We start from the raw sequence: 56,313 nt of genomic DNA, 5'->3' as shown, positions 1-56,313 counted from the left end.
TGCCACAGTGCCACGCCTGGCGGCAATAATGTCTGCGCGGCAGCGGCATCGACCAGCCAGCTCACGTAGACGACGTCGCGCACGTCGCTGCGCAGGGTCAGGAAGGGCAGGCGCGACATGACGGCCTGGCGCAGTTCGGCGAAATGCGTGCAGTTGGCGAGCGCGGCAAACAGGCGCCCCGGCCAGCCCGCGCGCGGGTGGCGGTAAGTGTTGTCTTGCAATTGGGAACTTTCGGGGAAAAAACTGAGAGGTAACACTCACGCAACAGCGCCCGTCCACATCATCGCGAGCGGCAGCGATGTGTGGCCGAGACGCGCAGCTGTGCTGGAGCACAGCGAGCATCGCAGGCCGCACAGGGCGCCGTGCAGCCGATGTGGGCGGGCGTCACTACTACTGCATGTGCCAGCCGTGGCTGACCACGATCGATTGGCCGCTCAGGGCGTTCGACGGGAAGGCGGCCAGGAAGATGGCCGTTTGCGCCACGTCCTGCGTGGTGGTGAATTCGCCGTCGATGGTGTCTTTCAGCATCACTTTCTTGATCACGTCTTCCTCGCTGATGTTCAGCTGGGCCGCCTGTTCGGGGATTTGCTTGTCGACCAGCGGCGTGCGCACGAAGCCGGGGCAGATGACGTTGGCGCGGATGCCGTCTTTCGCGCCTTCCTTGGCCACCACCTTGGCCAGGCCCAGCAAGCCGTGCTTGGCCGCCACGTAGGCGCTCTTGAATGGCGAGCCTTCGTGCGAGTGCACGGAACCCATGTAGATGATGGCGCCGCCGCGGCCCGCCTTGATCATTTCGCGCATGCAGGCGCGCGTGGTGAGGAAGGCGCCGTCCATGTGAATGGCCAGCATCTTTTTCCATTGGTCGAACGGGTAGTCGACGACGGGGCTGATGATCTGGATGCCCGCATTGCTGATCAGCACATCGATGCCGCCGAAGTGGGCCACGGCGTCCGCCACGCCCTTGTCGACCTGCTCTTCGCTGGAGACATCCATGGCGACGGCAAACGCCTGGCCGCCCGCTTGCTTGATTTCCTCGGCCGTCTTGCTGGCCGCTTCCAGGACCAGGTCGGCGATGACGACCTTGGCGCCCTGTTTTGCGTATTCGATGGCCATTTCCTTGCCGATGCCACTGGCGGCGCCGGTAATCAGTGCGACTTTGTCTTTGAGTTGCATATTAATCCTTTGCATTGCGGGTTGGAGTGATCGTGGGAAGTCAGACTTTGCCAGTATAGCCAGAAAACGCGTCAGGCATGGCCCGCGCACGCCTGTAAGCCGGCTTGCTTTTCCTGTAATTGCTGCAGGCGCCAGGCGCCGGGATTGGTGCCCGACCAGGTGCGGAACGCGTGGTTGAACGCGCTTTGTTCCTGGTAGCCGAGCAGGAAGGCGATGTCGACCAGCGACAGGTCCGGCTCGCGCAGATAGTCGCGCGCCAGGCCATAGCGGGCCTGATCCAGCAGGGCCTGGAAGCTGGTGCCCGCGTCGGCCAGCTTGCGCTGCAAGGTGCGCGGCGTGACGGCCAGTGCTGCGGCAACGGTGGCCAGCCGCGCCGAACCCTGACGCAAGCCTCCCACGATGGCCGCGTGCACCTGCGCATCGATGCCGGCGCCCGTGTCCGCTTCGGCCTCGCGCTGCGCCAGCAATTGTTCCGCATGCCGGCACAGCACGGGGTACAGGCTGACGTCCGCGTTCGGCACGGGCCAGTCCAGCAATTGCGCGTCGAAGGTGGCCGTGTTGGCGGGGGCGTTGAAGGCGGGCAGACTGCCCAGCACGCGCACGTATTCCTCGCGGTGCGCCGCATGGCGCAGCAAGTCGCCGCCGCCATCGTGGGTAAAGGCCAGCCGGGCCGGCGGCAGCGGCATGCCCGCCAGCCAGTCGCCGCACACGCGTATGCCGGCAAAGACGCTGTCGACCAGGTGCCGGCTGGCGCCCGGATAGCTGCTGGCCCAGCGGTAATGTGCGATGGCGCCGTCGCGCTGCAGGGTCGAGCGGCCCAGGTCGTGCGCCAGCCGTTCATAGCGGGCCGTCTGTTCCAGCGCCTGGCCCACGTTGCTGCAACTGAGCAGTATCAAGCCGTAGGCGCTGTAAGTGCCCATGCGCACGCGCTGGCCCACGTGCAGGCCGAAATGCGCGTCGCCCGCCAGCAGCGCGCCCGCATCGAGCAGGCGCACGTAGTCGCGTGCGGCCAAGCCCAAGCCAGGCGCGGACGCTTCCAGGCCGTGCGGCGCCACGCCGGCCGCCTGCGCCAGGGTGCCGCTATCGATGCCGTGGGCGCCGGCCGCTTCCAGCAGCGGCAGCAGATAGGCGCCGGCGACCCGGCCGTCAGTGCTTGTCATGATGGAACAATGCGATTGTCATGAAAAACCAATACCCTTCGTCTGTGGCGGCATATGCTATTGATCTAGCAAGAAAATCAGGCAAACACAGTATAGCAAGCCGTCGTGGCGCGCAACTGGCCGCAACACAGGGGATGTTCATGCAACGCTGGAATGGCTGGGGAGACGACAGCATCGTGTATGCGCTGGGCGAGGATGCGCTGGCTTTTTTGCGCGGGCGCCTGGGACCGGGCAGTCCCATCGCGGACGCCAGCTTCGACGACGCCTGCGCGCAGGTGCCCGCGTCGCGCCTGGCGCCGCATCCGCTGATCGACACCCAGCCTGCCACGCGCGTGCGTCATGCGCTCGGTCAAAGCCTGCCCGACTGGTTTAAATTACGCCACGGCCGCATCGGCGCGGTGCCCGACGGCGTGGCCTTTCCCGACAGCGCGCTGCAGGTGCGCCAACTGCTCGCGTATGCGCGTCAGGCGTGCGTGACCGTCATTCCCCATGGAGGCGGCACCAGCGTGGCCGGGCATTTGACGGTGGCGGCGGGGCCGCGCCCCGTGCTGTCGATCAGTCTCGTGCGCCTGTGCGCACTGGGCCACCTGGACCGCGAGGCGCAGCTGGCCACGTTCGGCGCGGGCGTGTATGGCCCCGATCTGGAGGCGCAGCTGCGCGCGCAGGGCTACACCCTGGGCCATTATCCGCAGTCGTTCGAGTATTCCACGTTGGGAGGCTGGATCGCCACGCGCTCGTCGGGCCAGCAATCGCTGCGCTATGGCCGCATCGAGCAGCTGTTCGCGGGCGGCGAGGTGGAAACCCCGTCCGGGACCTTGAGCATCCCCACGTTTCCCGCCTCGGCGGCCGGCATCGACCTGCGCGAAATGGTGCTCGGCTCCGAAGGGCGGCTGGGCATCGTGACGCAGGCCACCGTGCGCGTCTCGCCGTTGCCGCCGTATGAGGCGTTCCACGCCGTGTTTTTCGCCGACTGGGGCCAGGCGCAGGCGGCCGTGCGGACGCTGGCCCAGTCGCGCCTGTCCCTGTGCATGCTGCGCCTGTCGAACGCGGTCGAAACGCAAACCATGCTGACCCTGGCCGGCCATAAAAAACTCGTGGGACTGCTGGAACGCTACCTGTCGCTGCGCGGCTGCGGCGAAGGCAAGTGCATGCTGATGCTGGGCGTCAGCGGCGACGAGAAACCGGCGCGCGCGGCCCTGCGCGGGGCGCTGGCGCTGGCGCGGCGGCACGGGGGCGTGCACGTGGGGCGCCACATGGGCGACAAGTGGAAGCAGGGACGCTTTCGCAACGTCTACCTGCGCAACGGCGCGTGGGAACACGGCTATGTCATCGACACGGTGGAAACGGCTGTCGACTGGCCACGCGTGGCGCCCATGATGGCGGCGCTGGAGCAGGCGGGCGCCCGCGCGCTGGCGCAGCACGGCGAGCAGGTGCACGCGTACACGCATTTGTCGCACGTGTATGCGCAGGGCGCCAGCGTCTACACCACGTATGTGTATCGCTTGGCGTCCACGTATGAAGACAACATGGCGCGCTGGCGCAGTTTGAAAGACGCGGCCGGCGCCGCCATCGTCGCCAACGGCGGCACCATCAGCCACCAGCATGGCGTGGGCACGGACCACGCGCCGTGGCTGATGGCCGAAAAGGGAGAACTGGGCATCGCCGCCATGCGTGCGCTGCTGCGCCAGTTCGACCCGCAGGCCATGATGAATCCCGGCAAACTGCTGCCCGAGGCCGGAGGCCCATCGTGAACAGGGCGGATCTGCCCGGCGTCCTGGCGCGCGAGTGGGATGTGCTGATCGTCGGCGGCGGCATCACGGGCGCCGGCATCCTGCTGGAAGCGGCGCGGCGCGGCCTGGCGGCGCTGCTGGTGGAGCAGCGCGATTTCGCCTGGGGCACGTCGAGCCGGTCGTCAAAGCTGGTGCATGGGGGCTTGCGCTATCTGAAGCAGGGACAGTTCGCCATGACGCGCGAGTCGGTGCACGAGCGGGTAGCCTTGCTGGCGGATGCGGCCGGGCTGGTCGAGCCGCAAGGCTTCGCCTTCGGCGACTACGCGGGCAGGAAGCCGGGGCGGCGCCAGTTCATGCTGGGCCTGGCCATCTACGACGTGATGGCGGGCAAGCGCGCGCGCCGCTATGTCGATGCGTCTGACTTTGCCATGCTGGCGCCGCACGTCCGGCGCGACGGCCTGCAGGGCGGCATGCTGTACCAGGACGCCAAGACGGACGATGCGCGCCTGGTGCTGCGCGTGTTGCAGGAGGCACGGCGTCATGGCGGCGTGGCCGTCAATTACCTGGGCGTGGCGTCGCTGCTGCGCGAAGATGGCAAGGTCACCGGCGCCACCTTGAACGATGCGGTCGATGGCGCGACATTCACCACGCGTGCGCGCCTGGTGATCAGCGCCACGGGCGCCTGGGCCGACGGCTTGCGCGGCCAGGTGGGAGCGCCGCCGAAACTGCGGCCCCTGCGCGGCAGCCATCTGCTGCTGCCGGCCTGGCGCTTGCCGCTGGCGCAAGCCGTCAGCCTGATGCACCCGCACGATGGCCGCCCCGTCTTCGCCTATCCGTGGGAGGGCGTGACCCTGGTGGGCACCACCGATGTCGACCACGGCGCCAGCCTGGACCTGGAACCGGCCATCACGCGCGGCGAACTCGATTACCTGCTGGCGGCGCTGCGCTGGCAATTCCCGCAGCTGGCGCTGGGTGAAGACGACGTGCTGGCCACGTTTGCCGGCGTGCGCCCCGTGATCGACAGCGGCCGGCTTGACCCGTCGAAGGAAGCGCGCGAACATGCGCTATGGCTGGAAAACGGCTTGCTGACGGTGGCGGGCGGCAAACTGACGACGTTCCGCGTGATCGCCCTCGACGCCTTGCGGCGCGCCGCGCCGCTGCTGCCGGGCTGGCAGGCGGATTTGCGTCCGCTGCCGATTTTCGACGCCACGCCGCCCTTGTCGGGCAAGGCCTTGCTGCTCGACGGCGAGCAGCGCGAACGGCTGCTGGGCCGTCATGGTGCGGGGGCGCAGGCCCTGTGCGATGCGGCGCAGGACGGCGAACTCGAACCGATTCCCGGCACGCAGACGCTGTGGGCGCAGCTGCGCTGGGGCGCGCGCATGGAAGACGTGCAGCACCTGGACGACTTGCTGCTGCGGCGCACGCGCCTCGGTTTGCAGCTGGCCGGCGGCGCGCTTGCTATCATGCCGCGCCTGCGCGCCATCTGTCAGCATGAACTGGGGTGGAGTGATGCCCGCTGGGATGCGGAACAGCGGCGCTACCTGGCCTTGTGGCGCCGCCATTACAGCGTGCCGCAGGGCGATTGAAAAACCATAAAAAATAAACAAGAGGAGAGCATCATCGACACGACCCTGTTTGGCCAGCCCCTGGCGCTGGGCGACGCGCGCATCACCTACGACAGCCTGTCGCCGCTGGACCTGCGCCAGCCCATCGATACCCTCGTCGACGACCTGGGCGAAGACCTGCTGCAAATCACGTGCGCGAATGGCGACATTGTCGACGTGGGCTGGTATCCGGCCTGGAACGAACAGGGGCGCTTGCGCGTGGTGGCCGTGCGCGGCCAGGAATGGGAAGCGCCCGTCTTCAGCGCGCAGCCTGAAAAAGATCCGCAGGCGCTGCTGCAGGCGCTGCGCGCCGCGCTGGCCAGCCTGGCATAAGCCATGACCAGCGTCTCCGGCCAGGGGCCGTACATTCTTGCCATCGACAATGGCACGCAAAGCGTGCGCGCGCTGCTGTTCGACCGGGACGGGACACTGGCGGCGAAGGCGCAAGTGTTCCTGGAAGCGTATTACTCGGACCACCCCGGCTGGGCCGAGCATGACGCCGACGGTTACTGGCAAGCCGTGTGCGCGGCGTGCCAGCAGCTGTGGCGCAGCACGGACATCAATCAATCCTCGGTGGCCGGCGTGGCCGTGACGACGCAGCGCGGCACGGTGGTCAACGTGGACGAACACGGCGCGCCGCTGCGGCCCGCCATCACCTGGCTGGACCAGCGCAGCACGCGCGACATTCCCCCGCTGGCGCCGTGGTGGCGCGCCGCCTTCCGCGCCACGCGCCTCGACGGCACGATCACGTACTTCCGCCGCGAGGCCGAGATCAACTGGATCGCGGCGCACCAGCCCGACATCTGGCACCGCACGCACAAATTCCTGCTGCTGTCGGGCTTTTTGAATCACCGCCTGTGCGGAAAATATATCGATTCGACGGGCTCGCAGGTGGCGTACATCCCGTTCGACTACAAGCGCCATGCCTGGGCCGGGCGCTTCGACTGGAAGTGGCAGGCGCTGGCGATACGACGCTCGATGCTGCCGGAACTGGTGACGCCGGGCACGCGCATGGGCGCCATCACGGCGTCGGCCGCCGCGGCGACGGGCATCCCGGAGGGCACGCCCTTGCTGGCGGCGGCCGCCGACAAGGCGTGCGAAGTGCTGGGCGCCGGCTGCGTCGAACCGCACGTGGCGTGCCTGAGCTATGGCACCACGGCCACCATCAACACGACCAGCCGCAAATACGTGGAAGTGACGCGCTTCATCCCGCCGTACCCGGCCGCCATGCCGGGCGCCTACAGCACGGAAGTGCAGATTTTCCGCGGCTACTGGATGGTCAACTGGTTCAAGGAGCAGTTCGGCGACCGCGAACGGGCGGCGGCCGCTGAGGATGGCACGGGCTTGTCCGCCGAAGCGCTGTTCGACCGCCTGGTCGAGGCCGTGCCGCCCGGTTCCATGGGCCTCATGCTGCAGCCGTACTGGAGTCCCGGCATCAAGGTGCCGGGGCCGGAAGCGAAGGGCGCCATGATCGGCTTTGGCGACGTGCACACGCGCGCGCACATCTACCGCGCCATCCTCGAAGGCCTCGCGTATGCGCTGCGCGAAGGCAAGGAGCGCATCGAGCGGCGCAGCGGCGTCGCTATCACGGAGCTGCGCATCGCGGGCGGCGGCTCGCAAAGCGACGCGGCCATGCAGCTGACGGCCGACATCTTCGGCTTGCCGGCCGCGCGCGCCCACGTGTATGAAAGCTCGGGCCTGGGTGCGGCCGTCGCCGCCGCCGTGGGCCTGGGCTGGCATGCAAACTTTCCCGCCGCCGTGCAAGCGATGACGCGCAAGGGCAAGGTCTTCCAGCCCCATCCCGAGCACCGCAAAATCTATGAGCAGCTGTACCGGCGCGTGTACAGCAAGATGTATGCGCGGCTGCAACCGCTGTACCGCGAGATCGCCGACATCACCGGCTATCCGGAATAACTACGCCTTCAATGCTATTGCGAATCATTCTCATCCAGTATATGATGTGTTCCGCATTTCACCAAGGCAACGTATCCCGGTGACTGCAGTGCGCCGCCGGCCATGCGCCGGCGGCGTGTCCGCGCGGGCAGGGTTCCGCCGCAACGCTTCCGTCAACGCCGCCGCTTGATCGTGCACCGCCTGTCCTCTGCCCAGCGTTTTTCATTCCACAAGCATGAAGCAGCAAACTCAGGCAAGGATAGCGATGAAGAGCAGCAAACAACGATTGACCCCGCTGGCCGCCGCGCTGGCGCTGGCATTGGGCGGCGCGCACGGCCATGCGTGGGCGGCGGCGATGGCCGACAAGGCCGAGAAGGCTGGCGCCGTGCAGATGCCCGCCATCAGCGTGTTTGGCGACGCCATCAGCGCCGGCACGGCCGGACGCTCGTATATCACCAGCGCCGACATCGAACGCCAGCAGGCCGACAATGTCGCGTCCTTGCTCGACACCTTGCCCGGCGTGGACCTGGCCGGCACGGCCCGTCCCAGCGGCCAGAGCCTCAATATCTGGGGCTTCAACAAAGTGCAGGACGTGAAGGTCATCCTCGACGGCGTGCCCAAGGGTTTTGAAAAATACCGCCAGGGTTCCATCTTCATCGAGCCGGAACTGATCAAGCAGATCGAAGTGAACAAGGGCGCGCATACGAGCTTGTATGGCAATGGCGGCTTCGGCGGCGTCATCACGGTCGAGACCAAGGATGCGCAGGACTTGCTCGAAGGCGGCGAGAGCGTGGGCGCCATGCTCAAGTACTCGCGCCACTCGAACAATGCAGAAAACGACGCCACCGTGGCCGTCTACGGCCGCACCGAAGACGGCCGCTTCGACGCGATGGCCTTCACCACGCGGCGCAAGTCCGACGATTTGCGCAAGCCGGACGGCAAGCCATTCCGCTTTTCCGCCATCGATGCGCCATCGAGCCTGGCCAAGCTGAATATCCGGCTGACGCCGGAGCAGCTGCTGACCCTGACGGCGATGAAGAGCGGCAGTTCGGGCTGGGGCCCGTTCGCCGCCATGGGCGAGGACGTGCCCACGCCGACCGAGGTGGAAATCAAAAAATATGGACTGGAAGAGGCGTGGCAGCGCAAGGCCGTCTACCGCGACCAGGACGACGATACGTATTCCGTGAAGTGGCAGTACGCGCCGCAAGATAATCCATGGATCAAGCTGACGGCCAGCGCCGGCTATTCGCACACGGACCAGCATGACAAGCGCCTGCCATCGGCTTCACCGGGTTCCTACCTGGGCTCTCTGGGCAACGAGAGCTGGGCCTCGTACGTGGACCGCATCGCGGAAGTGCGCAACGAAAGCGTGTTTGCGACGGGCGCCGTGTCGCACGTGCTGCAAACGGGCCTGCAATGGCACAAGAATGTGCGCGACACCCTGATGTACTACCCGTCGTCGACGGCGTTGAAGGACCCCAGCTACAACTACGGCTACTTCCAGCCCTACTACATGCCGGCCGGGCGCCAGGAAACCACGGGCCTGTATCTGCAGGATGCGATGACGTATGGCGACCTGACGCTGACGGCGGCGCTTCGCCACGACCGGGTCGTCTCCGAGGGCGTGCCGAACAAGGCGCCGCGCTACAACAGTCCGCTGGCGGCGGCCGGCCACGACTTCAGCGAAAAGGCGCACGAAGACTGGTCGCCCCGTCTGGGCCTGTTCTGGAAGGCGTCCGGCACGCTGGCCTTGTTCGGCGACTTGAGCCGGACCTGGCGCGCGCCCACGATCGACGAGATGTATTCGAACGAATACTATGTGTCGGCTAGACAGGGTTCATCGACGCCGGGCACCAGCCGCGACCTGGCTGTCGAGCGCGTGACGGCCGTGCGCGCGGGCGCCATGCTGCACCGCCAGAACGTGTTCATGGAGCGCGACGACGCGCAGTTGCGCCTGACGGTCTACCGCAACAAGGTCAGCGACAATATCGGCCCGCGCCTGGGCGTGCTGGTCGAAGGCTACGAGCCGGGCTCGGGCAAGGTGCCGCCGGCGCTGTCCGACTACCGCAACCTGGCCGGTTTCCATACGCAGGGCGTGGAAGTGGAGTCCTACTACAATTCACCGCGCCTGTTTGCCAGCGCCTCGCTGTCGAAGCAGCGCGGCACGCGCACCGGTTCCCAGCGCGACCCGTGGGGCCGGGACGAACCCGTGTCGACCATCGCGCCCGATAAATTGATGGCGGGGCTGGGCTGGCGCATGCCCGACCTTGGCGCCAGCATGGGCTGGCAGGGCCGCTTCGTGGCGAAGCAGGAGCGCGTCCTGCCGGTGGGGAACGTGTACCGCCTGCCGCCGTCGAAAGGCTATGCGCTGCATACCCTGTTCGCGTCATGGAATGGCAGGCAGGGCGTGTGGCGCGGCACGGAGGTGCGGCTGACGGTCGATAATGTCTTCAACCGCAATTACATGCCCTACCTGAGCGAAGCGGTCACCGGCGTGGGACGCAATGCGAAGTTGAGCGTGTCGAGAAAATTTTGATTCGCTTTGAGAACGGCGGGCCGGAGACGCGGGCCTGAGAAAATGCCGATGGCGGCGTTGCAGCTCCTTGCCGTACTGGCGTATTGTCTGCGTCGCTGCGCCTTGCCCTCGACATTTTTCAGGCCCGCTTGGCCCGGAGTGCCTTTGCATCGGGCGTGGGCCTACCCTTGGTTCGCGACATGTTTCGTTGAATTTCCCTGTTAACGCAGTACGATCGCCTTGACCGTTTCCCAGGCCGTGCTGCCCGAGTGCGTGGCGCGGACCTGGTTGCGGCCCGCTTCCTTGGCCACGTACAGGGCGCGGTCGGCGGCGACGAACAGCGCTTCGCGGTCGTCCAGCTGGTGCGGGCGGATGGTCGCCACGCCGATGCTGACGGTGATCCACGGCGAGGTGGTGGAGCGCGGGTGCGGCAGTCGCAGTGCTTCGATGCTGGCGCGGATGGCCTCGGCCAGGTGCAGGGCGCTGGCCGCGTCCGTATCGGCAAACAGCAGGACGAATTCCTCGCCGCCGTAGCGCGCCGCCAGGTCGCCGGAGCGGCTGGCATGCGCATCGATGGCTTGCGCCACCTGCTGCAGGCAGCTGTCACCGGCCGGGTGGCCCAGGCTGTCGTTGTACAGCTTGAAGTGGTCGACGTCGAGCACCACCAGCGACAGGGCGCCGCCGCCGCGCACGGCGCGCTGCCACTCTTTTTCCAGGAAGCTGTCGAAATGCCGGCGGTTGGCTATTTGGGTCAGCGGATCGAGATAGGCGGCGCGCTGCAGCGCGTCTTCCGACTGCTTGTGGTGTGTGATGTCGTGCAGCAGGCCGATATACAGGGGCTGGCGCAGATACATGGGCGTCAGGGTCAGGTCCATGCTCAGCGCCGCGCCGTTGCGGTGGCGGATCGCCACTTCGCGCGTACCGTGGTTGTGCGCCTTTTCCGGATTGGCCGCGTGCATGGCGAAGTAGTCGAGGTATTCCTGCGTCACGAGGGGGCTGAGCAGCTCGCCGATGAAGCGCCCGGCCAGTTCGTTTTCGCGGTAGCCCAGGTATTGGTCGCAGGCCGGGTTGGTGTACTGGATGCGCCCGTTCGCCTCGATGATCAGCAAGCCCTCGGCCATGTTGTTGACGATGGTGCGCAGGCGCTCGGCCTGTTCCTGCTGGGTTTCATTGTTGCTGCGGATTTGCAGTTGGGCGCGCACGCGCGCGCGCACTTCGGCCATGCGCAGCGGCTTGCTGATGTAATCGACGGCGCCGCAGTCGAAGCCGGCCACCACGTCTTCCGTTTCCGTCCTGGCGCTCATGAAGATGACGGGGATGCGCTGCGTCAGCGGATGCTGCTTGAGGCGGCGGCACGTCTCGATGCCGTCCATGTCCGGCATCATCACGTCGAGCAGGATCAGGTCGGGCTGGGCGCGTTGGGCGATCGCCAGCCCCCGCTCGCCGGACGTGGCAACATAGGTTTGATAACCCTGTTCGCTCATCAGCTTGCGCAGCAGCTCAAGGTTGGCCGGCGCATCGTCGACAATCAAAATGGCGGCTTCATGCCGCTGGGAATGCTCCACACTGCCTGGACTCATTGCTTCCGGCCTTCTCGATGTACTTTGCGCTGCCAGCGTTTGCTGCATTTTCGGTGATGCTGACCGGGTTCAAATCTGATGCAGCGGTCAAATCATACCGCCTCGCCAATTTTTTGGGTGAAAAAATCGATGCTGCGCGAGGCGTGAAAATATTATTTTTATGATATTTTTAAAAATAAATAAACGCAGTTGCTATCGTGAAAGCTGTTTTTAAACGGAAAAGATGCGTGCCCGGTGGCGCCGGGGCAGCGGGGGACACGCCCCGCAGTTGCGGGGCGTGGAGAGTGCGATTACATTTTTGCGGCGATCAGTTTGCCCAGGATGGCGATGCCTTCTCGGATGCGTTCCGGCGGCACCGTCACGAACGACAGGCGCAAGGTGTGCGTGTCCGGCGTGTTGGCATAGAACGGCGCGCCCGGCACGAAGGCGACCTTGTTGGCGATGGCTTCATCGAGCAGTTTCATCGCATCGATATGTTTCGGCAGGGTGACCCAGATGAACATGCCGCCTTCCGGCTTCGTCCAGGTGACGCCGGCCGGGAAGTGCTCTTCCAGCGCCGACAGCATGGCCTGGCACTGGTTGCCGTACAGGCTGCGGATGCTGGGGATATGCCGCTCCAGGAAACCATCTTTGATCACTTCATGCACGACCATCTGCGTCAGCTGCGAGGTGTGCAGGTCGGCCGCCTGCTTGGCCAGTTCCAGGCGGCGTACCAGCGGCATCGGCGCCACCACGTAGCCGAGGCGGATGCCGGGCGTGAGCACTTTCGAAAACGAGCCCATGTAGATGACGCCGTCCGGATTCATGTTGATCATCTTCGGATACGGCTCGCCGCTGTAGCTCAGGGCGCCGTACGGATCATCCTCGATCAGCGGCAGGCCGTGGCGGGCGCAGGTTTCCACCAGTTCCACGCGGCGCGCCACGGACAGGCTGCGGCCCGTCGGGTTCTGGAAGTTCGGCAGCGCGTACAACAGGCGCGCGCCATCGGCGACGGGATCGATCGACGACGGCACCAGGCCTTCGTCATCGGTGTCGACGGACACGAATTCGGGACGGTAGACGGAAAACGCCTGCAGGGCGCCCAGGTAGCTGGGGGTTTCCACCAGCACGCGGCTGCCTTCGTCGATCAGGACCTTGCCCAGCAAGTCCAGCGCCTGCTGCGAGCCGGACGTCATCAGCACTTGCTCGGGCAGGATGGTGCTGCCATTGCCGGAGAGCGAGTCGGCGATCCACTGGCGCAGCGGCAGGTAGCCGTCGGTGGGGCCGTATTGCAGGGCCACCTTGCCATTGTTCGACAGGACCTTGTCGAAGGCGGTCTTCATTTCTTCCACGGGGAAGGTGGCGGGCGAGGGCAGGCCGCCGGCAAACGAGATGATCTCGGGACGCTGCGTGATCTTCAGGATTTCGCGGATGAACGAGCTTTGCAGCTGTTCCGCGCGTTCGGCAAAGCGCCATTGGATCGGATTCGGATTTTCAATTTTCATACGAGTCTCACAGAAGATGCCGAGCTGCGCCGGCTGGATTTGTTGGCCCGCTTGTGGCGGTGCGTGCGCAAGCGGCGCCGGATAGGCGTCGCCATGGTGCTGCGGTATTGTACGGCTTGCACGCCGCCGTGCCCATGCGCACGCGCAACGGCGTTGCAAATGGGCGTCAGGGAAGCTTACTTCAGCTTGCGTCCGATGCCCACGACGGCGATCACGGCGCCGGCAAACAGCAGGCTTTCGCCCGTCAATGGCTCATTCAGCAGCACGGCCGCGCCCACCAGGGAGAGGAAAGGCTGCAGCAGCTGCGTCTGTCCCACGCGCGCCACGCCGCCCAGCGCCATGCCCCGGTACCAGAAAAAGAAGCCGATAAACATGGAAAACACGGAGATGTAGGCAAAACCCAGCCAGGCCACGCTGCTGGCCTGCGCCATCAGCGCGCGTTGCGGCCAGGCGTTCCACAGCGTCACGGGCAAGACAAAAGGCACGGCCAGCAGCAGCGCCCAGGAAATCACATGCTGGCCCGGCATCGTTTGCGCCAGGCGCCCGCCTTCGGCATAGCCGAGTGCGGCCAGCAGCACGGCGGCAAAGATCAGCCAGTCGGCCAGGTGGAAGCTGCCGCCACCCTGGCGCAACGCGAACGCCACCACTAATAGCGTGCCGAGCAGGGCCATCAGCCAGAACCCTGCGGAAGGGCGCTCCTTGCCGCGCAGCACGGCAAATACGGCAGTGGCCAGCGGCAGGATGCCCACCAGCACGGCGCCGTGCGAGGCGGGCAGGCTGCGCATGGCGATCGACGTCAGCCAGGGAAAGCCCAGCACGCAGCCCAGCGACACGAGCGCCAGCGGCAGCCATTGTTCGCGGCGCGGCAACGGCGCGCGCTGGTGCCACAGCCACAGGCCGGCCAGGCCGGCGGCCACCAGGGCGCGGCCCAGGGCGACAAAGGTGGGATCGAGTTCGGCGACGGCCATGCGCGTAAAAGGCAGGGTCAGGCTGAAGAGGGCGACGGCGATGAGGCCCAGCAGCAGGCCTTTGCGGTCGGCGCCGAGGCGGGGAGGATGGCTGGCGGGGGCGGTACTGGTAGTCGATGGCATGTTTTTCCTGATACTGGCTGATAGGTGTGCGGGGTGCGCGGCAGGCGTGGATTAATTTCTGCCGTACTGCTATCCTAGGGTGCAATAGCAATACAGTACAAATACACTTTCACGCATAATTTCACATACTGTCATGGCCATATGAGCAATACACTTCCTTTGCTGTCGCGCGCCTCGGGCGAAACCCTGATCGACCAGATCGCGCGCTCGCTGGCGGCGCGCATCGACGACAAGCTGCTGCGCGGCGGCGCGCGCATGCCTTCGATCCGCCAGTGCGCCGCCAGCCTGGATGTGTCGTGCGCCACGGTGGTGGCCAGCTACGACAAGCTGGTGGCGCGCGGCTACCTGGAATCGCGGCGCGGCGCCGGCTTTTTCGTGCGCGAGCGCTCGCCGCTGAACACGCCGGCGCCGCCCCCTGGCGCGCAGGACACGGCGGCGCAGCCGATGGATGTCGTTTGGCTGATCCGAAACATGTTCCGCCAGACGCCGGTCATCCCCGCGCCCGGCACCGGCATGCTGCCCGCCGAGTGGCTCGATGGCGACCTGGTGGCGCGCGCCCTGCGCGATGTCAGCCGCCAGCCGGGCAGCCTGCTGCTCGGTTACGGATCGCCGCAGGGATTCCTGCCGCTGCGCCAGCAGTTGCAGCTGAAACTGGCGGGCCTGGAAATCGCCTGTCCGCCCGAGCAGATCGTCACCACGGTGGGCGTGATGCAGGCGCTGGACCTGGTGGCGCGCGAGTTTGCCCGTCCCGGCGACACCATTTTCGTCGACGATCCCGCGTATTGGCTGATGTTTGGCGCCTTTGCCGCCATGGGCATGCAGGTCATCGGCATCCCGCGCCTGGGTGACGGCCCCGATATCGCCGTGCTGGCCGAGCTGGCGGCCCTGCACCGGCCCAAGCTGTACGTGATCAATTCGGTTCTGCACAACCCCAGCTCGACGTCGCTGTCGGCGGCCAAGGCGTTTCAGGTGCTGCGCCTGGCCGAACAACACGATTTCCTCGTCGTCGAAGACGATATCTATTGCGACATGCATCCCGGCGGCGAGGTGCAGCCGGCCACCCGCCTGGCCGCGCTGGACCAGCTGCGCCGCGTGATTTACCTGGGCGGCTTTTCCAAGAGCCTGTCGGCCAACCTGCGCGTGGGCTTCATCGCCACCTCGCCGGAATGGGCGCAGCGCCTGGCCGACCGCAAGATGCTCGCCACCCTGACCACCAGCGACATCGGCGAGCGCGTGGTGTATAAAATCCTCTCGCAAGGTCTGTACCGCAAGCATGCGGAACGGCTGCGCGCGCGGCTCGACAAGGTGCGCGAGGGCACGTACCGCCGCGCCGAGCGGGCCGGCCTGCGTTTCGATCCCGCGCCGGCCGGCATGTTCATCTGGGCCGATGCGGGCTGCGACACGAATGTGCTGGCCGAAAAGGCGCTGGCCGAAGGCCTGGTGCTGGGGCCGGGCAGCCTGTTTTCGCCGCGCCAGCTGCCGTCGACCCGCATGCGCCTGAACCTGGCCACGGTGCAGGACGAGCGCGTCTGGGATTTTTTCGCGCGCGCACTGGGCTAAAACTGCACATTTGCCGGGGGCTCTTGAAATCGCTTGTACCATCCCCAACTCCGTAGAATCCGTCCCATCCACAAGACTATGAGGTAAAAATGGCTGTCTCCGAAAAGCAAACCCTGGGTTTTCAGACCGAAGTGAAGCAAATGCTGCACCTGATGATCCATTCCCTGTACTCGAACAAGGAAATCTTCCTGCGCGAATTGATCTCGAACGCGTCCGACGCGGCCGACAAATTGCGCTTCGAAGCGATCGATAACGACGCCCTGTACGGCAACGATCACGAATTGAAGATCAAGGTCAGCTTCGACAAGGATGCGCGCACCATCACCATTTCCGACAACGGCATCGGCATGACCCGCGACGAGGCGATCTCGCACCTGGGCACCATCGCCAAGTCGGGCACCAAGGAATTCTTCGGCAAGCTGTCGGGCGATCAGCAGCAGGACGCGGCCCTGATCGGCCAGTTCGGCGTGGGCTTCTATTCCGGCTTCATCGTCGCCGACAAGATCACCGTCGAAACGCGCCGCGCCGGCGTGGACGCTTCCGAAGGCGTGCGCTGGGAGTCGGCGGGCGAAGGCGATTACAGCATCGAATCGATCGACAAGCCGTCGCGCGGCACGGACATCATCCTGCACCTGCGCGAAGGCGAGGACGAATTGCTGTCGAGCTGGAAGATCAAGTCCATCATCCGCAAATACTCGGACCATATCTCGCTGCCGATCGTGATGCAGAAGGAAGAGTGGGACGACGAGAAAAAAGAAACCGTCCTGAAGGACGAATTCGAAACCGTCAACCAGGCCAGCGCCCTGTGGGCTCGCAACAAGGCCGACATCACGCCGGAACAGTACGACGAATTCTACAAGCACGTGTCGCACGACTTCCAGTCGCCGCTGACGCACACGCACAACCGCGTGGAAGGCCGCAGCGAGTACACGCAGCTGCTGTACATCCCGGCCAAGGCGCCGTTCGACATGTGGGACCGCAACAAGCGCGGCGGCATCAAGCTGTACGTCAAGCGCGTCTTCATCATGGACGATGCCGAGCAGCTGATGCCGACCTACCTGCGCTTCGTGCGCGGGGTGATCGACTCGGCCGACCTGCCGCTGAACGTGTCGCGTGAAATCCTGCAGGAGTCGCGCGACGTCAAGGTCATCCGCGAAGGCTCGACCAAGCGCGTGCTGGGCATGCTGGAAGAACTGGCGAACGCGGACGAGCAAGAGAAGAAGGACAAGTACGCCATCTTCTGGAAGGAATTCGGCCAGGTGCTGAAAGAGGGCATCGGCGAGGACGCGGCCAACAAGGAGCGCCTGGCCAAGCTGCTGCGCTTTGCCTCGACGGCCAACGACAGCGACGAGCAAATCACTTCGTTCGCCGACTACGTGGCGCGTATGAAGGAAGGCCAGGACAAGATCTATTACGTCACGGCTGACAACTACGCCGCCGCCAAGAACAGCCCGCACCTGGAAATCTTCCGCAAGAAGGGCGTCGAAGTGCTGCTGCTGACGGACCGCGTCGATGAATGGATGCTGTCCTTCCTGCAGGATTTCGAAGGCAAGGAACTGGTCTCCGTCGCCAAGGGCGGCCTGGACCTGGGCGCGCTGGAAGACGAGGCGGAAAAGAAAGAGCACGAAGAAACGGAAACCTCGTACGCCGACCTGGTGGGCAAGATGAAGACCGTGCTGGCCGACAAGGCCAAGGACGTGCGCGTGACATTCCGTCTGACCGATTCGCCAGCCTGCCTGGTGGCCGATGAAAACGAATTGTCGGGCAACCTGCTGCGCATGCTGAAGGCGGCGGGTCAGAGCGCGCCGGAATCGAAGCCGATTTTGGAAATCAACCCGAACCACCCGCTGGTGACGCGTCTGAAATACGAGGACGCGGAAGGTGGCAAGTTCGGCGACTGGGCCAACATCCTGTTCGACCAGGCCATGCTGGCCGAAGGCGGCTCGCTGGCCGATCCGGCCAGTTTCGTCAAGCGCCTGAACGAGTTGCTGCTCAATACGGCGAAGTAATCGCTTAGCTGCAAACGTCATCAAGCCGGCCTTTTCTGCACGAAAGGGCCGGCTTTTTTTATGCTACAGTGCGCGATTATTTTATTTTATGGAAATAGCAATGGCGCATTGCCCGGCATGTGACAGTTCCAATATTCAACGTCTCTCCATGGTGCATGCCTCCGGCATTTCCGGCACCTCTACCCATATCTCGGGCAGGATCGATGGTGATTTCATCCACGGTCATGCGCATACGCGCAGCCAGACCTTGTTGTCGCGCCAGGCCGCCGGGCCGACGATGCAGACCCACCAGAAAGTGGGGCTGATCGTGTTGGGCGTGATCATTTTTGTCATCGCCGCCGTCATCTTTTACCAGGCTGGCGCAAATGGCCTGTTCTGGATCTTCGTAGCAGGGGGTGTCGTCTCCGTCGCCTTGTCGCAAACGTCCTTCGTCGCCAATTGGGACAAGGAGGCCGCCGCCTTGCAGGATAAATATGCGCGTACCTTCATGTGCCATGCCTGCGGCCACCGCTTCATTCCTGTACTGAAGCAACCGTGAAAATCCGCCTGATGGCCGGCCTGGGCGCGCATGCGCTGGGCTGCCTGCTGTTTATTGTGTTGAGCTGGCTGGGGTTTTATTTGTACACGCAGCTGTTCGGCAGCCTCGGCTCGCGCGGCGTGGCGGGCGGCCTGGCCTTGCTGCTGGTGTTTTACGTGTATGCGGGCACGAATCTGCTGCTGGCACTGCTGCCGCCCGGCAGGGTGAAACCGCTGCTGTGCGGCTTGCTGGGCGCGGCCGTGCTGGCGTATCTGCTGCCCCAGCATCCGCTGCGGGCCATCTACTTCAGCGTGCTGGCGGGCGGCTTGAGCTGGCTGGCCGTGCTGGCCAGCGCGCGTTTAAGCGGATACCTGCGCGGCTGACAGGCCCGTAATGAAAGCGGCGACAGCGACGGCGGCCGCTTCCGGCGCCGCCTGCAGCAGCATGTGCGGCGCGGCGATGTCGACCAGCTGCGCGCCCGCTGCCTGCCGCAGTATCTGCACGGCGTTCGCCGGCGGCACCAGGCGGTCATGGCGGGCGCGCAGATACAGCACGGGCAGGCTGCCGCGCGCGAAGCTGCGCGAGGCGTCGATTTCCAGCACGGCGCGCAGGCGCTGGCGCAGCACGCTGGGCGGCACTTGCGCGAGTGCCGCCGCCAGTTCCGCCTGCAGGGCCGGCGTCGCATACGGCGCCAGCAGCGCCTGGCGCAGGGCGAAGCCGGGCAGGGTGCCAAAGGGCACCAGGCCGAGCAGGTGGCGCAGGGGCGCGAGCATCGGGCGCGGATTGCGCACGAACGAACAGCACAGGATCAGGGCTTGCATGCCGGGCGGCGGATCGGCGCGCAAAGCTGACCCCAGCGGTCCCGAAAACGATTCGGCCAGCACGATGAAAGGGCGGTCCTGCGGCAAGCGCGCGCGCACGAATGCTTCCAGCGCCGCGTAATCGAGCGGCGCGGCCGGGTAGGCGATGGCCTGGGTGTCGATGGCGCTCTGCGCGCGCAAGGCGGCGTCAAAACGGTGGAAGAGCCGTGCCGTGCCATCCATGCCGGGCAGGAGGACAAGCAGTGTCGAGGCGTGGGGTGGTGTCGTCATTGCTGCCATCATAACAGCCGCACCGGCGCACCTGCCGTCCGCCTGCCGCACGGCATGGGGACTGGCGCCATGCTAGAATCGCCGGCGCGCCATGTGTGGCCAGTGGCCACTGGTAGCGGCAAAATCCCCCGACAGACAGAATCATGCATATCATCTTTTCGAATTACCGCACCCTGGGCGGCGCCTTGCTGGCGGCGGCCTGCCTCCTTTCCCAGCCTGCCCGCGCCACGGCGGCGCCCTTGGCACCGGCCGGGAAAAGCCTGTCGTCCCTGCTGGCCGGCGGTCCCTTGCCGCGCCTGAGCGAAGACTCGCAAGTGCGCGCGGCCCTGTTCGATTTCTTCGGTTACGCGCGCGGCAGCTACACGGAAAACGATGAATTGCTGCTGGCGCAGGCGCTCGAAGCGATCAGCGAAAAGCGCGACGCCACGCGCGCCGTGCTGGCCGATGGCCGCCAGTTGCTGGCGTCGATGAACGACCGCAAGCAGGGCCGCGAACGGGGCGCCATGCTGCTTGACAAGCGCGGCGTCATCATCGCCTTTGGCCTGGTGAACGGACATTGCCGCCTGGAGGGGCAGCCGCTGGCGAAAGTCTGCAATCCCGATCCGAATGCCGTGCTGACGGTATTCCACCGCAAGGGCATGCTGGTCGGGGATGCTGCACCCCTGCTGGCCTGGGCCCGGCAATTGCCGCCCATGCTGGCGCTGATCGCGGGCGACAAGGAAGCGGGCGCCGATGGGCAGAAGATCGCCAGCGTCGAATACGTGCTGGCGCAGCCGGCCCTGCCGGGCTGGAACCGCGCCCAGCTGCCGCCCGCGTATCCGCCGGCGCTGCTGCCGCTGCTGCTCGATAAATCCACGGTGCTGACGTCGGCCGGCGCCGGCGTGTTTGCCTATCCGCTCACGCTCAAGGGCAAGAAGCAGAATAATGTGCTGGACCATGCGGAAGGCCGCCCGCCGCGCGACCTGGAAGTGGCACTGCGCAGCTATGCCAGTTTCGACACGGTGGTCGAGCGCTACCGCCAGCTGGCCAAGGGCGCCAGGCTGCAGCGCAACGAGCGCACGGCCTACCTCGATGGCGACATGGGGCAGGGCAGCTACCGCGTCTACATCCGCAATACGGGCGCGGACGGCGTGATGATCGACGTGGCGCTGTGGCAGCGCAGGCTGGCGGCCAGCCGCTGATTTCAGCGTCGCTTTTAGGGTGCTGAGGTGTAGCCTAGCTCCGCCAACCGCGCGGCGATGGCGTCGTCGCGCGTTTTCCTGCCGGTGCGCAGGCGCGCATGCGTCAGGGATGCGGGCAAGCCATGCGCCAGCAACGCGTCGATGTCGAGCATGGTCTCGGATGCCGACAACTGGCGCAGGGCGGGCAGGATAGCCAGGCCGGGCAGGCTGTCGAGCGTCTTGCAGGTGTGCAAGTTCAGGCGTTCGAGCACGGAATTGGCCCCCAGCGCGATCTGCCGCAGCTTGATCTGGTCTTCCACCCATAGCGCCTGCAACAGCGGGAAACGGCCGATATCGCCCAGCGTTTCCAGCCCGCGCACGCGTATCACTTCCAGTTTTCTCAGCAGCGGCGCCTCGATGTGTGCGAGCGATTCGCGGCCGCCCAGTTGCAACAGCAGCCTGTCCAGGCGGCTCATCTCCGAGATGAAATCCAGCGGCACGGTGTTCTTGATGCGGTACAGCGACAGGTCATGCAGCGCCGGCAGGCTGGCCAGGGTCTCGATATGCTGGCTGTGGCCTTCGATGACGAGGCTGGCCAGGTGCGCATACTGGCGCAGGGGCGCCAGGTCGATATTGTTCCTGGCCGATTCGCCCAGGTTCAGGTATTCGAGGGCGCGCAAATTGTCCAGTTGCAGGATGTCGCCTTGCGCCAGCTCGTACACGCCCAGGCTCAGACGCTTCAGGTGCCGCAGTTCGCCCAGCGCTTCCAGATGGATGGCTTGCCGGTGGCAATCGATGGACAGGCTGGCCACATGCGGCAGCGCGCGCAGGATGCGGGCATCGAACACCCTCGGGTCGTAGCCGTAGATGCGGATGGTCAGCGCCGTGCCGCAAGTGGCGGCCAGGGCGTCGAGGTCGGCCAGCAGCGGCGCTGGCTCGGCCAGGGTATTGAACTGCACCAGCACCTCTTGGCCGCCCGCGATAGCGGCGCGGATCGCCCCGGCATCGATGCGCTCGGGATTCTGGATGCGCTGCGGCTGTCTTGCTTGCGTCATCGTCACAGTCCTATCGGGTAGTCGACTTTCCTGGGAGGAGGGCAGCCTTCCGGTCCCGGGAACGTCTGCTTGCCCGTGTCGTCGTAGCGCTTGCCGCACTCGACGAGCACGCGCTTGCGGAAGGTGTAGATGCTGGCCACCTTGCCGTTCGGGTGGTAGCAGATATTGTCGCCATCGCGGTCGGCAGAAGCGTAGCTGATCATGGTCTGGCCGTTGACCGTGCGCGTGCTGTGGCCGCTGCGCGGCTCCGTGCATTTGAGCTGGCCGCTTTCATAGTATGCGTTGACGACGGAGGTGTCGGCGGCGCGGTCGACCAGCAGTTCATCCTTGCGCTTGCCGTTCGGGTAGTTCGAATAGCCTTCCTGGCGCTGGCCGTACTGGAAGGCATAGTAGTACTGCGGCTTGCCGTCCGGGTAGTACATGTGGTGGTACTCGCACACGTCGTCGCGCGTGCTGCCATACTCCTTGAAGGTGCAGCGGTGGATGTCGTTGAGCAGCTGGCCGTCTTCATAGTATTCGCGCAGGTGCGTGAGCAGGCGTCCCTGGTCGATGACGGCCAGGCGTTCCGGCTTGCCGTTCGGGTAGTAGCGCGCATCGAGGCCCTGCTTCTTGCCGTTGTCCCACAAGGTGTCGAGGCGCAGGATCTTGCCGCTGTCGTCGAACGCCTGTTCGCGCCCGTCCAGCTGGCCGTTGCGGTAGGTGGCCGTGTAGACAACGTATTCCTTGCCGGCCGGACCCAGGTAGCGCGTGCGGCTGCCATCGAGCACGCCGGCCTGGTAATGGTCGCGCACGCGCAGCGCGCCTTGCGCATCCGTGTCGATGGCTTCGCCCTGTTTTTTGCCTTTCACGAAAGTGACGCTTTGCGTGACACCGTCCTTGAGCTTGAGCTTCCATGGCCCGTCGCGCAAGCCGTCGATAAAGCTGCCGTCGCCGTCTTCCGTGATCCACGCGCCGTGGCGCGCGCCGTTGACGTAGTTGCCGCGCGTGCGCACTTTGCCGCCCATGCGGCGTTCGTGCGGGCCGTTCAGCTGGTCGTCCGCGTAGGTATCGAAGCCCGTCACTTCCTCTTCATCGGCATAGTTGACGACCGTCCAGCGGCCTTCGCGCTTGCCGGCCCGGTACATGCCGCTCTCGCTCTGTTTGGGATAATTGAAGTACCACATGCCTTCCTGCAGCCCGTTGACGAAATGGCCTTTTTCGCTGCCTTCGTGCATGCCTTCGCGCACCCACAGTCCCTGGCGCTTGCCCTTCGCGTACTGACCCCGCTCCACCACCGAGCCGTCGTCCCAGGCCAGGCTGTAGATGACGGACGGACCGTCTTCGCTGCCCGTGAACTGCTGCGGCGCCGTCTCCCACGTCACTTGCCACAGGCGGTAATTGGGCAGGATGCCGGCGCCCGCGTCGCTGTACAGCGTGTAGCTGGCCGTGAGAAAACGCTCGCCTTTTTTCAGGAAGGTTTTTTTGTAGGTGATGGCATCCTTGCCGCCGGGCGCCACGGGCTTGCCGTCATCGCTGTAGTAGCCGACGATGGTGCCTTGCGTATGGTCGATGGCGTCGAAGTCCGCATTGCCGCTCTTGCCGCGCGCGACGCTGTAGTCCATCGGCGCCAGCTTGGCCAGCGCGGCCTTGAGCTGGCCCGCGTTGGGAGCGGCGCTTTGCGCCACGATGCGGTTCAGGGCCGGCTGCAAGCCGTCGAGGCGCCGGTACTTGCCGGAGCTGCGGTGGTAGCGGTAGGCGCGCAGGCCGTTCTTGCCGTCCTGGCGGAACAGCACCAGCATGGTTTGCACGCTGCTGTCCGATTCCTTGTCCAGCGATGCATAAAAGACGGAGCGGATGACGGCGTTGCCGAACTGGTCGAGCAGGAAGGTTTTCGAAGCGCTGTTCGTGCACTCGCAGTAATAGCCGTTGACGCCCTCTTTTTCCTTGAGAAAAGCGATGTCGAGGCCGCTGTCCTGCGATGCAGTGATGGCGGGATGGGCGAGGATCTTGCCTTCGTAGAAGGGCGCGCCGTGGGCGAGGGCGGAGCAAAGCAGCAAGGGCAGGAGAACTGGCAAGAGCGGACGTTTCATCGTGAGGCTGGCGCCGGGGCGCCGCAATGGAAAGGCCACGATTCTGCCTGCGTTCTTACTTGTGGGCAAATGCGGGCGCGTCTATCGTGCGCGCATGCGCGCCCCGGTTCAGGGCTGGTGCGCGGCGCAGAAGTCCAGCAGCAGCTGTTCGCCGTCCGGCCAGGGGCCGTAGCCGGCGTCGCCATTGATATGGCCGGCGTCGCCGATCATGGTGAAGTCGCTGCCCCAGGCGGCGGCAAACGCGCGTGCCCGCGCGAAGCTGACGTAGGGATCATCGCCGCTGGCCACTACCAGGCTGGGAAACGGCAAGGCTTGCAGCGGCATGGGAGAGAAACCCGTGGTGCCGGACGGGTAGGACGGCGCTTCCACATCGCTGGGGGCGACCAGGAAGGCGCCGGCGATCCTGTGCGGCGAGCCGCTGGCCGCCCAATGGGCCACCAGCGTGCAGGCCAGGCTGTGCGCGGCCAGCACGGGCGCCCGCTCGCAGGCGGCGATGGCGCGGTCGAGCTCCGCCACCCATTCGTCCTTGTCCGGCGTCTGCCATTCCCGGTGCGGCACGCGCGACCATTGCGGGTGGCGCGCTTCCCAATGGGTTTGCCAGTGCTGCGGCCCGGAATTCCACAGGCCGGCCAGGGTCAGGACGAGAGGCGACATCGAGGCTCCTTAAGTTATAACTCAGTGCGCAGGGCGAATAGTTCCGGGAACAATACCACGTCGAGCATCTTGCGCAAATAGCTCACGCCCGCCGTGCCGCCCGTGCCCGTCTTGAAGCCGATGATGCGCTCGACCGTCGTCACGTGGCGGAAGCGCCAGAAGCGGAAGGCCGTTTCCAGGTCGACCAGCTTTTCGGCCAGTTCGTACAGGGCCCAGTGTTTCGACGGGTCGCGGTAGACTTCCAGCCACGCCGCCTTGACCGAGGCGTCGGAGGCGGTGGGAAGGGTCCAGTCGGCGTCCAGGCGCTCGGGAGCGATATGCAAGCCACTGCGCGCCAGCAGCTTGATGGCTTCGTCGTAGACGGACGGCGTGCGCAGGGCGGCGTCGAGTACCTTGTAGGTATCGGGCGCCGTCGTGTGCACGTTGAGCAGGGCGGCGTTCTTGTTCCCCAAAATGAACTCGATTTCACGGTACTGGAAGGACTGGAAGCCGGACGAGGCGCCCAGGTAGGGCCGGATGGCCGTGTATTCGGGCGGCGTCATGGTGGCCAGCACGTCCCAGGCATGGACCAGCTGGTCCATGATGCGCGCCACGCGGGCCAGCATTTTAAACGCGGGCGCCAGGTCGCCGCTTTGCAGGTTGGCGCGCACGGCGTGCATTTCGTGCAGCATCAGCTTCATCCACAATTCGCTGGTCTGGTGCTGCACGATGAACAGCATTTCGTTGTGGTTCGGCGACAGCGGATGCTGGGCCGTCAGGATGCGGTCCAGCGCCAGATAGTTACCGTAGCTCATCGACTCGCTGAAATCCATCTGCGCGCCATGCCACTGCGCATCCTGGCCGCCGGCATGCATGGGGCAGCCGCTGCTGTTTTCTTCTTTGCTCATGGTGTTCTCTTGGTCCGGGGTCAGGTGACGGCATCGCGCTTGGCGGCGATGTCGTAGTCTTGGGTGTCGAGGATGTCGCGCAGGATTTCCACCGCGTCCCACACGTCGGCAAAGCTCGTGTACAGGGGCGTAAAACCGAAGCGCATGATGGCCGGCTCGCGGTAGTCACCGATTACGCCGCGCGCGATCAGCGCCTGCATCACGGCATAGCCATGCGGGTGCGTGAAGCTGACCTGGCTGCCGCGCCGTGCATGCTCGCGCGGCGTGACGAGGCCCAGCGGATGGCTGGCGCAGCGCTGTTCCACCAGTGCGATGAACACATCCGTCAGGGCCAGCGACTTGCGGCGGATGGCTTCCATGCTCGTTTGCGCAAAGATATCGAGGCCGCATTCGACGAGTGCCAGCGAGACAATCGGCTGCGTGCCGCACAGGGCGCGCGCGATGCCGTCGGCCGGCGTGTAGCCCGGGTCCATGGCAAACGGCGTGGCGTGGCCCCACCAGCCGGACAAGGGCTGGCGGAAGCGCACCTGGTGTTTTGCCGGCACCCAGATGAAGGCGGGCGAGCCCGGGCCGCCGTTCAGGTATTTATAGGTGCAGCCGACGGCCAGGTCGGCGCCGGCGCCGTTCAGGTCCAGCGGCACGGCGCCGGCCGAATGGGCCAGGTCCCACAGCGCCAGCGCGCCTTGCGCGTGGCAATGGCTGCTGATGGCGGCCATGTCGTGCTGGTAGCCGGTGCGGTAATTGACGTGCGTGAGCATGGCGACGGCGCAATCGGCATCGATGGCTTGCCCCAGTTCGTCCGGGCTGTCGACCAGGCGCAGCTGGTAGCCCCGGTCGAGCCAGGCGGCCAGGCCTTGCGCCATGTACAGGTCGGTGGGGAAGTTGCTGCGTTCGCTGACGATGATGCGTCGCGCGGCCTGCGCGGGATCGCTCGCCTGCATCTGCAGGGCGGCGGCCAGGGTCTTGAACAGGTTGACGGAGGTGGTGTCGGTGATCACCACTTCACCAGTCTGCGCGCCGAGCAGCGGGGCCAGGCGGTCGCCCAGGCGCTTGGGCAGGTCGAACCAGCCCGCCGTATTCCAGCTGCGGATCAGGTCCGCGCCCCATTCGGCCGTGATGACGTGCTGGGCGCGGGCCAGCGCCGCTTTCGGCCGCGCGCCCAGGGAATTGCCGTCGAGGTAAATCACGCCTTGCGGCAAGTCGAATTGCTGGCGCAGGGGCGCCAGGGGATCGTCGAGGTCGCGCGCGCTGCAGTCATGTCGAGAAATCATGGTGGCTTTCATGTTGATACTTGTCTCAATGGCGCAATATTGCTTGAAGCTTAAAGTATTGTGCGGGAGCAGGCAGTGTAGCAAATCCGCGCCGGAAAGCGGAATTTCCACCCTGGCTGCAGCGTGAAAAGAGCCTGCCTGCGGGGCGTCAACGAAAAAAATCACGATTTTTAAAAATATTTTCAAATCGCCCTAAAGTTTCGCCAGACGCCGCCGTCAACGATTACATGAACGGTGTCAAACCGGCCAAAAAAGAATGCGGGTCTTTGAAATATTTTTCGAAAAAGCCCTAAAGTTCCTGCCAAGGCGGCCGTTATCTAGGTAGACAGGCTTGATTCCGATCAAGTTGTTGTAAAAAAGTGATATTTTTTACAGGCCCAAAGTCGGGTAAGCCCGTCACAGAGCCAACCTCCCACATCCGCGCCGTTGCTGGCGTGCGACCATGATCGAGCAGTGTTTGTCAGACAAACACCTACGATCCCATCCGCTATTGCCCGACCAAAAATACAGCGCTACGCCTCTGTTGCATTTAATGTTGCTCCTGCAGAATGTATCTCACTGGCAACACACAACGCCAGCTGAATTCAACGGATTGAGGAGATGGAAATGACTGCTAACGACATGATGGCTGAGATTCGCGACGCTAACCTGAGCTACCTGATGCTGGCCCAGCAAATGATTCGTGCGGACAAGGTAACGGCCATCTTCCGTTTGGGCATCGCCGCCGACATCGCCGAACTGATCGAAGGCATGAGCAATGCGCAGATCCTCAAGCTCGCTGGCGGCAACATGATGCTGGCCCGCTTCCGCTTCGACGACAGCGCCATCCTGGGCATGCTGACGAACTACAATAAAGACCGCTCGCTGGCCCAGTCGCACGCTGCCATCCTCATGGCCGGCCAAGGCGTCGAAGAAATCGCTTAAGGTTGCCATCAAACGTCCATGGCGGCGTTGCATTGCCCTGAACATTTTGCCGGCAACCTTATCAGTCAGTATCAGTTAGTCAGTATCAGTCAGTCGCGGAGTACACAGCATGGCCAAGAAAAGTGTCGTATCGGAAGCGCAGGAAATCCAGCTGGCCATCGAATTGATACAGCTGGGCGCACGCCTGCAACTGCTGGAGACGGAAGTCTCGCTGTCGCGCGAGCGCCTGCTGAATCTGTACAAGGAATTGAAGGGCGTCTCGCCGCCCAAGGGCATGCTGCCGTTTTCCACCGACTGGTTCCTCACCTGGCAACCGAATATCCATTCCTCGCTGTTCATCAACATCCATAAATTCCTCGTCGACCACGCGGGCGCCACGGGCATCGAAGCCGTGATGAAGGCGTATAAGCTGTATCTGGAACAGATGCCGCCCGAAGCGGGCGAAGAGCCCCTGCTGTCGTTGACGCGGGCCTGGACCCTGGTGCGCTTTTTCAGCAGCAAGATGCTGGACATGGCGCCCTGCGGCAAGTGCGGCGGCAAGTTTGTCGTCAACTGCCTCGACCTGAACGCCGATTATGTGTGCGGCCTGTGCCACATGCCTTCGCGCGCCGGCAAGACCAAGAAGGCGCGCGATGAAGCGGCCGCTGTTGCGCCGGGCGCGGTTGTCTGAGCCCTGCATAAGACAGAAAATAAGCCGGAGCCGGTCGCCTGACCGCACTCCGGCTTTTTCATGTCGTCATCGCTTACACTGGCGTTTTCCTTCTCTGACTACCCCATGCTGCAACAAATCCTGCGCGCGCCCGCGCTCAAGGCCATCCTGATCCAGGTGCTGGCCTTTCCCTTGATGTTGCTATTGGTATATGGCCTGGCGCGCGCGGGCGCGGCCATGTCGCTGCCGGCCGTGGCGCTGGTGCAGGGCGTGCTGGCGGCGCTTCTTACCTGGCGCGCGGGCCTGGCCCGCTGGTGGTGCGCTATCGGCCTGCTGTTTGCGCCCGCCTTGCTGGGCGCCAGCCTGCTCGACTGGCCTCCGGCCGTGTTCCTGGCGGCCTTTGTTTTCCTGTTGAGCCTGTACTGGTCCACGTTCCGCACGCAAGTGCCGTTTTATCCGTCGGGGCCGAAGGTGTGGCAGGCCGTGGCCGAGCTGATCGCGGACCGTCCCGGCGTGCGCCTGGTCGATATCGGCAGCGGCCTGGGCGGCCTGGTGCTGGACCTGGCGCGGCGCCGGCCCGATGGGCAGTTTTCCGGCATCGAGCTGGCGCCGCTGCCCTGGCTGGCCAGCCGCTTGCGCGCGCGGCTGGCGGGCAGCCGCGCGCGCTTCCTGCGCGGCGATTACGAAGCGCTCGACTTCGGCCGCTACGATGCCGTGTTTGCCTACCTGTCGCCGGCGGCGATGGCGGCCCTGTGGAATAAGGCGGAAAAGGAAATGTTGCCCGGTAGCATGCTTCTTAGTTACGAATTCCGGATTGCGGCACGCGAGCCCGATAAGACCATCGCCGCCACAGAGGGTGGTCCTTTGCTTTACATATGGTGCTTTTAAGCAATTGTCTGCGTTATTTGCTTGCCCGTGGGGCAATCTCACGTTATTGTAGTTCCACACGGCATTTTCTCGGATTTGCATTGAAAAGCAGCACATTTCAATTAACTTCCGGTTGCTTTTTTGCCGCAGTCTTTACTGGCGGCGCAGCCGCCAAAAGACAGGAACAGGTTTGAACATGCCAGGCATACAGCCGCGGCCATTATTGGGAGTCAGGGCACTTGTTAGTCATAATCGGATACATCATCGTCTGCGCCTCGGTCTTTGGCGGCTTCGCAATGGCCGGCGGCCATCTGGCGGCGCTGTTCCAGCCGCTGGAGTTGCTGATGATCGGCGGCGCCGCCCTGGGCGCCTTCCTTGTTGGTAACAATAACAAGGCCATCAAGGCAACGATCGCCGCCTTGCCCAGCCTGTTCAAGGGATCGCGCTATACCAAAGACCTGTACATGGAACTGATGTCGCTGTTGTTTGAAGTGCTCAGCAAGGTGCGCAAGGAAGGCTTGATGTCGATCGAAGGCGATATCGACAAGCCGGAAGAGAGCCCGCTGTTTTCCAAGTATCCGGCGGTGCTGGCCGACCACCACATCGTCGAATTCATGACCGATTACCTGCGCCTGATGGTATCGGGCAATATGGATGCGTTCCAGATTGAAAACCTGATGGACAACGAAATCGAGACGCACCATCACGAAGGCGCCGTGCCGGCCCACGTGATCGCCAAGGTGGGCGACGGCTTGCCCGCGTTCGGTATCGTCGCCGCCGTGATGGGCGTGGTGCACACGATGGAGTCGGTGGGCATACCGCCGGCCGAGCTGGGCATGCTGATCGCGCACGCGCTGGTCGGCACCTTCCTCGGCATCTTGCTGGCCTATGGTTTCGTCGGCCCGCTGGCCAGCCTGCTGGAGCAGAAGCTGGAAGAGTCGAGCAAGATGTTCCAGTGCGTGAAAGTGACGCTGCTGGCCAGCCTGAACGGCTATGCGCCGGCGCTGGCCGTGGAATTCGGCCGCAAGGTGCTGTTCTCGACCGAGCGCCCGACGTTCAATGAGCTGGAAGACCACATCAAGAAATCGAAAACGAAGTAAGCAGTGAATATACGCCTGGACACCATGAGTCATTTGCAGCACACGGAAGGGGGACGCCATGGCCGATGAAGGCATGCGCCCGATTATCGTCAAACGTATCAAGAAGACGGCTGGCGGACACCATGGCGGGGCGTGGAAAATCGCCTACGCCGACTTTGTCACGGCCATGATGGCCTTCTTCCTGCTGATGTGGCTGCTCGGCTCCACCTCGAAGGGCGACTTGAACGGCATTTCCGAATTCTTCAAGACGCCGTTGAAAGTGGCCATGGCGGGCGGCTCCGGCAGCGGCGAAAGCAATTCCGTGATCCAGGGCGGCGGCCAGGACCTGTCGCGCCAGGATGGGCAGGTGCGCAAGGCGCAGGAAGAGCAGCAGCGCAAATCGTTCGACCTCAATTCCGCCAAGGCGGCGCTCGAACGCGAGGAAGGCAAGCGCCTGCAGGCGCTCAAGGCGCGCATCGAAGCGACCATCGACGCCAATCCCCTGCTGAAAAAATACAAGAACCAGCTGCTGCTCGATATTACCAGCGAAGGCTTGCGCATCCAGATCGTCGACGAGCAGAACCGTCCGATGTTTGCGCTCGCCAATGCGAACCTGCAACCGTACACCAAGGAAATCCTGCACGCCATCGGCTCCGTGCTCAATGAAGTGCCGAACCGCATCGGCCTGTCCGGCCATACGGATTCGACGCCCTATATGAGCGATGCAGGCTACAGCAACTGGGAATTGTCGGCCGACCGCGCGAATGCGTCGCGGCGCGAACTGGTGATCGGCGGCATGAAGGAAGAAAAAGTCTTGCGCGTGGTGGGACTGGGCTCGGCCGCCCACCTGGACAAGCTCGATCCCTTCAATCCGATCAACCGGCGCATCAGCATCATCGTCATGAACAAGCGCACGGAGGAAAATGTCTTGCGCGATGGTTCGGCGATCGAGCTGCCGGTGACCGATGCCGCTTCCGCCGCTGTCGCTTCAGGGCTGGCTGCCGGTGCGCCGCCCGCGGCGGCGCCAGTCCCGGCCCCGGCAGCGGCGAAAAAATAACACGCAAGGCTGTCGACGCGTGGTGTATTGAAACAATGAGACCTTTATGACAAGAAAGAAAATACTTGGCTCGCATGTAAAACGCCTGCTGTCTGGCGTGTCGGACCATGGCCGCAAGCACTTGACGGAGGTGGAAACCGACCTGGTGCAGACCGGCATCTTGCTGGAAGAGGCGATCGAGAAGCTGTCCTTCAATTTCATGGCGATACACGCAGCCGTCGCTGCGCAGCAAGACACTATCGCGCTGCTGCTCGACGGCGGTATTCCGGCCGAGCAGCAGCGCGAAAAACTGCTGGCGTTGCAGGATGAGGTGGGGGGCTATGTGAATGCCGCCATCACCAGCATGCAGTTTCAGGACATGACGAGCCAGCTGATCGAGCGCACCCTGAAGCGCGTGACGGGCTTGCGCGAGTTCCTCGGGACCCTGGGCGAGCATGGCGCGGAGATGTTGCCGGAGAGCGACAATGAAGAAATTGTCGCCTTGCTGGGTCGGGTCAGCATGGCGCTGGCGATTCAAAGCCTGGAGTTGCGCAGCGTGCTGCGCAAGGCTGTCAGTCAACAGCATTTGGAAAGCGGCGACATCGAGCTGTTCTAGCATGCCAGTGCGGAGCGCTTGTGGTCGCATGGATTGATTAATCAAATACTCGGGCAGGATGCCCGGAATAAGTGGGAGCAAAGATGGCCAAAACGATACTTGCAGTGGACGATTCCAGCTCATTGCGCCAGATGGTGGCGTTCAGCCTGAAAGCCGCCGGTTACCAGGTGGTGGAGGCCGTGGACGGCCAGGACGGACTGGAAAAAGCCAAGCTGCAAACCGTAGACCTGGTATTGACGGACCAGAACATGCCGCGCATGGATGGCTTGGAACTGATCAAGCTGCTGCGTGAATTGCCGACCTACCAGAAGGTGCCCATCCTGATGCTGACGACGGAGTCGTCGGACGAGATGAAATCGAAAGGCCGTGCCGCCGGCGCCAATGGCTGGCTGGTCAAGCCCTTCGATCCGCAACGCCTGATCGAAGTGGTCAAGAAGGTGATCGGCTGATGCCAGCCGCGCAGCGCAATGATGCAATTGACGGAGTCACCCTATGACCATCGATATTAGCCAGTTTTTTCAGGTCTTTTTCGATGAGGCCGAAGAACTGCTGGCTGAAAAAGAACGGCTGCTGCTGGCCGTTGATATTGCGGCGCCCGACGCCGAAGATCTGAATGCCATTTTCCGCACCGCCCACTCGATCAAGGGCGGCGCATCGACGTTCGGCCTCTCCGACATGAGCGAGGTGACGCACATCCTCGAGTCGCTGCTCGACCGCATCCGCCAGGGCCAGATGGCCCTGACGGCGGAACACGTCGACGCCTTTTTGGCGGCCAAGGACATCCTCAAGATGCAGCTCGACGGCCATCGCCTGGGCAGCGCCGTCGACCAGGATGCCGTGGCCAATGTGCGCATGATGCTGCAGTCGTTCTCGCAGGACGTGCCCGTGGCCGCGCTCACGCCCGTCGCGCCGGCCTTCCACACGGCGGAAAAGGCCGCCGTCAGCCATGCCGGCGGCCACCGCATCCGCCTGGAACTGCCGGCCATGGAGCCGCGCGAAGTCGATGCGCTGGCGGCCGAACTGGGCTTGCTGGGCGACGTCGCCGTATCGAGCCTGCCCGACGCGCGCAAGGTGCTGGAAGTGACGACGCATGAAAGCCTGGACGACATCCTGGCCATCTGTTCGTTCGTGCTCAATCCCGACGACATGGTGATCACGCAGGCGCCGCCACTGGCGCCAGGCGAGGCCGAAGCGGCCCGCGCGGCGCAGGAAAAGGCCCAAGGCTACGGTTTCTTCGACCCGCTGCCAGGCACTCCTGGCGCGCCGGGCGCGGCCGATCCCGGTTACGGCTTCTTCCAGCCGATCGAGGATATCCGCGCCGCCGCCGGCGTGCAGAGCGACGCCGAACAGGGTTACGGATTCTTCCAGCCCCTCGAACAGATTCGCGCAGACGCGGCCAAGGCGGGCAACGCCAGCGCTGCCGCCGCGCCGGCCGTGGCGAACGCCGTGGCCGAAGCGGAGCAGGAAAAGAAACCGGCCAAGAAAGAGGGCGACAAGGCCGGCGCCGAATCGTCGTCGATCCGCGTCTCGATCGAAAAAGTCGACCAGCTGATCAACCTGGTGGGCGAACTGGTGATCACGCAGGCGATGATCGAGCAGCGCGCCAGCGCGCTCGATCCGATGCTGCATGAAAAACTGCTCGACAGCGTCAGCCACCTGACGCGCAACACGCGCGACTTGCAGGAAGCGGTGATGTCGATCCGCATGATGCCGATGGATTTCGTCTTCTCGCGCTTCCCGCGCATGGTGCGCGACCTGGCGACGAAACTGGGCAAGAAGGTCGACTTCATCACCAATGGCGCCGCCACGGAACTGGACAAGGGCCTCATCGAGCGCATCGTCGATCCGCTCACGCACCTGGTGCGCAACAGTATCGACCATGGCGTGGAAATGCCGGCCGCCCGCGTGGCCGCCGGCAAGACCGAGGCGGGACGTCTGTTCCTCTCGGCCAGCCACCAGGGCGGCAACATCATCATCGAAGTATCCGATGACGGCGCGGGACTGAACCGCGAGCGCATCCTGGCCAAGGCTGCGCAGCAGGGCCTGGACGTGTCCGAGTCGATGAGCGACGCCGACGTGTGGCAGCTGATTTTCGCGCCCGGCTTTTCCACCGCCGAAGCGGTCACCGACGTGTCGGGCCGCGGCGTGGGCATGGATGTCGTCAAGCGCAATATCAGCGCCATGGGCGGCGTCGTCGACATCCGTTCGGCCAAGGGTTTCGGCACGACGATTTCCATTTCGCTGCCGCTGACCTTGGCCATCCTGGACGGCATGTCGATCCGCGTTGGCGACGAGGTGTATATTTTACCGCTGGGCTTTGTCATCGAATCGCTGCAGCCAGCCGTTGAGGACATCAAGGACATCAGCGGCAAGGGGCAGGTGGTGAAAGTGCGCGGCGAATACCTGCCCTTGATTCCGCTGTACCAGATGTTCGACATCGCGCCGCGCTTTACCAGTCCCTCGGAAGGCATCTGCGTGATCCTCGAGACGGAAGGGCGCAAGGCGGCCCTGTTTGTCGACGACCTGGTGGGGCAGCAGCAGGTCGTGGTGAAAAACCTCGAATCGAATTACCGCAAGGTGGTGGGCATTTCCGGCGCCACTATCCTGGGCGATGGCGGCGTGTCGCTGATTCTCGATGTCGCCGCTCTGATCCGTTCCTCTCGCCAGTTGGCCGACGAGTCCATTTTTTCGTAATACCGATAGATAAAGATAGGAAAACGCACCATGTCAGATACTCAACAAACATCCGGAAGCAATGCGGGCGACGGCAAGGACATCGCCGGCCGTGAATTCCTGGCCTTCACCCTGGGCTCCGAAGAGTACGGCATCGATATCCTGAAGGTCCAGGAGATTCGTGGTTACGAAGCGGTCACCCGCATCGCCAACGCGCCTGAATTCATCAAGGGCGTGATCAACCTGCGCGGCATCATCATTCCGGTGGTCGACATGCGCATCAAGTTCAACCTGGGCACGCCCGTGTACGACCAGTTCACGGTGGTGATCATCCTGAACATCGGCGGCCGTATCGTCGGCATGGTGGTCGACAGCGTTTCCGACGTCACCACCCTGACGCCGGAGCAGGTCAAGCCGGCGCCGGAAATGGGCACTGCCTTCTCGACCGACTACATGATCGGCCTGGGCACCATCGACGAGCGCATGCTGATCCTGGTCGACATCGACAAGCTGATGTCGAGCAGCGAGATGGGCCTGATCGACAAGCTGGCGGCCTAAGCGGCAGCAAGGCGGCGCCCGGTGCGCCGCCGTTTTAGAACGCAAAGAATCACTACAGATATGCATGTACCGGCGCGGGAAAGTAATCCTCGGGAAATTATTGTGAATTTATGACGAACAGAACCGGATGCTGTGCAAGGCGCCCGCAGCGACGCAGTGCGAGCACTGCTAGCTGCGGGCAACACCGCACAGCGCCGGTTATGGAAGTCAGAAATCATAATAATTTATTGGGGGTTACTTGCCAGAGGCGCGCCGGCAGGCTGCAAGGTCCGACAGAGACCCGGCCACAACACGGCGCCGTCCGGTTGAACGGGCGCCGTTCACATAAATATTGGAGACTGTAATGAGTTTGCGCGATTTCAAGATAGGCACCCGGCTGGGGATAGGTTTTGGCAGCATTCTCGCCATCCTGGTGGTGGTGATCGTTTCGGCGAATGCACTGAATTACCGTAACAAGGCCCAGCTGCTCACGGGGCTGGAGCTGGCAAGCGAAAAGAATACGCAGGCGTCGCAGATGAAAAGCGCGATGCTGGAAACCGGTATCGCCATGCGCAATATCGGCCTGCAGGGCGATGTGAGCCTGATGCAGGCGGAAGAGGGCAAGGTGCGCGAGCAGCGCAAGCTGTACGACGGCGCCCGCGGCAAGCTGGCCACCTTGGGCCTGTCCGATGGCGAGAAGGCGCTGCTGGCCAATATCGCCAAGGTCGACGGCGAAGTCGATGCTGCCTTCAAGGAAGCGATGGGACAGGTGCTGGCGTTTAACAGCGAGGGTGCGGCGAAGGTGATCGCCACCCGCATCGATCCCTTGAACAAGACGACCCTGGCCGATATCAACAAGCTGCTCGACTTGCAGCACGTGGCGCAGCAAAGCTTCATGGACGACTCGCTGGCGGCCGATGCACGCCTGATGATGGTACTGTTCATCCTGGGCGGAGCGGCCGTGGCGATCGGCGCCTGGTGCGCCATCTTCATCACGCGCTCGATCACGGTGCCATTGTCCGGCGCAGTGGCCGTGGCGCAGAAAGTGGCGGCCGGCGAGCTGACCTCGCGCGTGGTGGTCGAAGGCAAGGATGAAACGAGCGCGCTGCAGCAGGCGCTCAAGGACATGAACGAGAGCCTGGTGCAGACGGTCAGCGACGTGCGCACCGGGACGGACACCATCACCGTGGCGTCGCGCGAGATCGCCAGCGGCAATGCGGACCTGTCGGCGCGCACGGAAACGCAGGCCAGTTCGCTCGAAGAGACGGCGTCGTCGATGGAAGAGCTGACGTCGACCGTGAAGCAGAACGCGGACAATGCGCGCCAGGCCAACCAGCTGGCCGTGTCGGCGTCGTCGGTGGCGGAGCAGGGCGGCAAGGTGGTGTCGCAAGTGGTCGATACCATGGGTTCCATCAAGGACAGTTCGCGCAAGATCGTCGACATCATCGGCGTCATCGACGGCATTGCGTTCCAGACGAATATCCTGGCGCTGAATGCGGCCGTCGAAGCGGCGCGCGCAGGCGAGCAGGGACGCGGTTTTGCGGTGGTGGCGTCGGAAGTGCGCAATCTGGCGCAACGATCGGCCGGCGCGGCGAAGGAAATCAAGGGCTTGATCGGCGACTCGGTCGACAAGGTCGATGCCGGCAGCCGTCTGGTGGACGAGGCGGGGCAGACCATGGGTCTGATCGTCACGTCGATCCGGCAGGTGGCCGACATCATGGGCGAGATCACGGCGGCGACGCAGGAGCAGAGCCACGGCATCGAGGAAGTGAACCAGGCCATCGCGCAGATGGACCAGATGACGCAGCAAAATGCGGCGCTGGTCGAGGAAGCGGCGGCGGCCGCCGAAAGCATGCAGGACCAGGCGCAGAAACTGGCCGACGCCGTCAGCATCTTCAAGCTGGACGGCGAGAGCGCGGCGCCGGCAGCCATGCCCGCGTCCGCGCCTGTAGTCAAGGTGGCGGCACGGCCGGTACCGGGTGTGGCGGCAACTACACGGCGGGTGGCAACGGCGGCGCAAGCCGGCACGCCACCGCCCGCGAAAAAGCTGGCGGCGGCCGGCGGCGACGATTGGGAAGAGTTCTGACGCCAACCCGGTCCCGCTAGTTATACTTGCAAAGGCATTGGTCAGAGTAGTCATAGAGAGGTAAAAACAAAATGCCGCAAACTAAAACGGATTCGGTCAAGGAATTTGATTTCACTGGCAAGGACTTCGAACGGGTCCGCGCCATGATTTACAAGCGGGCCGGCATCGCGCTGGCCGACAGCAAGCAGGAGATGGTCTACAGCCGCCTGGCCAGGCGGCTGCGCGCGACCGGCATCTCCTCGTTCGTCCGCTACCTGGACGACCTGGAAGCGGGCCGCATGGGCGACGAGTGGGAAGCGTTCACGAATGCGCTGACGACCAACCTGACGTCGTTCTTCCGCGAGGCGCATCACTTCCCGCTGCTGGCCGAGCATGTGAAAAAACTGAGCGGGCCGATCACCATCTGGTGTTCGGCCAGTTCCACCGGCGAGGAGCCGTATTCGATCGCCATGACGGTGTGCGAGGCGTTCAATACGCTCACGCCGCCCGTCACCATCATCGCCACGGACATCGACACGAATGTGCTGGCCACGGCCGCCAATGGCGTCTACAACCTGGACCGGCTCGACAAGATGCCGGCCGACCGTGCGCGGCGCTTTTTCTTGCGCGGCAAGGGCGACCGTGAAGGGCAGGTGCGGGTGCGTCCTGAACTGCGCCAGATGATCACCTTCAAGCCGCTCAACCTGCTGGCCGACGGCTGGCCATTGACGGGCCAGTTCGACGTCATCTTTTGCCGTAACGTGATGATTTATTTTGACAAGGCGACGCAGCGCAAGATCCTCTCGCGCTTTGTGCCGTTGATGAAACCCGATGCCCTGCTGTTCGCGGGCCATTCGGAGAATTTTCTGTACGTGTCGGATTCACTGAAGCTGCGCGGTAAAACAGTCTATGAGCTCGACCAGCCTCGGGGCGCCGCGCCCAAGGCACCGTCGCATCGTACATGAGAGTGAAATATGAGCCTGGAATCCAAAGAGCAATTCGCCACTAACGTCTATTACGACAGGACGTTCAACTGTGACGCCGCCAAGATCTTGCCTGGTGAGTATTACTTTACCAACAAGGACATGCTGATCGTCACCGTGCTCGGCTCCTGCGTCTCGGCCTGCATCCGCGACCGTGTCACGGGCCTGGGCGGCATGAACCACTTCATGCTGCCCGATGGCGGCAGCGATCCGAACAGCCCGATTTCCGCGTCGATGCGCTATGGCACCTACGCCATGGAAATCCTGATCAACGATTTGCTGAAGGCGGGCGCGCGGCGCGAGAACATGGAAGCGAAAGTGTTCGGCGGCGGCGCCGTACTGCGCGGCTTCACGGCGATCAACGTCGGTGAGCGCAACGCGGCTTTCGTCATCAATTACCTGAAGGCGGAAAAGATGCGCGTGGTGGCGGAAGACCTCAACGACATCCACCCGCGCAAGGTGTATTTTTTCCCCCGCAGCGGCAAGGTGCTGGTGAAAAAACTGATGCAGACGCATAACGATACGCTGGTACGCCGCGAACTCGATTACGCCAGCCGCTTGAAAGTGGCACCGGTCGGCGGCGAAGTCGAGTTGTTTTAATAGTGTGAGATATAGATAACAACACCTGATCACACCGTAGCGAGCGGATGGGAATTGTGGCCGAGACGCGCAGCTGTGCTTTGGCACAGTGAGCATCGGAGGCCGCAAATCGCGACGCGCAGCAGGTGGGATCAGGTGCTTTAATGGGCTGGTAGGCCCAAAGGAAAATATATGAAGATCAAAGTATTGATCGTGGATGATTCGGCGCTGATTCGCAGCGTCATGACGGAAATCGTGAATAGCCAGCCTGACATGGAAGTGGTGGGCGCGGCGCCCGATCCGCTGGTGGCGCGCGAGATGATCAAGCAGACCAACCCCGACGTGCTGACCCTCGATGTCGAGATGCCGAAGATGGACGGCCTGGACTTCCTGGAAAAGCTGATGCGCTTGCGCCCGATGCCGGTGCTGATGGTGTCGTCGCTGACCGAGCGCGGTTCGGAAATCACCATGCGCGCGCTGGAACTGGGCGCCGTCGATTTCGTCACCAAGCCGAAGATTTCCATCCAGAGCGGCATGCGCGAGTACACGGACATGATTGCCGACAAGATCCGCGCCGCCTCGAAGGCGCGCATCCGCGCGCGCACCCTGCCGTCGGCCGGCGACAAGGTGGCCGCGCCGCTGCCTGCGCTGCGCAGCCCATTGACGTCGAGCGAAAAGCTGATCATCGTGGGCGCCTCGACGGGCGGCACGGAAGCGATCCGCGAATTTCTCATGCAGATGCCGTCCGATTGTCCCGGCATCCTGATCACGCAGCACATGCCGGAAGGCTTTACGCGTTCGTTCGCGCGCCGCCTCGATTCGCTGTGCAAAATCTCGGTGCAGGAAGCGGCGGGCGGCGAACGCGTGCTGCCCGGCCACGCCTATATCGCGCCCGGCCATTCGCACCTGACCCTGACGCGCAGCGGCGCCAACTACATGACCAAGATCGACCAGGGTGAACCGGTCAACCGCCACCGTCCGTCGGTCGATGTGCTGTTCCGTTCGGCCGCGCAATCGGCCGGTAAAAATGCCGTCGGCGTGATCCTCACCGGCATGGGCAAGGACGGCGCACAAGGCATGTTGGAGATGAAGGCCGCAGGAGCGTATAATTTTGCGCAGGACGAAGCCAGTTGCGTGGTGTTCGGCATGCCGCGCGAGGCGATCGCTGTCGGCGCTACGCATGAGGTCGGTGCTCTGACGGCGCTGCCTGGCATGGTACTGGGACACTTGGCGGCGCATGGTATGCGTGCTTTGCGCGTGTAAGCCACGTTTTATATGATCCGAGGCAAGTTTGTTCGCCTAAAAGCAACGAAAATGCTATCCTACAACTTGCTGCCGTAGTGTCGACCATAATGTCGGCATTCATGTCGATATTATTAACAAACCGCTACAGAAACAACGGAGTTATTCATGGCTGATCCAAAGATGAAATTTTTAGTCGTTGACGATTTTTCGACGATGCGCCGCATTGTCCGGAATCTGTTGAAGGAACTGGGTTATGCCAACGTCGATGAGGCGGAAGACGGCGTGATGGGCCTGGCGAAGCTGCGCGCGGAATCGTTCGATTTCGTCGTGTCGGACTGGAACATGCCAAACATGGATGGCCTGACGATGCTGCAGCATATCCGCGCCGATCCCGCACTGGCCAAGCTGCCCGTGCTGATGGTCACCGCCGAAGCGAAGAAGGAAAACATCATCGCCGCCGCGCAAGCTGGCGCCAGCGGTTATGTCGTCAAGCCGTTCACGGCAGCGACCCTCGATGAAAAGCTGAACAAGATTTTCGAGAAGCTGGAAAAAGCCGGCGCCTGATCACGGCTTGATACCGATCAAGAAAAACGCTGCCCGTGCAAACCGGCAGCGTTTTTTTCATCGGCTGCGCCGTGCTTGCAGCCAGTTCATCCCGCGTGTCCTTCGCTCTGACCGGATGAAATTGCGCAAAGGAATAAAATATTTCCAAGGGTTAACTTTACACGTCAAATGATTTGGCCCATGATCGCTGCAGTATTCCACCTTTGTCCCCGACCCCGACAAGAAGGAGCGCACGATGCGCCGAGCACCCGTATTATTTTTCGCCCTGAGCACGGCCCTGTTGGCGGCCTGTGGCGTGAGCCTTGAGCAAACCGCCGTTGCGCCTGTCGCGTCTGTCGAAATGCAGGAGCCGCCCGCGCAGTCGCCTGCCGAAGCGGATGGCCGGCATGCCTATCTGCACCGCGTGGGCGGCCAGGATTATGTCAGCCTGAGCCAGCACGGCTCCGAGGGCGGCTTGCCGATCCTCACGGGCACGCAGCGCCATGCGCGCGCCATCCGCCTGCTGGCGGCCGATCCGGCCCAGGTGCGGGCCATCCTGCGCAGCCTGAGGCTGCCTGCGAACCAGCGCAAGCTGTGGGCGGGCGAAGAAATCGTGCTCGACGCGGCAAGCTACGACATGTTGCAAGCGGCACGCGGCAGCAACAAGCCGCTGTTTGCCGAGCTCAAGCTGGTAGGGATGGAAAAGTAGGTAAAGCAACGGGGCCGAATGGCCCCGCTGTGACTGCGTTTAAAACATCTGACAAAACCGTAGCGAGCGGCAGAGAGTTGTGGCCGAGAAGCGGAGCTGTGCTTTAGCGCAGTGAGCATCGCAGCCCGCAAATCGCGACGCGCAGCAGGTTTTGTTGTATGTTAAATTTCCAGGTTGTCGATGAGTCTGGTTTGTCCCAGCTTGGCGGCGGCCAGCACCACCAGCGGCTCGCCCGCGGCCAGTTCGGCGGTGCTCGGCGCCTGCAGGTTGGCGCGCTTGCGCACGGCGATGTAGTCCGATTTCCAGCCGCGGCTGTTCAACAGCTGCATGCTGGCCTGTTCCAGTTCACCGACGGCCAGGTTGCCCTTGCGTACTTCCTCGGCCACGAAATTAAGACCCTTGAACAGTTCCGGCGCTTCCGCGCGTTCGCTTTCCGACAGGTACATATTGCGCGAGGACAGGGCCAGGCCGTCGTCGGCGCGATAGGTTTCGGCGGCGATGATTTCCGTCGGCAGCGCGAACTGGCGCGCCATATTGCGGATGATCATCAGTTGCTGGTAATCCTTCTTGCCGAACACGGCCACGCGCGGACCCACGCACGAGAACAGCTTGGTGACGACCGTGCACACGCCTTCGAAGAAGCCGGGGCGGAATTCGCCTTCCAGGGTATTGCCCAGGTCATCGGGCGGGCGCACGCGGTATTCCTGCGGCTCCGGGTACAGTTCCTTTTCCGTCGGCGCGAACAGCACGTACACGCCTTCCTTTTCCAGCTTGGCGATGTCGGCCGCCATGGTGCGCGGATATTTTTCGAAGTCTTCATTCGGCCCGAATTGCAGGCGGTTCACGAAGATCGAGGCGACGACAGGATCGCCATGCTTGCGCGCCAGGCGCATCAGCGACAGATGGCCTTCATGCAGGTTGCCCATGGTGGGGACGAACGCCGTGCGCAGCTGTCCGCTGAGCTGGTCGCGCAATTCTTCAATGTCGGAAATAATTTTCATGGATTGCTTTCGCTAAAACCCCGTTGTACGGTGGTCAGTGACAAAGGGAAGGGGTCAGGCGGGCGAATACGCCAGCCGGACGTAGATGGGGGCAAACGGTTCTGCCTGCGTGATTTCGATCAGGGTTTCCTTGGCCAGTTCCAGCAGGGCCACGAAGTTGACCACCACCACGGGCACGCCGCCGGCAATGTCGAACAGATCGCTGAACTCGACGAAGCGCGACGACTGCAAATGGCGCAGGATGCTCGACATGTGCTCGCGCACGGACAGTTCCTGGCGGCTGATGCGGTGATGCTGGGTCAGCTTGGCGCGTTTCAGCACGTCGAGCCACGCCTGCTGCAAGTCCACCGGTTCCACGTCGGGCCAGGTGGGCGTCAGGCTTTGCTCGATGAAAATCTGCGTGCGCACGAAATCGCGCTCGAACTGGGGAATGGCGTTCAGGTCGTAGGCGGCCAGCTTGATCTGCTCGTACTCGAGCAGGCGGCGCACCAGTTCGGCACGGGGGTCGCCGCCATCTTCCTCGACGTCGCTCTTGCGCGAAGGCAAGAGCATACGCGACTTGATCTCGATCAGCATGGCCGCCATCAGCAGGTACTCGGCGGCCAGTTCCAGGTTGCGCACACGAATCTGGTCGACATATTTCAGATATTGCAGGGTCACCTGCGCCATCGGAATATCGAGAATGTTGAAGTTTTGCTTGCGGATCAGGTAGAGCAGCAAGTCGAGCGGGCCTTCGAAGGCTTCGAGGAAGATTTCCAGCGCGTCCGGCGGAATGTACAAATCCGTCGGCATGCGCATCATGGGCTCGCCATACAGGCGGGCGATGCCCAGCGGGTCGGCGGCGGGCGCCGCATCCGTTACCTTGGCTGCAGATGCTGCAGGGTCGCCGCTGCCGTCGCCATCAGCGACAGGTTCGGGCGACTCGATGACTGCGCCGGCACCGGAAGCGTCGGCTTCCGGCGTGACTGCAGACTCTTCAGGCAACATCGTGCCGGTTCCAGATCTTAGTTCTTGTTCTGGTAAACGTAAGCCTGTTGCTTGACGGCCGACGCCAGCTGGCGCTCCTGCTCATCGATGCTGACGGCCGGCTTGTCCCACAGCAGGGCGCGGCCCGCTTGCTGGCCCGCTTCCATGCCAGGGTTCTTGGCCTTCAGTTCGGCGATGAACAAGGTGTGGTCGGATACATAGTTGTTGTGTTTTGCAGGCAGTTTCATATTCTCTTCTGAGTGTCTTATGGGTAAGGTCAGCCGGCCGTATTTTACCGCGCCGTGCCGCTTGGCGGGTTGTTGTATCGGCAAGTCCGGGGCGAAATTGCTAAAAATCAATAACGCAGCAGGCGCCGCATCACCATCGGCGCCGGTTCGGCGGGGTTGGCGTGCGAATATTCCAGTTCTTCGGCCAGCTCGAATTCGAAGGCCGCATAAAAATCGATCAGCTTGCGCTGGTCGCGCCGCACGGCCAGGCGCAATTCCTCGGCCTGGCACGACAGGCCGTGATGAATGATGGCTTCCAGCAAGTGCTGCGAGACGTGGCTGCCCCGGTAGGCGGGCAGCACGCCCATGCGTGAAATCTTCCAGATGGCGGGATCGCTGTCGAGCGGCATCCAGCGCAGCGAACCGGCTGGAATGTCGTCGATCAGCAACAGAAAACCGCCGCCGTGGCGCAATTGGGCTTCCACCTGCTGTGCCGTCTCGTGGTGCCCGCTGGACGAGGCCGCCACCTTGCCGGCCCACGCGGCGCGGGTCAGCTCGGCCATCAGTTGTGCATCTGCATTTGTTGCTTCGCGCACCACGATATTCATCATCGGTCCTTGTGGTGGCTTAGCGGATGCGCATGCCAGGTTCGGCGCCCGGCCACGGGTTCAGGATGTAGATGCCCGGATTGACCTTCTCGTCGGCGGCGGAGGCAGCCATGACCATGCCTTCGGAAATGCCGAACTTCATCTTGCGCGGCGCCAGGTTGGCCACCAGCACCGTCAGCTTGCCGATCAGTTCTTCCGGCTGGTAAGCCGAACGGATGCCCGAGAAGACATTGCGCAAGCGGCCTTCGCCCGCGTCCAGGGTCAGGCGCAGCAGTTTGTCCGAGCCGTCCACCAGTTCGCAATTGACGATTTTCGCGATGCGCAGGTCGACCTTGAGGAAGTCGTCGATCTTGATTTCGGGCGCCAGTTCCTCGATGGTGCTGGCCGGAGTGGCGGCCACGTCGCTGACGGCCTCGGCGGCGGGCACGGCGGCTGCCGCTTGCGGCGCGTCGAACAGCGCTTCGATCATCTTCGCATCCATGCGCGTCATCAAATGGTTGTAGCTGCCAATGGTGCGGCCCAGCATGCCGCTCGAGACGTCATCGACGTGCGTATCGGCCCAGCTGAACTCGGCATCGTTGAGGAAGCCGGCCACGTTCTTGGCCACGCCCGGCAATACTGGCGACAACAAGATGGTCAGCTGGCGGAACAGGATCAGGGCCGTCGTGCACACTTCGTGCAGCTCGGCCGTCTTGTCCGCATCCTTGGCCAGGATCCACGGCTTGTTTTCATCGACATACTGGTTGGTGATGTCGGCGATTTCCATGATCTCGCGCAAGGCCTTGCCGAATTCGCGGTTTTCGTAGTGGGCCGCGATGCTGGCCTGGCGTTCCTTGCTCAGGATTTCGTCGCCGGACGGCACCTTGTAGGTCAGCGCGCGCCAGATGTAGCCCTGCGCCTTTGACGACAGGCTAGATGCCAGCTTGCCGTCGAATTTCTTGGCGATGAAGCCGGCGCAGCGGCTGGCGATGTTCACGTATTTGCCGATCAGGTCGCTGTTCACGCGGGCGACGAAATCTTCGCCGTTGAAATCCAGGTCTTCCACTTTCGAGTTCAGCTTGAACGCGATGTAGTAGCGCAGCCATTCCGGGTTCATGCCCAGGTCCAGGTAGCGCAGCGGCGAGATGCCCGTGCCGCGCGACTTCGACATCTTTTCGTTGTTGACCGTCAGGAAGCCGTGCACATTGACTTTCAGTTTGTCGATCACCGGGTGATCGGCGAACTTCAGCATGGCAGGCCAGAACAGCAAATGGAAGGACACGATGTCCTTGCCGATGAAATGGATCTGTTCCGTCGTCGGGTCGTTCAGGAAGGCGTCGAAATCGATGCCTTTCTTGTCGCAATAGTTTTTCAGGCTGGCCAGGTAGCCGACGGGCGCGTCCATCCACACATAGAAGAACTTGCCCGGCGCATCGGGAATCGGGATGCCGAAGTAGGGCGCGTCGCGCGAGATGTCCCAGTCGGCCAGCTTTTCGCCGGCTTCGCCCAGCCATTCGCTGACCTTGTTGACCATTTCAGGCTGCAGGCGGCCTGGCGTGTTGAGCCAATCCTTGAGGAATTCGAAGCAGCGCGGGTCGGACAGCTTGAAGAAATACTGTTCCGACGGCTTCATCACGGGCGTCGCGTTGGTGAACACCGAGAACGGGTTGACCAGGTCGGTCGGCTGGTAAGCCGCGCCGCACACTTCGCAATTGTCGCCGTACTGGTTCTTGGCGCCGCATTTCGGGCATTCGCCCTTGATGTTGCGGTCGGCCAGGAACATGCCTTTCACCGGGTCGAAGAAGCGGTCGACGGTTTTCGTGACGATCAGGCCCGTATCGCGCAGCTTGCGGTAGATCGATTGCGACAGATCAACGTTCTCCGGCGAATCGGTCGAATACCAGTTGTCGAAGGCGATGTGGAAGCCATCGAGGTACTGGGCGCGGCCGGCGGCGATGTTGGCGACGAATTGCTGCGGCGTGATGCCTTCCTTTTCGGCGGCGATCATGATGGGCGTGCCATGCGTATCGTCGGCGCCCACAAAGTGCACTTCACGGCCGGCTGCGCCATCGCGTTGCATTCGCTGGAACCGGACCCAGATATCAGCCTGGATGTATTCCATGATGTGGCCAATGTGAAAAGCGGCGTTTGCGTAAGGCAGGGCAGTGGTGACGAACAGCTTGCGAGTCATGATTGATGCACTTTTGGGATGGATAATAGGACATTTTAACAGCGGAAAGGCAATATGAGCAGATGCAGCGCCGGCAAGTGATGCTTTTGCCGCCATCGCGCCATGCAAATTTGCGCTAGACTGCGCCTTATTGCACATATGTAGTACACATGGAGATTTACATGAGCATCACAGTAGAAGACGTCAAGGCCGCGCTGGCCCAGGTTATTGATCCAAATACACATAAAGATTTCGTTTCCAGTAAAACCGTCAAGAATCTGAAGGTCGATGGCAGCGACATTTCGCTCGACATCGAACTGGGCTACCCCGCCAAAAGCCAGATCGACCTGATCCGCAAATCCGTGCTGGCCGCCCTGCGCGTGCTGCCGGGCGTGGGCAACGTCAGCGTGGGCGTGTCGTCGAAAATCATTTCGCACACGGTGCAGCGCGGCTTGAAGCCGATGAGCAATGTGAAAAACATCATTGCCGTCGCTTCCGGCAAGGGTGGTGTTGGCAAATCGACCACGGCAGTCAACCTGGCCCTGGCCCTGGCGGCCGAAGGCGCCACCGTCGGCATGCTGGACGCCGACATCTATGGCCCGTCGCAGCCGATGATGCTGGGCATCAGCGGCCAGCCGAAGACGCTCGACGGCAAGAGCATGGAGCCGATGGAAAACCACGGCCTGCAAGTGTCGTCGATCGGTTTCATGATCGACCCGGACGAGCCGATGGTGTGGCGCGGCCCGATGGTCACGCAAGCCTTGCAGCAGTTGCTGGACCAGACCAACTGGCGCGACCTCGATTATCTGATCGTCGACATGCCGCCAGGCACGGGCGACATTCAATTGACCCTGTCGCAGAAAGTGCCCGTCACGGGCGCCGTCATCGTCACGACGCCGCAGGACATCGCGCTGCTGGACGCGCGCAAGGGTCTCAAAATGTTCGAGAAGGTCGGTATCCCGATCCTCGGCGTGGTGGAAAACATGAGCACGCACATCTGCTCGAACTGCGGCCATGCGGAAGAAATCTTCGGCGCCGGCGGCGGCGCGAAGATGTGCGCGGACTTCGGCGTGGAATTCCTCGGCGCCTTGCCGCTGACCATGGCGATTCGCCAGCAGACGGACTCGGGCACGCCCACCGTCGTGGCCGAGCCGGAAGGCCCCGTCGCCGTGATCTACAAGCAGATCGCCCGCACCATCGCCATTAAAGTGGCGGAAAAGGCGAAGGATATGACAAGTAAATTCCCGTCGATCGTGATCAAGAACGACTGATGGTTGGGTGGCCTTGCAAACCTACTGCGCAGCTCACTTTCGGGTCGGCGTTACTCACCGTACTAAAGTACGGTTGCGTTACTCAACCCGACATTGAGCTTGCTCGCTACGGTTTTCAAGGCCACCAGTGGCACCATTGGCTTAACTCGTCCCCGGCGCCATGACCGCCAGGAATATGGTTTCATGCAGTCCGTGTTGTTATTAAACAAGAGGAGACATCATGCAATTGACCACCGTATTCCTGCGCCAGGCCGCAGTCCTGGTTGCCGGCAGCCTGCTGGCCGCCAGCGCCTTCGCCCAATCCGTTTCCTTCGTCGAGCCAGCCGATGGTGCGACGGTGACGAGCCCGTTCAAAGTGAAATTTGCCGTCAGCGGCATGGACGTCAAGCCGGCCGGCGAGATGACGGCCAAGACGGGCCACCATCATCTGCTCATCAATACGGGGCCGATGAAGGCGGGCGAGATGATACCCATGGATGACAAGCATTTGCATTTTGGCAAAGGTCAAACGGAAACGGACGTCACTTTGCCGCCGGGCCAGTACACGCTCACCATGCAGTTCGCCAATGGCGCGCACCAGTCGTATGGGCCGGAGTTGAGCAAAAGCATCAAAGTGACGGTCAAGTAAGTCGGATATATTGTCTGTTGCGGCACAGGCCGGGTTCCAGCGATGGGGCCCGGCCTTTTCATATTGTTGCTTCTTGTCATTGTTGTGTCATATAGTCGGCGTATGCTGCCCGGTGGCCTAACTTTTGATGAGTGGATATGACGAAACATTTCTCCCTTTCCCGGCAGCTGGCGCAGGCGCTGTTGCTGGTGACGAGCGTGGCGGCTTGCCAGGCATATGCGGCCAAGGCCGTACCCTCGGCTGCGGCGCAGCCGAAGCTGGTCGTGGTGCTGGTGGTCGACGGTTTGCCGCAGGAACAGGTGACGCGCTACCGTGAGCAGTTCGGCCAGGGCGGTTTCCGCCGCCTGCTGGAGCAGGGAGCGTGGTTCAGCGATGCGCACCAGGCCCACGGCATCACGGTTACCGCCATCGGCCACTCGGCCGTGCTGTCGGGCGCCTATCCTTACCAGCATGGCGTGATCGGCAATAACTGGATCGATCCCCTCACGAAAAAGTCCGTGTACTGCACCGAGGATGGCAATTTCCATTACATCGGCGAAGAGACGAAGCCGGACGACGGTACCGCGCCGACCAAGCTGCGCGTGAGCACCCTCGGTGACGAGCTGCGCTATGCCACGGGCGACAAGGCCAAGGTCGTCACCGTGTCGGGCAAGGACCGCGGCGCCATCCTGCTGGCCGGGAAAACGGGCACGGCCTATATGTACATGGAAAAGACGGGCAATTTCGCCAGCAGCACCTATTACATGCAGCAGCACCCGCAATGGGTGCAGCGCTACCAGGCGGCCAAGCCGCAGGACCGTTATTACGGCAAGAGCTGGACGCCGCTGCTGGCCGACGGGGCTTATGTCAACGATGCGCGCGACGATCTGGTGGCGGCCAAGCCGGGCACGCGCAACACCTTCCCGTTCGCCTATTACAGCGACAGCGGCCAGCTCGACGGCGAGTACTACAGCCGCTTGAAGTCCGGTCCCTTCCTCGATGAACTGACCCTGGAATTTGCCCGTGCCGCCATCGACGGCGAAAACCTGGGCCGCAACCCGGCCGGCGTGCCCGACATCCTGGGCGTGAGCCTGTCCGCGCACGACTACGTGAACCATGCCTACGGCCCGGAAAGCAAGATGTCGCACGACCACCTGCAGCGCCTGGACCGCATGCTGGCCGGCTTCTTTCTTGATCTCGATAAAAAAGTCGGCATGGACAACGTGCTGGTGGTGCTGACGGCCGACCATGGCTTTGCCAACGTGCCGGAATTTACGGAAGCGCGCGGCGGCTTTACGGCCAAGCGCATCGACGGCGACAAGCTGGTCGCAAGCCTGAACCAGCACCTGGCGACGACCCTGGGCGTGGACAAGCTGGTGACGACGTCGTCGCTGCCGAATATCTACCTCGATTACGCGCTGGCGGAAAAGGGCGGCGTCCATCGCGCCGCGCTGGAAGACGCGGCGGCCCGCTTCCTGCTGCAGCAGGACGGCCTGGCGCAAGTCTATACGCGCACGCAGATGGAAACAGGCGCCGTGGCCACGCGCATGGATACCCTGATGCGCCGCGCCTGGAACCGCCAGCTGTCGGGCGACCTGATGGTCGTCACAAAACCGGCCTGGTACTTCGGCAAAGGCAGCGGCGGCACTTCGCACGGCACGCCGTACACGTATGACACCAACGTGCCGCTGATGGTCTTCGGCCCCCGCTGGATCAAGCCGGGCGCCTATGGCCAGTACGCGGAAGTGGTCGACATCGCGCCGACCCTGGCGCATCTGCTGCGCATACGCCAGCCGTCCGCGTCGGAAGGGCGGATTTTGACGGAGGCGGTGCGCTAAGGGCGGTGCTGCGCGCTTGTCGGCTTACGCGCTTTGCGCTAACCCGACCTACGATGACCTCGTAGGTCGGATGACGCGGGGCGCAGCCACGCGTCATCCGACAACATCGTCGGCAAAACCGCTTACAGCAGCCAGTCTATCGGCAGCACCGACAGAATCGCCACTCCCATGCGCTTCCACACGCTGGTGCCCGGTTCCGTGTCGTAGCGCGTGGCGGCGCCGCTGGCGTCGCGGGCGATCCAGTACAGCGCGCCGTCGTCGCCAAGCAGCACCTGGTAGGCGCGCTGCGGGATGGTGGTGCGCATGGCTAGCCCCAGCTGGCTGGCCAGCGCGGGGCTGTCGATGACGAGGCCCATTTCCGTATTCAATTCGATCGAGCGCGGATCGAAATTGAACGAGCCGACAAAGATGCGCCGGTCGTCGATGGCGAAGGTCTTCGCATGCAGGCTCGATGCGGAGCTGCCGAAGCGGCCCGTCTGCTCGCGCGCGTCGCCGGCCTCCCACGAGCGGCGCGACTCGTACAGCAGCACGCCCGCTTCCAGCAGCGGTTTCCTCCACTTTGCATAGCCCGCATGCACGGCCGCCACGTCGGTTGCTTCCAGCGCGTTCGTCAGGATGCGCACGCCCACGCCTTTTTTCGCCAGGTCGGCAAAGGCTTGCGTGCCGGCCTTGCCGGGCACGAAATACGGCGACACCAGATCCACTTCCTTTTCTGGCACACCGAGCAGGTTTTGCAGGTTTTCCGCCACGCCCGTGCCTGGCCGTGCTTGGTCCAGCACCTTGGCCGGGTCGTCGCTGACCATGCGCGTCCTTGCCCATTCGAAGGGCAGGGTGCGTTCCATCATCTGCTTGACGAAGGGCGAGGTGCGCAGTGCCTGCACGTATTCTTCGGCCGCCCTGGTGTCATCGATGCGGTCCGCCTCGGCGGCGATGGTGGCCGCGTCGCCATCGACAGGGCTGGTCAGCAGCAGTTGCGCAGGGTAAGCCGAGGCGCTGTTCCAGTAGCGGTCGAAATCCTGCGAGACCTCGCCGACGACGGGGCCGATGGCCAGCACGTCCAGGTCGGCGAACAGCACATCGCCGGCCGCGCCGAAGTATTCATCGCCCACATTGCGCCCGCCAACGATGGTGGCCTGGTTATCGGCCGTGAACGATTTATTGTGCATGCGCCGGTTGAGGCGCGAAAAATCGGTGGCGAAGGCCAGCGCGCGCGGCGCGCGGGGCACGAAGGGATTGAACAGGCGGATTTCCAGGTTCCGCTGCTTGCCCAGCATGGACAGGGTCTGGTCCAGGCCCGCCGTGTTGTTATCGTCGAGCAGCAGGCGCACGCGCACGCCTCGTTCGGCCGCCTGGCGCAAGGCATCGAACAGCAGGGTGCCCGTGATGTCCTTGTGCCAGATGTAGTACTGCACGTCCAGGCTGCGCTGGGCGGCGGCGGCCAGCAGGGCGCGCGCGGCAAAGGCGTCGCGCCCGTCGACCAGCGGGTAAATGCCGGACACGCCGGGATGCTGCGCCACCATGGGCGCAATGGCCGTGGCCAATTGGGTGTGGTGTGTGTCGGCGATGACGCTGGAGGGGATGCGGCCGTCCAGCGAGGGCAGGGAAGCGCAGCCGGCGAGGACGGCGGACAGCAGCAGCGGCAGAAGCAGCCGGGTGGCGCTGCGGAAGGGAAGTGCTTGGGCGGGCATGGCGGGCTTTCATCGAGTTGCCCCGATGTTAGCAGATGCGCATGCCCGCACGCGGGCGAGGATTTACAGTTGTTCCAGCGCGATCAGCTCGGCAACCGTCTGGCGCCGGCGGATCATGCGGGATTGCGCCCCATCGACCAGGTATTCGGCTGCATGCGGGCGGCTGTTATAGTTCGACGACATCGACGCGCCATACGCGCCCGCGCCTTCGAAGACCACATAGTCGCCCACCTGCGCTGCCGGCAGCTGCCGGGTTTCCACCACGCCGCCATCGCGCTGGGTGAAGACGTCGCCCGATTCGCACAGGGGGCCGCCGACGACGGTGGCGTGCTGCTCATCGAGAGCGCGGCCGTCGTGCGCGATCACCGACATTTCATGGTAGCTGCCGTACATGGCGGGGCGCATCAGTTCATTGAAGCCCGTATCGAGCAAGGTGAAGTGGTTGCCGCCCATTTGCTTGGTGGCGCGCACTTCGGCCACCAGCAGGCCCGCATCGGCCACGAGGAAGCGGCCAGGTTCGATTTCCAGGTGCACGGGATGGCCCAGGTGCGCCTCGATCTGCTTGCGCGCCGCATCCCACAGCTGGAAGTAGTGGTCCGTGTCGACTGGTTGCTCGCCTTCGCGGTACGGCACGGACAGGCCGCCGCCCGTGGAAATGGCTTCGATGTCGTGGCCCATGTTCTTGACCAGGTCGACCATGGTGCCGCAGACGGTTTCCAGGTGGCTGTAATCGACGCCCGAGCCGATGTGCATGTGCAGGCCCACCAGGTGCAGTCCGTGGGCGCGAATGACGGCCAGCGCCTCCGGCAGCTCTTCGTACCAGATGCCGTGCTTGCTGTTTTCGCCGCCCGTATTGGTCTTGTTGCTGTGGCCATGGCCATAGCCGGGATTGATGCGCAGCCAGACGCGGTGACCGGGCGACACGGGGCCCAGTTGGCGCAGCATGTCGACGGAGCCGCAATTGACTTCAATTTTTGCTGCCGCCACGCGTGCCAGGGTGGCACGGTCGAAGAGGTCGCAGGTGAACACCAGGCCGGCGGCGCCGTTCGTTTGCGCCGGCGTAAAGCCTGCCTGCAGCGCGCGCTCGATCTCGCCCAGCGAGACGGCGTCCACGTGCACGCCCGCTTCGCGCATCAGGGTGAGCAAATGGATGTTCGAGTTGGCTTTTTGCGCGAAGCGCACGGTGTCGAATTGCGCCAGCTGCGCGATGCGCGCGCGGATGGTGGCCGCGTCATACACCCACAGGGGCGTGCCGTGTTCCTGGGCGAGTTGGGCGAGGGTGGCGTCTGGCACTGGTTTCATGGCGGTGGTCTTTATTATGTGATGGGTGGCGTCGGAGGTGGCGTCGGATTACGCGCCTTGCGCTAATCCGACCTACGTGCCGATCATGATGCGGGTTTTCTTTGTAAACATAAAATATCCATTTAAGGTGACCTTATTCATTTATGATATGGGTATGACTATCTCATTGCGCCACATCGAGGTTTTTCGCGCCATCATGACGACGGGCAGCGTGACGGCCGCCGCCGCCATGCTGCACACCTCGCAGCCCACCGTCAGCCGCGAGCTGGCGCGCCTCGAACATTTGACGGGCTTGACCCTGTTCGAGCGCGAACGGGGGCGTCTGCGCCCGACGGCCCAGGCGCTGCAGCTGTTCGAGGAGGTGCAGCGCGCGTATTTCGGCCTGGAGCGCATCGTCAGCACGGCGGCGGCTCTGCGCCAGTTCGACCAGGGGCAGTTGTCGATCGCCTGCCTGCCCGTGTTTTCCCAATCCTTGCTGCCGCAGGCCTGCAAGCGCTTCGTCGCCGATTTTCCCAAGGTGAGCATCAGCATCACGCCGCAAGAGTCGCCGCTGCTGGAAGAGTGGCTGTCGGCGCAGCGCCACGACATCGGCCTGACGGAAGTGGGCAATGCGCCGCCGGGCACCGTACTCGATACATTGATGTCCGTCGATGAAGTGTGCGTGCTGCCTGACGGCCATGCGCTCGCTGGCATGGCCGTGCTGCAGCCGGCGGACTTCGCGGGCCAGCCTTTCATCAGCCTGGCCGCCGTCGACCCTTACCGCCAGCAGATCGACGCCATCTTCGCGCAAGCGGGCGTGGAGCGGCGCATGGCGCTCGACACGCACAGCGCCGCTTCCGTGTGCGCCATGGTGCGCGAAGGCGTGGGGCTGGCCATCGTCAATCCGCTCACGGCGCTCGATTATGCGGGGCAGGGCTTGCAGATTCGCCGCTTTGCCGTATCCCTGCCGTTCACGGTGAATCTCGTGAAACCTTTGCACCGGCCCCTGTCGCAGCTGGTGGCGCTGTTCGAGCAGGCGCTGCATGCGCAGGCGGACGAGGTGAAAAGGCGCTTGCTGCAGCTGTGACGGCGCTTGTGGAGCGGCGGCGGTCAACAGAGTAAAATGGCGTTTTACTTATTCAGGCCTGATTACTTCGATGACCACAACCGCTACTCCCGTCCGTACCCGTTTCGCTCCCAGCCCGACCGGCTATCTGCACCTGGGCGGCGCCCGCACCGCTTTATACAGCTGGGCGTATGCCCGTCACTTCGGCGGCACTTTCGTGTTGCGCATCGAAGACACGGACGTGGAGCGTTCCACGCCGGAAGCCGTGCAAGCCATCATCGAAGGCATGAAGTGGCTGGGCCTGGACCACGACGAAGGCCCGTTCTACCAGATGCAGCGCATGGACCGCTACCGCGAAGTGGTGGCGCAGATGCTGGCAGAAGGCACGGCCTACCATTGCTACTCGTCGCCGGAAGAAGTCGAAGCGATGCGCGAGCGCATGCGCGCCGCCGGCGAAAAGCCGCGCTACGACGGCACCTGGCGTCCGGAACCGGGCAAGACCCTGCCTGCCGTGCCGGCGGACCGCAAGCCCGTCGTGCGCTTCAAGAATCCGCTCGATGGCGACGTGACGTGGGACGATGTGGTCAAGGGCACGATCACGATCTCGAACCGCGAACTGGACGACCTGGTGATCGCCCGCCCGGACGGTACGCCAACCTATAACTTCTGCGTAGCCGTCGATGACTGGGACATGCAGATCAGCCACGTGCTGCGCGGCGACGACCACGTCAACAACACCCCGCGCCAGATCAACATCCTGCGCGCCATCGGTGCACCGCTGCCGCTGTACGGCCACCTGCCGATGATTCTGGGTTCGGACGGCCAGAAGATGTCGAAGCGCCGCGATGCCGTCAGCGTGATGGATTACCCGGCGCAGGGCTTCCTGCCTGAATCGATGCTGAATTACCTGGCGCGCCTGGGCTGGAGCCATGGCGACGATGAAGTCTTCTCGGTGGCGCAGTTCTGCGAGTGGTTCAACCTCGAGCACCTGACCAAGTCGGCCGCGCAGTTCGACCTGGAAAAACTCAAGTGGCTCAATAATCAGTACATCAAGCAGGCCGACAATACCCGCCTGGCCGACCTGGCGCGTCCGCAAATGGTCGCCGCCGGCGCCGTCTTCGAAGGCGCGCCGGATCTGGCGCAAGTGCTGGGCATGATGAAAGAGCGCGCCAACACGCTCAATGAACTGGCTGACGCTTCGATGCTGTTCTTCCGCGAGCCGCAGCCGGAAGCGGAACTGGCAGCGCAGCACATCACGGATGCCATCAAGCCCGTGCTGGCGCAGTTTGCCGAGCGCATCGCCACGGTGGAGTGGAGCAAGGAAGCCGTGGCCGCCATGATCAAGGAAGTGCTGGCCGCCAACACCATCAAGATGCCGCTTCTGGCCATGCCTTTGCGCTTGATTTTGACGGGCCAGCTGCAGACGCCGGCCATCGACCAGGTGGTGGTCATGTTCGGCCGCGGCACCGTGCTGGCGCGCCTGGCAAAGTGGCTGTAATCGGCGCGCTTAAATAGTCGTAAAAATAGCGTGTGGAAACCGCTCCTATGAAAAGTTGCTCATAGACGAAAAAGGGTATTTGCAGAGTGAAACTTCTTTGCTATACTCTTGTTTCTGCACCAACGGGGGTATAGCTCAGCTGGGAGAGCGCTTGCATGGCATGCAAGAGGTCAGCGGTTCGATCCCGCTTACCTCCACCAGCAGCAATGATGTTGCTTGTTAAAGTGGTGCAGATGTTGTTTGGAAGTTCCGCGGTCCCCATCGTCTAGAGGCCTAGGACATCACCCTTTCACGGTGAGTACAGGGGTTCGAATCCCCTTGGGGACGCCAGGTAGTTGTGGTATAGTAGTGGCAGTTGTTTGTACTGATTGTTGTAAGTTCAGGCCCGTAAAAAACGGAATCTGGATGGAAAGCAAGTAGTGGAACAAAGTCGCCAAGTGCGGCTTTTCTTATTTCTGCGCCCGGGGGGTATAGCTCAGCTGGGAGAGCGCTTGCATGGCATGCAAGAGGTCAGCGGTTCGATCCCGCTTACCTCCACCAACAGCGCAGAAGTAAGGTAGTAAACTGTAGTTCCGTGGTCCCCATCGTCTAGAGGCCTAGGACATCACCCTTTCACGGTGAGTACAGGGGTTCGAATCCCCTTGGGGACGCCAGTTCAGTCTGGTGTTGTAGTAAGAAGTAGCAGTGTTTCTGCGCCCGGGGGGTATAGCTCAGCTGGGAGAGCGCTTGCATGGCATGCAAGAGGTCAGCGGTTCGATCCCGCTTACCTCCACCAACAGCGCAGAAACGGGTAAGTAAAGCAGTAAATAAATCAAAGTCGCCTTGGGCGGCTTTTTTTATTTCCGGGCCAATTTCGCCATACCCGACAGGGGAGTGTGGCGTAGGTCGGATTAGCGTAGCGTAATCCGACAGCACCATCTTCTGAAGCCAGCATCCGTATCCATGCCGCCTCCACCAACAGCGCAGAAATCACGTGATAATCAAAGTCGCCTTGGGCGGCTTTTTTTATTTCCGGGCCAATTTCGCCATACCCGACAGGGGAGTGTGGCGTAGGTCGGATTAGCGTAGCGTAATCCGACAGCACCATCTTCTGAAGCCAGCATCC

General features: G+C 63.2%; 50 protein-coding genes and 5 tRNA genes (1 of these 55 only partly in view). 35 read left to right on the top strand and 20 right to left on the bottom strand.

The annotated features are described in order from the left end of the window. The 3 genes from CSQ95_RS19120 to CSQ95_RS19110 form a co-directional block, all read right to left on the bottom strand. Window positions 1-221: the 5' end (the start) of a DUF2071 domain-containing protein gene (locus CSQ95_RS19120; protein WP_099410650.1), read on the bottom strand. The gene continues 628 nt to the left of window position 1, outside the view; 221 of the gene's 849 nt are visible here — the first part of the coding sequence; the start codon lies at window positions 219-221; its stop codon lies off the left edge, out of view. A gap of 169 nt (window positions 222-390) precedes the next feature. Beyond that, window positions 391-1,173: a 3-hydroxybutyrate dehydrogenase gene (locus CSQ95_RS19115; protein WP_099410649.1), complete on the bottom strand. Its 783-nt coding sequence runs from the start codon at window positions 1,171-1,173 to the stop codon at window positions 391-393. A gap of 71 nt (window positions 1,174-1,244) precedes the next feature. Further along, window positions 1,245-2,333 (bottom strand): AraC family transcriptional regulator, encoded by a 1,089-nt coding sequence (locus tag CSQ95_RS19110; protein ID WP_099410648.1) that lies wholly within the window; start codon window positions 2,331-2,333, stop codon window positions 1,245-1,247. A 140-nt stretch (window positions 2,334-2,473) separates the two neighbouring features. Between CSQ95_RS19110 and CSQ95_RS19105 the strand changes: the two genes are divergently transcribed. The 5 genes from CSQ95_RS19105 (at window position 2,474) to CSQ95_RS19090 (ending at window position 10,096) form a co-directional block, all read left to right on the top strand. Further along, window positions 2,474-4,084 (top strand): FAD-binding oxidoreductase, encoded by a 1,611-nt coding sequence (locus CSQ95_RS19105; RefSeq protein WP_099410725.1) that lies wholly within the window; start codon window positions 2,474-2,476, stop codon window positions 4,082-4,084. Then, window positions 4,081-5,649: a glycerol-3-phosphate dehydrogenase/oxidase gene (locus CSQ95_RS19100; protein WP_099410647.1), complete on the top strand. Its 1,569-nt coding sequence runs from the start codon at window positions 4,081-4,083 to the stop codon at window positions 5,647-5,649. The genes CSQ95_RS19105 and CSQ95_RS19100 overlap by 4 nt, the downstream gene beginning before the upstream one ends. 195 nt (window positions 5,650-5,844) lie before the next feature. Continuing rightward, a complete protein-coding gene (locus CSQ95_RS29700) occupies window positions 5,845-6,000 on the top strand; it encodes a hypothetical protein (protein WP_180279103.1) in 156 nt (51 codons plus the stop codon). Between the two features lie 3 nt (window positions 6,001-6,003). Beyond that, window positions 6,004-7,581 (top strand): FGGY-family carbohydrate kinase, encoded by a 1,578-nt coding sequence (locus CSQ95_RS19095; protein WP_099410646.1) that lies wholly within the window; start codon window positions 6,004-6,006, stop codon window positions 7,579-7,581. Window positions 7,582-7,825: 244 nt separating this feature from the next. Then, the gene (locus CSQ95_RS19090) at window positions 7,826-10,096 is read left to right on the top strand and encodes a TonB-dependent hemoglobin/transferrin/lactoferrin family receptor (RefSeq protein ID WP_180279102.1); all 2,271 of its coding nucleotides are present in this window, start codon (window positions 7,826-7,828) and stop codon (window positions 10,094-10,096) included. Between the two features lie 200 nt (window positions 10,097-10,296). Here the strand turns inward: CSQ95_RS19090 and CSQ95_RS19085 are convergent, their stop codons facing one another. The 3 genes from CSQ95_RS19085 to CSQ95_RS19075 form a co-directional block, all read right to left on the bottom strand. After that, window positions 10,297-11,655, bottom strand: a complete 1,359-nt coding sequence (locus CSQ95_RS19085; RefSeq protein ID WP_099410644.1) for a diguanylate cyclase — start codon at window positions 11,653-11,655, stop codon at window positions 10,297-10,299. A gap of 290 nt (window positions 11,656-11,945) precedes the next feature. Next, a complete protein-coding gene (locus CSQ95_RS19080; RefSeq protein WP_070288853.1) occupies window positions 11,946-13,139 on the bottom strand; it encodes a PLP-dependent aminotransferase family protein in 1,194 nt (397 codons plus the stop codon). Window positions 13,140-13,315: 176 nt separating this feature from the next. Then, window positions 13,316-14,230 carry a DMT family transporter gene (locus tag CSQ95_RS19075; protein ID WP_099410643.1) on the bottom strand — a complete coding sequence of 305 codons (915 nt, stop codon included), beginning with the start codon at window positions 14,228-14,230 and terminating at the stop codon, window positions 13,316-13,318. 141 nt (window positions 14,231-14,371) lie between these two features. Between CSQ95_RS19075 and CSQ95_RS19070 the strand changes: the two genes are divergently transcribed. From CSQ95_RS19070 to CSQ95_RS19055, 4 genes are all read left to right on the top strand, one after another. After that, window positions 14,372-15,790 carry a PLP-dependent aminotransferase family protein gene (locus CSQ95_RS19070; RefSeq protein WP_257218105.1) on the top strand — a complete coding sequence of 473 codons (1,419 nt, stop codon included), beginning with the start codon at window positions 14,372-14,374 and terminating at the stop codon, window positions 15,788-15,790. Between the two features lie 89 nt (window positions 15,791-15,879). Beyond that, complete coding sequence (gene htpG, locus CSQ95_RS19065; RefSeq protein ID WP_099410641.1) at window positions 15,880-17,799, top strand: molecular chaperone HtpG; 1,920 nt, start codon at window positions 15,880-15,882, stop codon at window positions 17,797-17,799. Window positions 17,800-17,947: 148 nt separating this feature from the next. After that, window positions 17,948-18,337 (top strand): hypothetical protein, encoded by a 390-nt coding sequence (locus CSQ95_RS19060; RefSeq protein ID WP_070219819.1) that lies wholly within the window; start codon window positions 17,948-17,950, stop codon window positions 18,335-18,337. After that, the gene (locus tag CSQ95_RS19055) at window positions 18,334-18,699 is read left to right on the top strand and encodes a hypothetical protein (RefSeq protein WP_070219818.1); all 366 of its coding nucleotides are present in this window, start codon (window positions 18,334-18,336) and stop codon (window positions 18,697-18,699) included. The genes CSQ95_RS19060 and CSQ95_RS19055 overlap by 4 nt, the downstream gene beginning before the upstream one ends. Here the strand turns inward: CSQ95_RS19055 and CSQ95_RS19050 are convergent. Further along, window positions 18,676-19,407, bottom strand: coding sequence for an alpha/beta fold hydrolase (locus tag CSQ95_RS19050; RefSeq protein ID WP_099410640.1), 732 nt, complete (start codon window positions 19,405-19,407; stop codon window positions 18,676-18,678). The genes CSQ95_RS19055 and CSQ95_RS19050 overlap by 24 nt on opposite strands. A 143-nt stretch (window positions 19,408-19,550) precedes the next feature. Between CSQ95_RS19050 and CSQ95_RS19045 the strand changes: the two genes are divergently transcribed. Continuing rightward, the gene (locus CSQ95_RS19045; protein ID WP_070288860.1) at window positions 19,551-20,588 is read left to right on the top strand and encodes a hypothetical protein; all 1,038 of its coding nucleotides are present in this window, start codon (window positions 19,551-19,553) and stop codon (window positions 20,586-20,588) included. 14 nt (window positions 20,589-20,602) lie between these two features. On the opposite strand, the gene CSQ95_RS19040 is transcribed toward CSQ95_RS19045, so the two are convergent. The 5 genes from CSQ95_RS19040 to kynU all read right to left on the bottom strand — a co-directional run bounded on the left by CSQ95_RS19040 (window position 20,603) and on the right by kynU (window position 26,503). Further along, window positions 20,603-21,622 (bottom strand): hypothetical protein, encoded by a 1,020-nt coding sequence (locus tag CSQ95_RS19040; protein WP_099410639.1) that lies wholly within the window; start codon window positions 21,620-21,622, stop codon window positions 20,603-20,605. A gap of 2 nt (window positions 21,623-21,624) precedes the next feature. Further along, window positions 21,625-23,730: a toxin-antitoxin system YwqK family antitoxin gene (locus CSQ95_RS19035; RefSeq protein ID WP_143450009.1), complete on the bottom strand. Its 2,106-nt coding sequence runs from the start codon at window positions 23,728-23,730 to the stop codon at window positions 21,625-21,627. A 69-nt stretch (window positions 23,731-23,799) separates the two neighbouring features. After that, window positions 23,800-24,345 (bottom strand): alpha/beta hydrolase, encoded by a 546-nt coding sequence (locus tag CSQ95_RS19030; RefSeq protein ID WP_070219811.1) that lies wholly within the window; start codon window positions 24,343-24,345, stop codon window positions 23,800-23,802. A 14-nt stretch (window positions 24,346-24,359) separates the two neighbouring features. Next, window positions 24,360-25,232, bottom strand: a complete 873-nt coding sequence (gene kynA, locus CSQ95_RS19025) for a tryptophan 2,3-dioxygenase (protein ID WP_099410637.1) — start codon at window positions 25,230-25,232, stop codon at window positions 24,360-24,362. A gap of 20 nt (window positions 25,233-25,252) precedes the next feature. Further along, entirely contained in the window at window positions 25,253-26,503 is a 1,251-nt protein-coding gene (kynU, locus tag CSQ95_RS19020) for a kynureninase (protein ID WP_099410724.1), read from the bottom strand. A gap of 606 nt (window positions 26,504-27,109) precedes the next feature. On the opposite strand from kynU, the gene flhD reads away from it, so the two are divergent. From flhD to CSQ95_RS18945, 15 genes are all read left to right on the top strand, one after another. Further along, complete coding sequence (gene flhD / locus CSQ95_RS19015; RefSeq protein WP_010396649.1) at window positions 27,110-27,427, top strand: flagellar transcriptional regulator FlhD; 318 nt, start codon at window positions 27,110-27,112, stop codon at window positions 27,425-27,427. Between the two features lie 109 nt (window positions 27,428-27,536). Continuing rightward, the gene (gene flhC, locus CSQ95_RS19010; RefSeq protein ID WP_070219809.1) at window positions 27,537-28,097 is read left to right on the top strand and encodes a flagellar transcriptional regulator FlhC; all 561 of its coding nucleotides are present in this window, start codon (window positions 27,537-27,539) and stop codon (window positions 28,095-28,097) included. A gap of 105 nt (window positions 28,098-28,202) precedes the next feature. Next, window positions 28,203-28,964, top strand: a complete 762-nt coding sequence (locus CSQ95_RS19005; protein ID WP_099410636.1) for a cyclopropane-fatty-acyl-phospholipid synthase family protein — start codon at window positions 28,203-28,205, stop codon at window positions 28,962-28,964. A 218-nt stretch (window positions 28,965-29,182) separates the two neighbouring features. Beyond that, window positions 29,183-30,043 carry a flagellar motor stator protein MotA gene (gene motA / locus CSQ95_RS19000; protein WP_070219712.1) on the top strand — a complete coding sequence of 287 codons (861 nt, stop codon included), beginning with the start codon at window positions 29,183-29,185 and terminating at the stop codon, window positions 30,041-30,043. Between the two features lie 58 nt (window positions 30,044-30,101). After that, the gene (motB, locus tag CSQ95_RS18995; RefSeq protein ID WP_046684787.1) at window positions 30,102-31,079 is read left to right on the top strand and encodes a flagellar motor protein MotB; all 978 of its coding nucleotides are present in this window, start codon (window positions 30,102-30,104) and stop codon (window positions 31,077-31,079) included. 46 nt (window positions 31,080-31,125) lie between these two features. Continuing rightward, window positions 31,126-31,674 carry a chemotaxis protein gene (locus tag CSQ95_RS18990; protein WP_070219714.1) on the top strand — a complete coding sequence of 183 codons (549 nt, stop codon included), beginning with the start codon at window positions 31,126-31,128 and terminating at the stop codon, window positions 31,672-31,674. 83 nt (window positions 31,675-31,757) lie between these two features. Then, window positions 31,758-32,123, top strand: coding sequence for a response regulator (locus tag CSQ95_RS18985; RefSeq protein ID WP_034758362.1), 366 nt, complete (start codon window positions 31,758-31,760; stop codon window positions 32,121-32,123). Window positions 32,124-32,166: 43 nt separating this feature from the next. Beyond that, entirely contained in the window at window positions 32,167-34,368 is a 2,202-nt protein-coding gene (gene cheA, locus CSQ95_RS18980; RefSeq protein WP_099410635.1) for a chemotaxis protein CheA, read from the top strand. Between the two features lie 30 nt (window positions 34,369-34,398). Beyond that, a complete protein-coding gene (locus CSQ95_RS18975) occupies window positions 34,399-34,905 on the top strand; it encodes a chemotaxis protein CheW (RefSeq protein ID WP_034758356.1) in 507 nt (168 codons plus the stop codon). Between the two features lie 343 nt (window positions 34,906-35,248). After that, window positions 35,249-36,970: a methyl-accepting chemotaxis protein gene (locus CSQ95_RS18970; protein ID WP_099410634.1), complete on the top strand. Its 1,722-nt coding sequence runs from the start codon at window positions 35,249-35,251 to the stop codon at window positions 36,968-36,970. A gap of 71 nt (window positions 36,971-37,041) precedes the next feature. Next, the gene (locus CSQ95_RS18965; RefSeq protein ID WP_070219720.1) at window positions 37,042-37,914 is read left to right on the top strand and encodes a CheR family methyltransferase; all 873 of its coding nucleotides are present in this window, start codon (window positions 37,042-37,044) and stop codon (window positions 37,912-37,914) included. 9 nt (window positions 37,915-37,923) lie between these two features. Beyond that, a complete protein-coding gene (gene cheD, locus CSQ95_RS18960) occupies window positions 37,924-38,532 on the top strand; it encodes a chemoreceptor glutamine deamidase CheD (RefSeq protein ID WP_034758343.1) in 609 nt (202 codons plus the stop codon). Between the two features lie 171 nt (window positions 38,533-38,703). Beyond that, window positions 38,704-39,774 (top strand): chemotaxis response regulator protein-glutamate methylesterase, encoded by a 1,071-nt coding sequence (locus CSQ95_RS18955; protein WP_035826603.1) that lies wholly within the window; start codon window positions 38,704-38,706, stop codon window positions 39,772-39,774. Between the two features lie 147 nt (window positions 39,775-39,921). Further along, window positions 39,922-40,320, top strand: coding sequence for a chemotaxis response regulator CheY (cheY, locus tag CSQ95_RS18950; RefSeq protein ID WP_026132837.1), 399 nt, complete (start codon window positions 39,922-39,924; stop codon window positions 40,318-40,320). A 235-nt stretch (window positions 40,321-40,555) separates the two neighbouring features. After that, a complete protein-coding gene (locus CSQ95_RS18945) occupies window positions 40,556-41,008 on the top strand; it encodes a hypothetical protein (protein ID WP_141750004.1) in 453 nt (150 codons plus the stop codon). 161 nt (window positions 41,009-41,169) lie between these two features. Here CSQ95_RS18945 and panC read toward each other — a convergent pair whose 3' ends face one another. The 5 genes from panC to metG all read right to left on the bottom strand — a co-directional run bounded on the left by panC (window position 41,170) and on the right by metG (window position 45,980). Then, a complete protein-coding gene (gene panC / locus CSQ95_RS18940; RefSeq protein WP_099410633.1) occupies window positions 41,170-42,009 on the bottom strand; it encodes a pantoate--beta-alanine ligase in 840 nt (279 codons plus the stop codon). A 54-nt stretch (window positions 42,010-42,063) separates the two neighbouring features. Further along, entirely contained in the window at window positions 42,064-42,996 is a 933-nt protein-coding gene (locus tag CSQ95_RS18935) for a ScpA family protein (protein ID WP_099410632.1), read from the bottom strand. A gap of 17 nt (window positions 42,997-43,013) precedes the next feature. After that, window positions 43,014-43,223: a DUF3460 family protein gene (locus tag CSQ95_RS18930; protein ID WP_034778041.1), complete on the bottom strand. Its 210-nt coding sequence runs from the start codon at window positions 43,221-43,223 to the stop codon at window positions 43,014-43,016. A gap of 107 nt (window positions 43,224-43,330) precedes the next feature. Further along, the gene (locus CSQ95_RS18925) at window positions 43,331-43,810 is read right to left on the bottom strand and encodes a GNAT family N-acetyltransferase (RefSeq protein WP_070219744.1); all 480 of its coding nucleotides are present in this window, start codon (window positions 43,808-43,810) and stop codon (window positions 43,331-43,333) included. A gap of 19 nt (window positions 43,811-43,829) precedes the next feature. Beyond that, window positions 43,830-45,980, bottom strand: a complete 2,151-nt coding sequence (gene metG, locus CSQ95_RS18920) for a methionine--tRNA ligase (protein ID WP_099410631.1) — start codon at window positions 45,978-45,980, stop codon at window positions 43,830-43,832. A 161-nt stretch (window positions 45,981-46,141) separates the two neighbouring features. On the opposite strand from metG, the gene apbC reads away from it, so the two are divergent. The 3 genes from apbC to CSQ95_RS18905 all read left to right on the top strand — a co-directional run bounded on the left by apbC (window position 46,142) and on the right by CSQ95_RS18905 (window position 49,675). Next, window positions 46,142-47,230 carry an iron-sulfur cluster carrier protein ApbC gene (gene apbC, locus CSQ95_RS18915; RefSeq protein WP_070219730.1) on the top strand — a complete coding sequence of 363 codons (1,089 nt, stop codon included), beginning with the start codon at window positions 46,142-46,144 and terminating at the stop codon, window positions 47,228-47,230. Window positions 47,231-47,450: 220 nt separating this feature from the next. Continuing rightward, window positions 47,451-47,858, top strand: a complete 408-nt coding sequence (locus CSQ95_RS18910) for a DUF4399 domain-containing protein (RefSeq protein WP_099410630.1) — start codon at window positions 47,451-47,453, stop codon at window positions 47,856-47,858. Window positions 47,859-47,995: 137 nt separating this feature from the next. Further along, window positions 47,996-49,675, top strand: coding sequence for an alkaline phosphatase family protein (locus CSQ95_RS18905; protein ID WP_070312352.1), 1,680 nt, complete (start codon window positions 47,996-47,998; stop codon window positions 49,673-49,675). Window positions 49,676-49,797: 122 nt separating this feature from the next. Here the strand turns inward: CSQ95_RS18905 and CSQ95_RS18900 are convergent, their stop codons facing one another. Next, complete coding sequence (locus CSQ95_RS18900; protein WP_070312353.1) at window positions 49,798-51,363, bottom strand: phospholipase D family protein; 1,566 nt, start codon at window positions 51,361-51,363, stop codon at window positions 49,798-49,800. Between the two features lie 63 nt (window positions 51,364-51,426). Then, window positions 51,427-52,665 (bottom strand): diaminopimelate decarboxylase, encoded by a 1,239-nt coding sequence (gene lysA, locus CSQ95_RS18895; protein ID WP_099410629.1) that lies wholly within the window; start codon window positions 52,663-52,665, stop codon window positions 51,427-51,429. A 154-nt stretch (window positions 52,666-52,819) separates the two neighbouring features. On the opposite strand from lysA, the gene CSQ95_RS18890 reads away from it, so the two are divergent. The 7 genes from CSQ95_RS18890 (at window position 52,820) to CSQ95_RS18860 (ending at window position 55,983) form a co-directional block, all read left to right on the top strand. After that, entirely contained in the window at window positions 52,820-53,731 is a 912-nt protein-coding gene (locus CSQ95_RS18890) for a LysR family transcriptional regulator (RefSeq protein WP_099410628.1), read from the top strand. Window positions 53,732-53,801: 70 nt separating this feature from the next. Then, window positions 53,802-55,208 (top strand): glutamate--tRNA ligase, encoded by a 1,407-nt coding sequence (gene gltX / locus CSQ95_RS18885; protein ID WP_099410627.1) that lies wholly within the window; start codon window positions 53,802-53,804, stop codon window positions 55,206-55,208. Between the two features lie 124 nt (window positions 55,209-55,332). Then, window positions 55,333-55,408 (top strand) — tRNA-Ala (locus CSQ95_RS18880). Window positions 55,409-55,462: 54 nt separating this feature from the next. Then, window positions 55,463-55,538, top strand: a tRNA-Glu gene (locus CSQ95_RS18875). A gap of 134 nt (window positions 55,539-55,672) precedes the next feature. Beyond that, a tRNA-Ala gene (locus CSQ95_RS18870) sits at window positions 55,673-55,748 on the top strand. A 37-nt stretch (window positions 55,749-55,785) separates the two neighbouring features. Next, window positions 55,786-55,861: transfer RNA gene (locus tag CSQ95_RS18865), tRNA-Glu, on the top strand. 46 nt (window positions 55,862-55,907) lie between these two features. Beyond that, window positions 55,908-55,983 (top strand) — tRNA-Ala (locus CSQ95_RS18860). A gap of 36 nt (window positions 55,984-56,019) precedes the next feature. On the opposite strand, the gene CSQ95_RS29855 is transcribed toward CSQ95_RS18860, so the two are convergent. Continuing rightward, window positions 56,020-56,313 (bottom strand): hypothetical protein (locus tag CSQ95_RS29855; protein WP_218963620.1); only part of this gene is annotated, 294 nt, incomplete at its 5' end.

The sequence above is a fragment of the Janthinobacterium sp. BJB304 genome, assembly GCF_002735765.1.
Lineage (GTDB): Bacteria > Pseudomonadota > Gammaproteobacteria > Burkholderiales > Burkholderiaceae_D > Janthinobacterium.
This window is presented reverse-complemented; position numbering and strand designations above follow the sequence as displayed.

Excerpts from the sequence above, each read along its gene's own strand:
- CSQ95_RS18945 (WP_141750004.1), top strand. The coding sequence starts at position 40,556 with ATGCGCCGAGCACCCGTATTATTTTTCGCCCTGAGCACGGCCCTGTTG.
- CSQ95_RS19050 (WP_099410640.1), bottom strand. The coding sequence starts at position 19,407 with ATGACGACACCACCCCACGCCTCGACACTGCTTGTCCTCCTGCCCGGC.
- kynU (WP_099410724.1), bottom strand. The coding sequence starts at position 26,503 with ATGATTTCTCGACATGACTGCAGCGCGCGCGACCTCGACGATCCCCTG.
- gltX (WP_099410627.1), top strand. The coding sequence starts at position 53,802 with ATGACCACAACCGCTACTCCCGTCCGTACCCGTTTCGCTCCCAGCCCG.
- CSQ95_RS19040 (WP_099410639.1), bottom strand. The coding sequence starts at position 21,622 with ATGACGCAAGCAAGACAGCCGCAGCGCATCCAGAATCCCGAGCGCATC.
- apbC (WP_070219730.1), top strand. The coding sequence starts at position 46,142 with ATGAGCATCACAGTAGAAGACGTCAAGGCCGCGCTGGCCCAGGTTATT.
- cheA (WP_099410635.1), top strand. The coding sequence starts at position 32,167 with ATGACCATCGATATTAGCCAGTTTTTTCAGGTCTTTTTCGATGAGGCC.
- CSQ95_RS18990 (WP_070219714.1), top strand. The coding sequence starts at position 31,126 with ATGACAAGAAAGAAAATACTTGGCTCGCATGTAAAACGCCTGCTGTCT.
- panC (WP_099410633.1), bottom strand. The coding sequence starts at position 42,009 with ATGAAAATTATTTCCGACATTGAAGAATTGCGCGACCAGCTCAGCGGA.
- flhC (WP_070219809.1), top strand. The coding sequence starts at position 27,537 with ATGGCCAAGAAAAGTGTCGTATCGGAAGCGCAGGAAATCCAGCTGGCC.
- CSQ95_RS19090 (WP_180279102.1), top strand. The coding sequence starts at position 7,826 with ATGAAGAGCAGCAAACAACGATTGACCCCGCTGGCCGCCGCGCTGGCG.
- motB (WP_046684787.1), top strand. The coding sequence starts at position 30,102 with ATGGCCGATGAAGGCATGCGCCCGATTATCGTCAAACGTATCAAGAAG.
- CSQ95_RS19005 (WP_099410636.1), top strand. The coding sequence starts at position 28,203 with ATGCTGCAACAAATCCTGCGCGCGCCCGCGCTCAAGGCCATCCTGATC.
- CSQ95_RS18890 (WP_099410628.1), top strand. The coding sequence starts at position 52,820 with ATGACTATCTCATTGCGCCACATCGAGGTTTTTCGCGCCATCATGACG.
- CSQ95_RS18970 (WP_099410634.1), top strand. The coding sequence starts at position 35,249 with ATGAGTTTGCGCGATTTCAAGATAGGCACCCGGCTGGGGATAGGTTTT.
- CSQ95_RS19080 (WP_070288853.1), bottom strand. The coding sequence starts at position 13,139 with ATGAAAATTGAAAATCCGAATCCGATCCAATGGCGCTTTGCCGAACGC.
- flhD (WP_010396649.1), top strand. The coding sequence starts at position 27,110 with ATGACTGCTAACGACATGATGGCTGAGATTCGCGACGCTAACCTGAGC.
- CSQ95_RS19115 (WP_099410649.1), bottom strand. The coding sequence starts at position 1,173 with ATGCAACTCAAAGACAAAGTCGCACTGATTACCGGCGCCGCCAGTGGC.
- lysA (WP_099410629.1), bottom strand. The coding sequence starts at position 52,665 with ATGAAACCAGTGCCAGACGCCACCCTCGCCCAACTCGCCCAGGAACAC.
- CSQ95_RS19105 (WP_099410725.1), top strand. The coding sequence starts at position 2,474 with ATGCAACGCTGGAATGGCTGGGGAGACGACAGCATCGTGTATGCGCTG.
- CSQ95_RS18975 (WP_034758356.1), top strand. The coding sequence starts at position 34,399 with ATGTCAGATACTCAACAAACATCCGGAAGCAATGCGGGCGACGGCAAG.
- htpG (WP_099410641.1), top strand. The coding sequence starts at position 15,880 with ATGGCTGTCTCCGAAAAGCAAACCCTGGGTTTTCAGACCGAAGTGAAG.
- CSQ95_RS18935 (WP_099410632.1), bottom strand. The coding sequence starts at position 42,996 with ATGTTGCCTGAAGAGTCTGCAGTCACGCCGGAAGCCGACGCTTCCGGT.
- CSQ95_RS18930 (WP_034778041.1), bottom strand. The coding sequence starts at position 43,223 with ATGAAACTGCCTGCAAAACACAACAACTATGTATCCGACCACACCTTG.
- CSQ95_RS19075 (WP_099410643.1), bottom strand. The coding sequence starts at position 14,230 with ATGCCATCGACTACCAGTACCGCCCCCGCCAGCCATCCTCCCCGCCTC.
- CSQ95_RS18905 (WP_070312352.1), top strand. The coding sequence starts at position 47,996 with ATGACGAAACATTTCTCCCTTTCCCGGCAGCTGGCGCAGGCGCTGTTG.
- CSQ95_RS18925 (WP_070219744.1), bottom strand. The coding sequence starts at position 43,810 with ATGAATATCGTGGTGCGCGAAGCAACAAATGCAGATGCACAACTGATG.
- CSQ95_RS18955 (WP_035826603.1), top strand. The coding sequence starts at position 38,704 with ATGAAGATCAAAGTATTGATCGTGGATGATTCGGCGCTGATTCGCAGC.
- CSQ95_RS19045 (WP_070288860.1), top strand. The coding sequence starts at position 19,551 with ATGCATATCATCTTTTCGAATTACCGCACCCTGGGCGGCGCCTTGCTG.
- CSQ95_RS19095 (WP_099410646.1), top strand. The coding sequence starts at position 6,004 with ATGACCAGCGTCTCCGGCCAGGGGCCGTACATTCTTGCCATCGACAAT.
- cheD (WP_034758343.1), top strand. The coding sequence starts at position 37,924 with ATGAGCCTGGAATCCAAAGAGCAATTCGCCACTAACGTCTATTACGAC.
- CSQ95_RS19030 (WP_070219811.1), bottom strand. The coding sequence starts at position 24,345 with ATGTCGCCTCTCGTCCTGACCCTGGCCGGCCTGTGGAATTCCGGGCCG.
- kynA (WP_099410637.1), bottom strand. The coding sequence starts at position 25,232 with ATGAGCAAAGAAGAAAACAGCAGCGGCTGCCCCATGCATGCCGGCGGC.
- CSQ95_RS19060 (WP_070219819.1), top strand. The coding sequence starts at position 17,948 with ATGGTGCATGCCTCCGGCATTTCCGGCACCTCTACCCATATCTCGGGC.
- CSQ95_RS19070 (WP_257218105.1), top strand. The coding sequence starts at position 14,372 with ATGAGCAATACACTTCCTTTGCTGTCGCGCGCCTCGGGCGAAACCCTG.
- metG (WP_099410631.1), bottom strand. The coding sequence starts at position 45,980 with ATGACTCGCAAGCTGTTCGTCACCACTGCCCTGCCTTACGCAAACGCC.
- CSQ95_RS18900 (WP_070312353.1), bottom strand. The coding sequence starts at position 51,363 with ATGCCCGCCCAAGCACTTCCCTTCCGCAGCGCCACCCGGCTGCTTCTG.
- cheY (WP_026132837.1), top strand. The coding sequence starts at position 39,922 with ATGGCTGATCCAAAGATGAAATTTTTAGTCGTTGACGATTTTTCGACG.
- CSQ95_RS18985 (WP_034758362.1), top strand. The coding sequence starts at position 31,758 with ATGGCCAAAACGATACTTGCAGTGGACGATTCCAGCTCATTGCGCCAG.
- CSQ95_RS19110 (WP_099410648.1), bottom strand. The coding sequence starts at position 2,333 with ATGACAAGCACTGACGGCCGGGTCGCCGGCGCCTATCTGCTGCCGCTG.
- CSQ95_RS18910 (WP_099410630.1), top strand. The coding sequence starts at position 47,451 with ATGCAATTGACCACCGTATTCCTGCGCCAGGCCGCAGTCCTGGTTGCC.
- CSQ95_RS19085 (WP_099410644.1), bottom strand. The coding sequence starts at position 11,655 with ATGAGTCCAGGCAGTGTGGAGCATTCCCAGCGGCATGAAGCCGCCATT.
- CSQ95_RS18965 (WP_070219720.1), top strand. The coding sequence starts at position 37,042 with ATGCCGCAAACTAAAACGGATTCGGTCAAGGAATTTGATTTCACTGGC.